Annotated in this window: 51 protein-coding genes; 7 read left to right on the forward strand and 44 right to left on the reverse strand. The window is 67.3% G+C overall.

Annotation, left to right across the window (positions count from 1 at the left end):
* Nucleotides 1–203 precede the first annotated feature (203 nt).
* The gene (locus tag AC2VON_RS08905; RefSeq protein ID WP_486952618.1) at nucleotides 204–983 is read right to left on the reverse strand and encodes a hypothetical protein; all 780 of its coding nucleotides are present in this window, start codon (nucleotides 981–983) and stop codon (nucleotides 204–206) included.
* A 196-nt stretch (nucleotides 984–1,179) separates the two neighbouring features.
* Between AC2VON_RS08905 and AC2VON_RS08910 the strand changes: the two genes are divergently transcribed.
* Nucleotides 1,180–1,737 carry a metallophosphoesterase family protein gene (locus AC2VON_RS08910; protein ID WP_486952619.1) on the forward strand — a complete coding sequence of 186 codons (558 nt, stop codon included), beginning with the start codon at nucleotides 1,180–1,182 and terminating at the stop codon, nucleotides 1,735–1,737.
* A gap of 166 nt (nucleotides 1,738–1,903) precedes the next feature.
* Complete coding sequence (locus AC2VON_RS08915; protein ID WP_486952620.1) at nucleotides 1,904–6,622, forward strand: methyltransferase domain-containing protein; 4,719 nt, start codon at nucleotides 1,904–1,906, stop codon at nucleotides 6,620–6,622.
* A 172-nt stretch (nucleotides 6,623–6,794) separates the two neighbouring features.
* Here AC2VON_RS08915 and AC2VON_RS08920 read toward each other — a convergent pair whose 3' ends face one another.
* The 23 genes from AC2VON_RS08920 to AC2VON_RS09030 form a co-directional block, all read right to left on the reverse strand.
* A complete protein-coding gene (locus AC2VON_RS08920; protein WP_486952621.1) occupies nucleotides 6,795–7,121 on the reverse strand; it encodes a hypothetical protein in 327 nt (108 codons plus the stop codon).
* Nucleotides 7,122–7,154: 33 nt separating this feature from the next.
* Complete coding sequence (locus tag AC2VON_RS08925) at nucleotides 7,155–7,403, reverse strand: hypothetical protein (protein WP_486952622.1); 249 nt, start codon at nucleotides 7,401–7,403, stop codon at nucleotides 7,155–7,157.
* Nucleotides 7,404–7,447: 44 nt separating this feature from the next.
* Nucleotides 7,448–7,597: a hypothetical protein gene (locus AC2VON_RS08930; protein ID WP_486952623.1), complete on the reverse strand. Its 150-nt coding sequence runs from the start codon at nucleotides 7,595–7,597 to the stop codon at nucleotides 7,448–7,450.
* A 146-nt stretch (nucleotides 7,598–7,743) separates the two neighbouring features.
* Nucleotides 7,744–8,628 (reverse strand): hypothetical protein, encoded by an 885-nt coding sequence (locus tag AC2VON_RS08935; RefSeq protein ID WP_486952624.1) that lies wholly within the window; start codon nucleotides 8,626–8,628, stop codon nucleotides 7,744–7,746.
* A gap of 142 nt (nucleotides 8,629–8,770) precedes the next feature.
* Nucleotides 8,771–9,229, reverse strand: a complete 459-nt coding sequence (locus AC2VON_RS08940; RefSeq protein ID WP_486952625.1) for a hypothetical protein — start codon at nucleotides 9,227–9,229, stop codon at nucleotides 8,771–8,773.
* Between the two features lie 58 nt (nucleotides 9,230–9,287).
* Nucleotides 9,288–9,536: a hypothetical protein gene (locus tag AC2VON_RS08945; RefSeq protein ID WP_486952626.1), complete on the reverse strand. Its 249-nt coding sequence runs from the start codon at nucleotides 9,534–9,536 to the stop codon at nucleotides 9,288–9,290.
* A 270-nt stretch (nucleotides 9,537–9,806) separates the two neighbouring features.
* Nucleotides 9,807–10,670: a deazapurine DNA modification protein DpdA family protein gene (locus AC2VON_RS08950; protein ID WP_486952627.1), complete on the reverse strand. Its 864-nt coding sequence runs from the start codon at nucleotides 10,668–10,670 to the stop codon at nucleotides 9,807–9,809.
* A gap of 213 nt (nucleotides 10,671–10,883) precedes the next feature.
* A complete protein-coding gene (locus tag AC2VON_RS08955; protein ID WP_486952628.1) occupies nucleotides 10,884–11,126 on the reverse strand; it encodes a hypothetical protein in 243 nt (80 codons plus the stop codon).
* 102 nt (nucleotides 11,127–11,228) lie between these two features.
* Nucleotides 11,229–12,044 carry a DUF4262 domain-containing protein gene (locus tag AC2VON_RS08960; protein ID WP_486952629.1) on the reverse strand — a complete coding sequence of 272 codons (816 nt, stop codon included), beginning with the start codon at nucleotides 12,042–12,044 and terminating at the stop codon, nucleotides 11,229–11,231.
* Between the two features lie 190 nt (nucleotides 12,045–12,234).
* Nucleotides 12,235–13,557: an AAA family ATPase gene (locus AC2VON_RS08965; RefSeq protein WP_486952630.1), complete on the reverse strand. Its 1,323-nt coding sequence runs from the start codon at nucleotides 13,555–13,557 to the stop codon at nucleotides 12,235–12,237.
* A 2-nt stretch (nucleotides 13,558–13,559) separates the two neighbouring features.
* Entirely contained in the window at nucleotides 13,560–14,759 is a 1,200-nt protein-coding gene (locus AC2VON_RS08970) for a serine/threonine-protein kinase (RefSeq protein WP_486952631.1), read from the reverse strand.
* Complete coding sequence (locus AC2VON_RS08975) at nucleotides 14,756–14,956, reverse strand: chemotaxis protein (protein WP_486952632.1); 201 nt, start codon at nucleotides 14,954–14,956, stop codon at nucleotides 14,756–14,758. The genes AC2VON_RS08970 and AC2VON_RS08975 overlap by 4 nt, the downstream gene beginning before the upstream one ends.
* Entirely contained in the window at nucleotides 14,953–16,212 is a 1,260-nt protein-coding gene (locus AC2VON_RS08980) for a vWA domain-containing protein (protein ID WP_486952633.1), read from the reverse strand. Before AC2VON_RS08980 ends, AC2VON_RS08975 begins: the two co-directional genes overlap by 4 nt.
* Nucleotides 16,209–17,315 (reverse strand): AAA family ATPase, encoded by a 1,107-nt coding sequence (locus tag AC2VON_RS08985; protein WP_486952634.1) that lies wholly within the window; start codon nucleotides 17,313–17,315, stop codon nucleotides 16,209–16,211. Before AC2VON_RS08985 ends, AC2VON_RS08980 begins: the two co-directional genes overlap by 4 nt.
* A gap of 230 nt (nucleotides 17,316–17,545) precedes the next feature.
* The gene (locus tag AC2VON_RS08990) at nucleotides 17,546–17,959 is read right to left on the reverse strand and encodes a DUF3846 domain-containing protein (protein ID WP_486952635.1); all 414 of its coding nucleotides are present in this window, start codon (nucleotides 17,957–17,959) and stop codon (nucleotides 17,546–17,548) included.
* 106 nt (nucleotides 17,960–18,065) lie between these two features.
* Complete coding sequence (locus AC2VON_RS08995; RefSeq protein ID WP_486952636.1) at nucleotides 18,066–18,488, reverse strand: hypothetical protein; 423 nt, start codon at nucleotides 18,486–18,488, stop codon at nucleotides 18,066–18,068.
* Between the two features lie 191 nt (nucleotides 18,489–18,679).
* Nucleotides 18,680–19,294 (reverse strand): hypothetical protein, encoded by a 615-nt coding sequence (locus AC2VON_RS09000; protein ID WP_486952637.1) that lies wholly within the window; start codon nucleotides 19,292–19,294, stop codon nucleotides 18,680–18,682.
* 113 nt (nucleotides 19,295–19,407) lie between these two features.
* A complete protein-coding gene (locus tag AC2VON_RS09005) occupies nucleotides 19,408–19,605 on the reverse strand; it encodes a hypothetical protein (protein WP_486952638.1) in 198 nt (65 codons plus the stop codon).
* Nucleotides 19,606–19,608: 3 nt separating this feature from the next.
* The gene (locus AC2VON_RS09010; RefSeq protein ID WP_486952639.1) at nucleotides 19,609–20,466 is read right to left on the reverse strand and encodes a hypothetical protein; all 858 of its coding nucleotides are present in this window, start codon (nucleotides 20,464–20,466) and stop codon (nucleotides 19,609–19,611) included.
* A complete protein-coding gene (locus AC2VON_RS09015) occupies nucleotides 20,463–21,161 on the reverse strand; it encodes a hypothetical protein (RefSeq protein WP_486952640.1) in 699 nt (232 codons plus the stop codon). The genes AC2VON_RS09010 and AC2VON_RS09015 overlap by 4 nt, the downstream gene beginning before the upstream one ends.
* A 142-nt stretch (nucleotides 21,162–21,303) precedes the next feature.
* The gene (locus tag AC2VON_RS09020; RefSeq protein ID WP_486952641.1) at nucleotides 21,304–22,143 is read right to left on the reverse strand and encodes a phosphoadenosine phosphosulfate reductase domain-containing protein; all 840 of its coding nucleotides are present in this window, start codon (nucleotides 22,141–22,143) and stop codon (nucleotides 21,304–21,306) included.
* Nucleotides 22,140–22,565 carry a hypothetical protein gene (locus AC2VON_RS09025; protein WP_486952642.1) on the reverse strand — a complete coding sequence of 142 codons (426 nt, stop codon included), beginning with the start codon at nucleotides 22,563–22,565 and terminating at the stop codon, nucleotides 22,140–22,142. Before AC2VON_RS09025 ends, AC2VON_RS09020 begins: the two co-directional genes overlap by 4 nt.
* Nucleotides 22,566–22,695: 130 nt before the next feature.
* Nucleotides 22,696–23,553 carry a hypothetical protein gene (locus AC2VON_RS09030; protein ID WP_486952643.1) on the reverse strand — a complete coding sequence of 286 codons (858 nt, stop codon included), beginning with the start codon at nucleotides 23,551–23,553 and terminating at the stop codon, nucleotides 22,696–22,698.
* 389 nt (nucleotides 23,554–23,942) lie between these two features.
* On the opposite strand from AC2VON_RS09030, the gene AC2VON_RS09035 reads away from it, so the two are divergent.
* The 5 genes from AC2VON_RS09035 (at nucleotide 23,943) to AC2VON_RS09055 (ending at nucleotide 27,392) form a co-directional block, all read left to right on the forward strand.
* Nucleotides 23,943–24,488, forward strand: coding sequence for a hypothetical protein (locus tag AC2VON_RS09035; protein ID WP_486952644.1), 546 nt, complete (start codon nucleotides 23,943–23,945; stop codon nucleotides 24,486–24,488).
* 40 nt (nucleotides 24,489–24,528) lie between these two features.
* Nucleotides 24,529–24,954: a hypothetical protein gene (locus AC2VON_RS09040; protein ID WP_486952645.1), complete on the forward strand. Its 426-nt coding sequence runs from the start codon at nucleotides 24,529–24,531 to the stop codon at nucleotides 24,952–24,954.
* Nucleotides 24,951–25,817, forward strand: a complete 867-nt coding sequence (locus AC2VON_RS09045) for an RAMP superfamily CRISPR-associated protein (RefSeq protein WP_486952646.1) — start codon at nucleotides 24,951–24,953, stop codon at nucleotides 25,815–25,817. The genes AC2VON_RS09040 and AC2VON_RS09045 overlap by 4 nt, the downstream gene beginning before the upstream one ends.
* A 263-nt stretch (nucleotides 25,818–26,080) precedes the next feature.
* Entirely contained in the window at nucleotides 26,081–26,332 is a 252-nt protein-coding gene (locus AC2VON_RS09050) for a hypothetical protein (RefSeq protein ID WP_486952647.1), read from the forward strand.
* Between the two features lie 319 nt (nucleotides 26,333–26,651).
* The gene (locus AC2VON_RS09055) at nucleotides 26,652–27,392 is read left to right on the forward strand and encodes a hypothetical protein (protein WP_486952648.1); all 741 of its coding nucleotides are present in this window, start codon (nucleotides 26,652–26,654) and stop codon (nucleotides 27,390–27,392) included.
* A gap of 16 nt (nucleotides 27,393–27,408) precedes the next feature.
* On the opposite strand, the gene AC2VON_RS09060 is transcribed toward AC2VON_RS09055, so the two are convergent.
* The 20 genes from AC2VON_RS09060 to AC2VON_RS09155 all read right to left on the reverse strand — a co-directional run bounded on the left by AC2VON_RS09060 (nucleotide 27,409) and on the right by AC2VON_RS09155 (nucleotide 46,303).
* Nucleotides 27,409–29,052: a serine/threonine-protein kinase gene (locus AC2VON_RS09060; RefSeq protein ID WP_486952649.1), complete on the reverse strand. Its 1,644-nt coding sequence runs from the start codon at nucleotides 29,050–29,052 to the stop codon at nucleotides 27,409–27,411.
* A gap of 170 nt (nucleotides 29,053–29,222) precedes the next feature.
* Complete coding sequence (locus AC2VON_RS09065; RefSeq protein WP_486952650.1) at nucleotides 29,223–29,546, reverse strand: hypothetical protein; 324 nt, start codon at nucleotides 29,544–29,546, stop codon at nucleotides 29,223–29,225.
* Nucleotides 29,543–29,992: a DUF4326 domain-containing protein gene (locus AC2VON_RS09070; protein WP_486952651.1), complete on the reverse strand. Its 450-nt coding sequence runs from the start codon at nucleotides 29,990–29,992 to the stop codon at nucleotides 29,543–29,545. The genes AC2VON_RS09065 and AC2VON_RS09070 overlap by 4 nt, the downstream gene beginning before the upstream one ends.
* Nucleotides 29,993–30,203: 211 nt before the next feature.
* A complete protein-coding gene (locus AC2VON_RS09075; RefSeq protein WP_486952652.1) occupies nucleotides 30,204–30,722 on the reverse strand; it encodes a DUF1643 domain-containing protein in 519 nt (172 codons plus the stop codon).
* Complete coding sequence (locus AC2VON_RS09080) at nucleotides 30,722–31,654, reverse strand: DUF5131 family protein (RefSeq protein WP_486952653.1); 933 nt, start codon at nucleotides 31,652–31,654, stop codon at nucleotides 30,722–30,724. Before AC2VON_RS09080 ends, AC2VON_RS09075 begins: the two co-directional genes overlap by 1 nt.
* On the reverse strand, nucleotides 31,651–32,118 hold the full coding sequence (locus AC2VON_RS09085; RefSeq protein ID WP_486952654.1) for a dATP/dGTP pyrophosphohydrolase domain-containing protein: 468 nt from the start codon (nucleotides 32,116–32,118) through the stop codon (nucleotides 31,651–31,653). The genes AC2VON_RS09080 and AC2VON_RS09085 overlap by 4 nt, the downstream gene beginning before the upstream one ends.
* Complete coding sequence (locus tag AC2VON_RS09090) at nucleotides 32,111–32,428, reverse strand: hypothetical protein (protein ID WP_486952655.1); 318 nt, start codon at nucleotides 32,426–32,428, stop codon at nucleotides 32,111–32,113. Before AC2VON_RS09090 ends, AC2VON_RS09085 begins: the two co-directional genes overlap by 8 nt.
* Nucleotides 32,428–34,476 carry a DNA cytosine methyltransferase gene (locus AC2VON_RS09095; RefSeq protein WP_486952656.1) on the reverse strand — a complete coding sequence of 683 codons (2,049 nt, stop codon included), beginning with the start codon at nucleotides 34,474–34,476 and terminating at the stop codon, nucleotides 32,428–32,430. Before AC2VON_RS09095 ends, AC2VON_RS09090 begins: the two co-directional genes overlap by 1 nt.
* 40 nt (nucleotides 34,477–34,516) lie before the next feature.
* Complete coding sequence (locus AC2VON_RS09100) at nucleotides 34,517–34,852, reverse strand: hypothetical protein (protein ID WP_486952657.1); 336 nt, start codon at nucleotides 34,850–34,852, stop codon at nucleotides 34,517–34,519.
* A gap of 331 nt (nucleotides 34,853–35,183) precedes the next feature.
* Entirely contained in the window at nucleotides 35,184–36,149 is a 966-nt protein-coding gene (locus AC2VON_RS09105; RefSeq protein WP_486952658.1) for a DUF2637 domain-containing protein, read from the reverse strand.
* 46 nt (nucleotides 36,150–36,195) lie between these two features.
* Nucleotides 36,196–36,537, reverse strand: coding sequence for a histone-like nucleoid-structuring protein Lsr2 (locus tag AC2VON_RS09110; protein ID WP_486952659.1), 342 nt, complete (start codon nucleotides 36,535–36,537; stop codon nucleotides 36,196–36,198).
* Nucleotides 36,537–39,212 (reverse strand): type VII secretion protein EccE, encoded by a 2,676-nt coding sequence (gene eccE / locus AC2VON_RS09115; protein ID WP_486952660.1) that lies wholly within the window; start codon nucleotides 39,210–39,212, stop codon nucleotides 36,537–36,539. The genes AC2VON_RS09110 and eccE overlap by 1 nt, the downstream gene beginning before the upstream one ends.
* On the reverse strand, nucleotides 39,209–40,576 hold the full coding sequence (mycP, locus tag AC2VON_RS09120; RefSeq protein WP_486952668.1) for a type VII secretion-associated serine protease mycosin: 1,368 nt from the start codon (nucleotides 40,574–40,576) through the stop codon (nucleotides 39,209–39,211). The genes eccE and mycP overlap by 4 nt, the downstream gene beginning before the upstream one ends.
* Nucleotides 40,577–40,590: 14 nt before the next feature.
* Nucleotides 40,591–42,018: a type VII secretion integral membrane protein EccD gene (gene eccD, locus AC2VON_RS09125; RefSeq protein ID WP_486952661.1), complete on the reverse strand. Its 1,428-nt coding sequence runs from the start codon at nucleotides 42,016–42,018 to the stop codon at nucleotides 40,591–40,593.
* Nucleotides 42,002–42,319: a hypothetical protein gene (locus AC2VON_RS09130; protein WP_486952662.1), complete on the reverse strand. Its 318-nt coding sequence runs from the start codon at nucleotides 42,317–42,319 to the stop codon at nucleotides 42,002–42,004. The genes eccD and AC2VON_RS09130 overlap by 17 nt, the downstream gene beginning before the upstream one ends.
* Before the next feature lie 59 nt (nucleotides 42,320–42,378).
* On the reverse strand, nucleotides 42,379–43,674 hold the full coding sequence (locus tag AC2VON_RS09135; protein WP_486952663.1) for a MinD/ParA family ATP-binding protein: 1,296 nt from the start codon (nucleotides 43,672–43,674) through the stop codon (nucleotides 42,379–42,381).
* Nucleotides 43,675–43,788: 114 nt separating this feature from the next.
* Nucleotides 43,789–44,076, reverse strand: coding sequence for a WXG100 family type VII secretion target (locus AC2VON_RS09140; RefSeq protein WP_486952664.1), 288 nt, complete (start codon nucleotides 44,074–44,076; stop codon nucleotides 43,789–43,791).
* 36 nt (nucleotides 44,077–44,112) lie between these two features.
* A complete protein-coding gene (locus AC2VON_RS09145; protein WP_486952665.1) occupies nucleotides 44,113–44,421 on the reverse strand; it encodes a WXG100 family type VII secretion target in 309 nt (102 codons plus the stop codon).
* Between the two features lie 249 nt (nucleotides 44,422–44,670).
* Nucleotides 44,671–45,981: a PPE family protein gene (locus AC2VON_RS09150; RefSeq protein ID WP_486952666.1), complete on the reverse strand. Its 1,311-nt coding sequence runs from the start codon at nucleotides 45,979–45,981 to the stop codon at nucleotides 44,671–44,673.
* Between the two features lie 40 nt (nucleotides 45,982–46,021).
* Entirely contained in the window at nucleotides 46,022–46,303 is a 282-nt protein-coding gene (locus AC2VON_RS09155) for a PE family protein (RefSeq protein ID WP_486952667.1), read from the reverse strand.
* Nucleotides 46,304–46,482: the final 179 nt, after the last annotated feature.

Consider the following 46,482-nt stretch of genomic DNA (forward strand, 5'->3'; position numbering starts at 1 on the left):
CAATGGTTCACGGTCAAGCCCGGCGTGTCGATGTCCTTGGCCAGCCGACTGACAGGTGATCCTGAGTCAAGGGGGTAGATTCCCGACTTGTAACAAACGTCTCTGTGGTGGCCCCAGCGGGGCCACCAGCCGCGCCCCTGCCACGGCGACTAGGAGTAGATGGGGGCGCCGCCCACCTGAGGCGAACGCCCCCACCCGCGGCGCTACGCGGCGGAGTCCCGTCGCGCGCTGACCCGCTGATCCGCCGGCGGCTGCTCTTCGGCGCCACTTTCGATCAGGTCGAAGATCACTTCGGCAAAGCCGTCTGGCACTCGGGCCGCAAGGGCAATGTGATCGCGTGCCCACGCCCCAACGAGCGCGTCATTTCCGGTCGCTGCCGAGCCGCCCAGACCGGTCGGCTCGAAGTCGCCAGCTCCCCGACCATTGCCCTCGACGGTCAACAGCGGTAGTGGATGAATCGCGAGTTCGTCGGCTCCGCTCCAGTAGTACCGGACCGCCGGCACTTTGCTCTTGTCGACATAGACCCGCTTGTCCCAGTTCACCAGGTACGGGAAGGCCTCGACGCCCGGCGCCATACGCGGAAAGGCGTTCGGGACCACCCGGGGATCACGCACGCCCTCGACAACGACGCCGCCGATCAACTGCGCGCGCTCCCCCAGGCCCTTCACGGCGGGCCGGTACGGTTCGACGTCCTGTGCCAGCGAGTGCAGGTTCGCCTCACGGGTAACCAGCTCGCCACCACGCTCGTAGGTGCGCATTACCGGTCTGCCCTCAGCGTCGATCTCGGGGTCGGCGTAATCGCCGGCCCAGACCACCCTCCGCGGCGCCTCGGCCAGCAGCAGCGTCTCGAACGCCGCAACGAAGTCGTTACCGATCCAACTGTGCTCCATCAACTTCGCCCCGTTGTCGAAGTCCCAGCTGCACATCCGATGCTCGATCTGACCTGCCTCGTTCAGGACGACCGGAACGTAGTACTGCCCCATGACAATCAACCCCTTTCCAGGGTTTCGGCGAGCCTGCCCGAATGGCTAGCTCCAACAACTGCGAACGCTACCTGCCCCCACCCACAGAACTAGCGCCGTGCACGCCCGCCCCTCGGTGATGGGTCTTGAAGACGGTCGTCGCCCTCCCCGACAATCGAGGCACCATATGCCCCACGCGAAAGGCTGAAACCCGCGCATGCGAGTACTTGTCCTTGCCGACACCGAGCCCCCCTGGACCTCAATCCCGGAGGCTGTTCGCGCGTACCGCGCTGATGCGGTCATCACCGCCGGCGACCTCAACGAGTCCTGGTTACGTCGCGCCGGTGCCGGCACGACCAACACACCCATGTACGGCGTCTACGGCAACCACTGCAACGGCACCTATTTGGAGACGTTCGGCATCACCAATCTTCACCTCAACCGCGTCGAGCTCGACGGCATATCGCTCGTGGGCCTGGAAGGCTGCGTCCGGTACAAACGCCGGGGCCGCGACATTCTCTACACCCAAGATGAATACGCCGACCTGGTCGCCACGCTGCCACCCGCCGACGTTCTGATCACCCATTGCCCACCGGCGGGAATCAACGACCATCGAGATCCCGCCCACGTCGGGATCTCCGCATTGCGCGACTGGGTCGACACCCACAGCCCGGCCGTGCTGATACACGGCCACACCTACCCAGAACCGCCTGTGCGCCAGTACCGACGCACTCGCGTGGAGTACGTCTACGGCGCCGCGCTCGTCTCCCTCTGAGCCTCCCAGCCCCGACCAACACCGCCGCCCCCTTGCTGACCCAGCACGCCATCGGCGGACCTCACACCCACGATGGCCACGACTTGTCGGTGGGGTGCTGTAGCTTCCTATGCGGTAGGGCTCGCCGTCCGGGCTGGCCCCCGAATTCCCTTGGAGGGGACCGAGAATGTCAACGCATTCAGAGCAGACGTCCACTATTACCGGCGGCAAACGGCAGGCTCGCCTAGCGCGCCAGGCAGTGGAAGCAGCCCGACTGGTCAGCGCCCTTGGCTCCAGTGCCCCCGACGCGAATCAGCGACAGGTCTTGCAGGCGTTTCCCGGATGGGGGCCGGCAGCTCCACTGTTTGACGCCCAGCCCGCCGGAATCTGGGCCACCTTGGCCGATGATCTCGATGACGCCACCGGCCCGGCGGCCCAGGCCGCGGCCAGGATCGTCGACACCTCGTTTTTCACCCCACCAGAGCTGATCGCCCACGTCTACCGATTGCTGCAGCGGGCGGGCTTCAATGGCGGCTCGGTCCTGGACTTGGGGTGCGGGTCGGGCCGGTTCTTCAGCCACGCACCGGCCGATCTCGACATCACCATGACCGGTGTCGAAGCTGACCCGACGTCGGCCAAGATCGCCGCCGCCTTGCATCCGAGCGCCACGATCATCACCGGGGAATTGCAGTCCGTGACACTGCCCCACCAGCGATTCGACGCGGCCCTTGGCAACGTGCCGTTCTCTGCGGCCAAGGTGCACGACGGCGCGATCGGGTTCTACGGTGCGCTGCACGAATACTTTCTGGTGCGCGCCGTGCGCGCGGTGAGACCAGGTGGCTACGTGATGATGGTGACCTCCCGGCACACCCTCGATTCCCGGGGCGGCCTCTCGACCGCCGTCGGTGATCACGCCGACTTGATCGCGGCTGTACGGCTGCCCTCCGGCTATTTCCGCGGTGAGGGCACCGACGTCGTCGCTGACGTCGTTGTCCTGCGGGTGCGCGACCACGACGACGAACCGACCCGCAGGGCCGATCAGACCACCCAGCTTGAGGCAACGGTATCGAGCCGCTACTGCCGCGAGGCGGTAAACCGGTTCTGGCACGACCACCCCGCCTGCGTGGCCGGCACGATGCGCCTGACCGGATTTGACCGCAACGCCCTTGCCGTCGACACCGACACGCCCGGGCCCGCCGTCGCTGCTGCATTCAGCGCTGCCGAGGCCCTGCTGATCCCCTACACGCCCGAAAACCAGATGCCGACAGCTCTGGCCGATGCGCCGCTCACCGACGCGCAGGGCCGCAAAGAGGGCTCATTCCATGACGTCGACGGCGCGGTGGTGCGGGTGATCGACGGCGCCCTGGTGGCGGTCTCTCGGCCCAGTGCTGAACTTCGCGCTCTGATCGAGTTGCGCGATGCCGCCTTGGCCCTGGTGACCGCTGAGGCGGATTGGGAGCAGCCCGATTCGGTCGTAGAACCGCTGCGCGTGGCCTGCCGGGTCCTCTATGAGGCCTACGTCACGCGCTACGGCCCGCTGAATCGGGGAACGGCAGCGGTGGGCAAGCCGGACCCCGAGACGGGGGAGCCGCGCCTGAGTTGGCGCACCGCCCCTCTGGGCGGATTCCGCCGTGACCCCGACGCCGCGATCGTGCTGGCTCTTGAGGTCTACGAGCAGGGCAGCGACACCAGCGAACCCGCGGCGATCCTGGACCACCGCGTCAACAAGCGCCCCGCGCCGGCGCAGCACGCCGACACCCCGGGCGAGGCACTGTCGATCTGCCTTGGCGAAGGCCGCGGCCTGGACCTGCCCCGCGTCGCCGCGCTGCTGAAGTTGGCCGGGCCGCAGGAAGCGTTCGCTGCCCTCGGAGATCTGGTCTACCGGGAACCTGGCAGCGGACAGCCGCTCATCGCACGCGACTACCTGGCCGGCGATGTGCGCGCCAAGCTGCGCGAGGCGTTGGCCGCCGCCAGCGTCGACCCGGCCTACGAGCGCAATGTCGCAGCGTTGGAACGGATTCAGCCGCAGTGGTTGGGGCGCGATGAGATCCGAATCGAGCTCGGCTCCCCGTGGGTGGGTGCTGGCGATGTGACCGATTTCTGCGCTGAGGTGTTCGGGCACCGCGCCCGGGTGAGCCACATTCCCGTGCTGGCCGCTTGGGAGGTCAACGGCCAGCGCCACCAGCTCTCCGCCGATGCCAGGATCACGTACTGCACCCCGCGCCTGGACGCGTTCGAGCTGCTGGCCGCAGGGCTCAACGGGTCGGCGCCGATCGTCTATGACGAGATTTACGACCCTCCCACCGGCAAGTCCCGCAGGGTCCGCAACGCCGAGCAGACCGAGGCCGCCGAACAGGCCCTCTCGGCGATCGCCGAACGGTTCTCCGTCTGGGTGTGGGAGAACCGCGAACGCGAGCTGCGCATCGTCGAGACCTACAACCAGACCATGAACGCCCACGTACTGCGACGCCACGACGGAGCGCACCTGACGTTCCCCGCATTGGCTGATGGTCTCGAACTGTGGTCGTGGCAGCGCGATTTCGTTGACCAGGCGGTCGCCACCCCGGCAGCGTTTGCCGCGCACGAGGTCGGTTTAGGCAAGACTTTGACAGCGATTGCGCTGGCAATGACATTGCGGCAGTTCGGCCTTGCCAACAAGATCGGCTACATCGTTCCCAACCATCTCATCGAGCAGGCAACGCGCCAGGCATACCAGGCCTGGCCTTCCGGCCGGTTTCTGATCGTCACCCGCGACGACCTGCACGAGACGAACCGCCGGCGCTTCGCCGCCCGTTGTGCTACCGGTGACTGGGATCTGGTCATTATGACCCACGAGACGTTTTCCTCCCTGCCGGTGCCAGCCTCAGTAGAACGCGCATGGCTGCACGATCAGCTCGCCGACTTCGAGGAGTACACCCGTTCCACGGGCCACACCGCCAAGCGGGTCGCTGCCGCGGTCCGGTCGCTTCAGGGCCGGATCGAACGCCTGCGTAGCGCGGTCAACGACCCCGACACCATCACCTTCCCGATGGTCGGGCTCGACTACCTGATCGTCGACGAGGCCGACCGATATCGCCGACTGCCCATCGCAACCCGCGCCGACGGGTTCAGCCTGGGAGCCTCGCGACGCGCTACTGACCTGATGCTCAAGGTTTCGATGTTGCGCCGCCGCAACCCTGACCGGCCGCACGCAACCTTCCTGACGGGGACCCCGTTCACCAACACGCTCGCCGAGGCCTACGTCTGGCAGCGCATGCTGGCGCCCGAACAGCTCAGCCGCACCGGCCTGGGCCATTTCGACGCGTGGGCGGCCCAGTTCATCCGCTACGAGGTTGTCGTGGAAGTTGCCCCCGACGGCGGCGGGTTCCGGTCCCGGCGCCGGCCGGCAGTCATTCAGAACGTGCCCGAGTTGCGAACAATGCTGGCCGAGTTCATGTCCATGCTGCGGGCCGAGGACACCGGCCTCCCGCGACCCAAACCGGTTCGGCACTCGGTGGTGGTTCAGCCGACTGAGGCGACACGTGAGTTCATGGCCACCCTCGTGGAGCGTGCCGACAATCTGCGGGCTCGCCGGATCGTCGCGGACACCGACAACATGTTGGTCATCTGCGGCGACGGCCGCAAAGTGGCGTTGGACCCCAACCTGGTCGGCATCAGCGGCGAGGCCCCGAAGCTGGCCGCCGTTGCCGCAACCGTGGCCGCGATCTACCACCAGACCAGGGGGCACACCTACCCAGGCCGCACCACTGCTGGCGCATTTCAGCTAGTGCTCTGTGACCTCGGGACACCTCGGCCCGGCGACAGCCAGAGCTACGGCCGCATCCGCGAAGGCCTCATCGCCCAGGGCGTACCCGCCGCCCATATCCGATTCATCCACGAGGCGACCACGCCCAAGGCCCGCGAGGCACTGTTCGCCGGCTGCCGCGACGGCAGCGTCCCGATCCTGGTGGGCAGCACTCCCAAGGTGGGGGTCGGCACAAACATTCAGGATCGGATGATTGCACTGCATCATGTCGACCCCACCTGGACGGCATCCGCGTGGGAGCAGCGCAACGGCCGCGGAATCCGAAATGGAAACCACTACAGCGAGGTTCAGGTCTACTCGTACATCTCGGAAAACACATTCGATGCGTTCATGTTCGGAGTGATCGAACGCAAGGCCCGCGGTTTCGAGCAGCTTTACCGCACCGACAGCCAGGCCCGCGAGATCGAAGACCTCAACGACGCAACCCTGAGTTTCGGGGAGCTCAAGGCGGCAGCATCCGGTAACACCCTGTTGCTGCGCCAGCACGAGCTGGTGACCGCCATTCGTCGGCTTCGGCTCGCCCACCTCACGGCACAGCAGAACGTGCGAGCATTGCGCGACAGTGCCGCCCACGCCGTCTCCACTGCCGGCAACCTTCTACGCCGCGCCGAGCACCTGGAAGAACTCAGCCCACATCGCGGCGCTCTTACCCGCGCCGCGATAGCCGGGGTCGCCGCCCAGGTGCTCGACGACAACTCCGCGGCGGCAGGTGGCTACCTGCGTGACCGGGAACTGGCAGGTGGCGTGCGGATCGGGTTCACTCGCACCGATCTGGGCTACAGCCTGCGGCTGACCCATCGCTACACGCCGATCTGGTCAGAACTTCTGCCGCCGAAGGTGCGCCGCCGCGGCGTCGCCGCCGTACAGGCATGGGCCACAACGACCGCCACCGCCTGGCTGGCAACACTCGATGACGAGATCCACCGGACGAAGGCGCACGCCGCTGAGTTGCAGCAGCGAGCCGCTGCCGCCGAAACGGCCGCCGCCACGGTCGACACCGCCGAGTCCGTCGAACTCACCGCAGCCCGAGCCGAACTTGAAGCCGTCAACCAGCAGATTGCCGACGAGCTCGCCACCGATCCGAGATCGAAAGCGGCGTAACTCCCACCCGTGTGGCCTCGCCCGACGCACCACCGTCACCGAGGCCACACGGTGACGCGCCAAGACAGCGGTTTGTGCCTACCTCGTCGAGGCTGCGGAATAAAGCCACCCCTTCCCCACCCCGTGCCGGGTGGGGAAGGGGTGGCGCGCCCCTTCCCCCTGCGGAACTCTCCTAACCTCCAAGCCACTGGTCGTTGGTGATCAGGTCCATCACAGCCTCACCACCACCGCGCTTCACGTCATACCGGCGGCCGGCAACGCTCAAAGTGCCGCGCACGCTGTCATCCAACGGGCAGACATCAATCGTGAGACGCGCGTCCGCCTTGCGGTAGATCACGAACCGACCGAGCTGGACGCTGTCGCACAGCTGGCACAGGGTCCACCCATTGCGGTCAGCAACCGCCTGGAGCTCGGCGATAGCCGGGATTGTCTTCATCATTTCGCCCCTCATTTTCTGGGCTTGGTGGGCCTGCCCGAATGGCTTGCCCGGTCTGCTCACACGGTAACGCGGACCCCCGACACGGTTCGCGAATCAGTCAGCCCCGGAGCAACCGACTATCGCTCCGCAGCGCTTGGCGTAGTCGGCGGCAACGGCGTCTTTGGCAGCGTCGAGAGTCCGGCGCTCGTCGACCCAGGACACCTTCCCGCGGCCCCCCACGGGCGTGCCATCCGGCAAGTAGGAGATCACCCAACTACGGGTCCCTCCGGGCTCGCCAGCCCAGCGGTCGATGGTGTACCGCGCGCCGGCCGCGTCGAGGGGATAGGTCGAATAGTTCTGCACGCCACGCTGGGTCCAATGGATCTGACCGTTCGTGTGCCTCACCATCATCGCCACTGCTGCCGCAGCTGCTGCTTGGCCCACGTCCGCGGCCGCTTGTACCGGGCCGCGGGGATTGCGACAGCGGCATTGGAGCGCCGCAGTTCCTGGCGCCGGCGCGCTTTGGCCCGCGCGACGGTCTCTTCCGAAGTGGTCATGATGGTCTCCCTCCCAGGGATTCACGGGCCTGCCCACATGGCGTGCCCTGCACCGTCAGATATTACCGGCTGACACCGACAGGTTCCGGGCCGCGCCGGAGACGGCGCAACACTCGCCCGACTACCTGCGTGTCCGGCGATGCTGTTCAGCACGCCAGAACATCACGGGCACTGAAGGTGAAGCGATCGTTGACAGCTATATCCCTGTTGATCAGGTCCAGGGCGATGTCGAGGATCTCGGCCAGCGCCGACCGCGGATTCTCTACCGACTCCGGCACCAGCACCCGCCGAGCACGGTCGGTGTAGACCGAGACCTTCAATGGTATGAAGGGCGGCCCGGTGTGCAGGCTCAGGACGACGTCCACCCCGTCGAGGACTCCGTCGCAGTCGTATACGGGGTCGGCATCCAGACACAGGTAACCCACGGCGGTACCGCGGCCCAGCCCGGCGACGTGCAGCCACTGGGCCGCGTTGACGGAGTCCTGGAAAACCGCGAGCATCAGCAGGTGCAGGTCGTACGCAGCGCTGGCACCATCAGGGCGGGCGAGTGATCGCAGGATCTCGATGATCTCCTCGCGGTTGGGCGCCTGCTCCCACCATCGCGCGAAACCGCTGGCGTCGCGGGTGATCGTCAGCGGGGCTAGAACACCGCCCGTTCGGGGTGATCGGTCGCCGACGTTGCGCCACAGAACCTCCGGCACCTGTTCGTTGATCTGGCCACCGCTGATCACGTATCGCCAACGAGCGCCGTTGTCGTCCTCCCAGAGCAGCGTTGTGCCGTCGTCGACAAACGACGCCAGGGCCGCAACGGCCGCGTCCGCCGGCCCGTCAAGCTGCCCCCTGAAGCCGTTGACGACCAGCGGCCCCGTCTCCCCGCCGGGGCGGGCCACCGTGAACCCAAGTCCACTGAGAGCCGCTGCGCCCTGGGCGTCACCGGCGCCGCCGGCGCCGAGCACGGCCAGCGCGGCCGGGACACGCTCCGGGGCAATCACCAGCGCCCCCTCGATCAGGTCAGTGGCAACCGGGCTCATCGTGCACCCCCGCGGCGCTGGGCCGCCCACGCCATCGTCTCGGCACGCTGCGCGCGCCGTACTCCTCGTCGATTCATCGTCATCCCGATCCCTTCCCGGATCACCTGAGCCTGCCCGAATGGCTTGCCCAACAACCTGGACGCTACCGATCAGCACCGACAACCGGATGCGGTTCGCCCTCGGGGTCACCGTCCCACACGGGGGCATCGTTGAGGTTGATCCGAACTCTGCCGGTGCGGTCGGTGTCGATCTGCACGACCGGGACGCCGTCACAGCCCCGCCATGCCGACACCATGATCTCGGCGTCGTTTCCCAGCATCACCCGGATCGCGTCGTCCGTCTTAGTATTCGGATCGCCCGCCAGTAGCTCAGTGGCCAGCCGACTTTCGCCTTCCCACTCACCGCTACCGTCCCAGTCCTCAGCGGTGTCATCATCTCCGGCGAACTGGAAGCCGCACTCGTAGCAACGGGCGGTGTACAACTCCCGGTTGATCCAGTACCCGAAGTGCCGGTGTTCGGGATTCTCGCCGGCCAGCGCACGGCGCCCAGGGGCCTCACCGAGGCTCTGGCTCGCCGACTCAGCGGTGGTGCATTCGCTCATAACTACTGCCCTCCCAGGCGTTCCGAGGCTCGCCCTGATGGCGTGCCCAACAGGTGAATCAGACCACGTTCTGGCGACACGTCTTGCACTCCCACCCGTTGGCCTCCTGGATGCAGGTTCGCCGCTCTTCGCACAGCCAGCACCGCTGATTTGCCTTGCCTACCGGCTCTGCGCTCCTGGGGGCTGTCGCGGGTTCTGCGTAGTGGGTGTGCACAGCGGCGATCTTTTCCGGGTCGTTGCCGGCGAGCTGCATCGCGTACGCCTTCTGGGTTGCACGGTCCCGGGCCTGCTGATCTTCGGCGGTCATGGCCGGGCCGTCGCTGGCTCGCAGATGCGGACCCCAGTCGTCGATGCAGGACTGGCACGCAGCGCCCTGGTCGGCTACCGGTTCAGCGCAGCCAGGCAGGATGCACGTAGGCCCTCCCGTGGCGGTTGTTCGCCTACCCTGCGCCATGTCTCGTGCACCCCTTCTCTCGGGATTCGAGGGCCTGCCCCTGATGGCGTGCCCAACACTGTCCGACCCTACGACGCCCCACCGACAAACCCCCAGAGGAAGTCGCTCGCCCCCACGGGCGCGTCACGCTGCCGTGGCCGCCCGCTCAGCCATTGCCCATAGATCCCGCGGACGACAGGTCCCGATAGTGCCGTCACACGGCTCCCCATGCTCGGCACAGCCGCCGGCCACGATGCGCCGCCGCCAGCGCAGCGCCCACTTCAGGCAGCTCGAACAACGCGCGTGGCCGCACCCGTCCATCGGTGGATTGCGCCGAGCGTTATAGGACCACGACAGACTGTCGAAACTGCACAGAAAATGTGCATATTTGCGCAGGCCCAACGCTTTTACACCGTAGCCGTGAAGAGGGACCTCCGGATCACGGTCCCGCAGCGCCTCGAAGACATCGCCGATCTCGTCGGTGTGCTGACGCCGGCAAACCGACCCCACCCCCACCAGCGGGTAGTCGGCCAGGTTAATTCCGGCCTCGCCGTACATGTCCCAGCACCGCAGGTAATCCCTCGGATTCTGCCCCTGGAGCACCGGCATAAAAGGCGACTCGGCATTCACCAGATCGTCGCTGGAATGCCAAAGATGCTCCAACTCAATGAGGTTCGCCACGGTGCGCCACTGGTGCTCTACAACGCTCAGACCCGTGCGGGCGATCATCTCCGGCTCAACCATCAGATCCTGCGGCGCGGCCCAATCCATCATGCCGATCTCCCGGTCGTAGCGTTTCACCGCCGCCACGTACTCCTCCGGCGTGGTGCGCCAGCCACCGTAGAGCGACAGCTCAGAGAACCCACCCGAATCCAACGCCCAGCCAACACGCGCCTTCGGCAACGCCTTCCGGCGCGCCAGCCGGCGGTGCGACACAAACAGCGGAACCCCTGCATGCGCCAGCCAACCATCCATATGCGTGCCCAAGTAGCAAACCGGTGCTCCCACAACAACCCCTAATCGGGTCCAGCGAGCCCGCCCCTACGGCGTGCTCATCAGCTCAGATCCTACCGCGGGACACCGACACCTCCCCAGCCAGCAGCAGCGGTGCCCCACAGCGCAATATCAGGACACCCCCTCCCCACCCGGTGCAGGGTGGGGAGGGGGTGTCCGGGGCCGGACACGAAAATCAGCCGGCCTCCCGACCGGCTGGTGCACGGGCTAGTAGTCGGGGTCCCACGCCTCACCGGCAAAATAGGGGTCGAAGTCCGCGGGCGCACGCTCGGGGTAGCGCCGGTTAATCGCATCGATCTGCGGCTGCAACCTCTCCACGTGAAGATCCTGGTGCCGAGCACAGCGCGGGTACCGCTCACCCGAGCCACTCAGCGCGAGGTACCCGGCGACATCACCCTCGCACCCTTCCGGCCCATCCAGGCACTCACCGTCATCGAATCGTCTCGACATGACACTCCCCTTCCCGAGAAACCCGAGCCTGCCCTACTTGGCTTGCTCAACTGTCATCACAGTACCGCGCTCCACCGACAGTTCCTGTTCTGCTGCGCAAGGCTAGATTTCGCCGATGATTTCCGCCCGATAGTTCGCATCGGCCTTCGCCGAGAGCGCCTCCCAATCGAGGTCCAGCGCATCGAACAAGTGCCGCAGATCTGCCAACATGTCCGACGCCGCGGTCTCCAACTCCTCCTGCAAACTGGCCTTACCCTGATTCGTCGCGTAGGCGATCAACGCCTGGGCGCCCCACCGGGCGCGGCAGTCGTTGTCGGCCTGCGGATCGACAAACGTCAACGCGCCCCGCGGCGCACCAGCAGCCAGGTCCGCCAACTCCTGCACATTCTCAACACGGAGCCGACCCGCGCGATACACCGCGCGGCCCGAGGGGCTATCCCCACACACCGGCTGCACGTCGTCGTCGACCCCGCTACCGGGCTCCCAGGGAAACAGCCCATCCGCGTCAGGCCAACACAGCTGCACCGCGGCATCCACCGAGCCGTACACCTGCCCCACCATCGCCAGGTCATGGATACGGCTGGTCATCTCGACCGCCGCAAGATCCACACCACCGGCCAGCACGCCCGCGATGCGCTCCCCCCGTATCAGCGGCCTACCACCATCCACCATCCGCCGCGCGACCGCATTGAGGATCTCCTGCGCCACCCGCCCGCCCAGCCCATAGATCGCCAACTCCGGCAACTGTTTTCCCGTCAGGCCAACCGTGTACGCGAACGGCACACCGTCGCTCTCCGACGCCGGAAACACTCCGACCACCGACCACCCGTACCGGTCGATGAGTGCGCGCGTCTCATCGATCACCGCCGCACGCCGATCAGCAACCGGCTGCTCCCCTGACTGCTGCACATCTCCCACGAGATACGGCCCCTTCCTGGGTTCCACAGGCCCGCCCGAATGGCTTGCCCAACACCGAGAATTCTACGACCGGCCACCGACAACCCAGGCCACGAGGAAACCCCACCCCCTCCCCACCCTGTGCCGGGCAGGGTGGGGAGGGGGTGCCGGCGCCCGCCGGCACCGGCACCCGTTCCCACCGCAGCTGTGTCTAGAGCGCAGCAAGTACCGCCTGCGCTCGCTTGGCCTCGGGGTCGTCAGCCTCCGCAAGTAGCGGGGCGGTGGCGGGATCGGTGAGGATCGTCAGGTGCGCCCGGTGCCGGGTCAGAGTCACGCACATGCGACCGGCGTCCAGGGCGAACGGCTCGGCGGTCCGGTAGCCCGCCATCGGGTGCAGAGCTACCACGGCGGGCCGCTCCAAGCCCTGCAGCCCGTTCACCGTTCCGACCAGAACGTCAGGCAGCGCCGCCAGTAACGCCCTGACCGCCCCGGCCTGGGCGACGTGGGGTACCACCACGGCGATGTCCCGAGGGGCCAGAGGGCCACAGTCCGCGCCACGCCGGTACTGATGCCAGGTCAGCTCACGAACCCGATCCGCTAAGGCTCTCAGCAGTGCCGGATCGGTGGGGCCGTTCTTGGCTTCGACCGAGCGACTGCTGATTTCGGGCAACACGGTGCCGTCCGGGGCGATCACCGCCTCGTCAGGCCGACGCGACGTGAACGGCATGTGAGGGTAGAAGTGCTGCGACACCAGCTCGCAGGTCTGCGGCCCGAGCCGCCAGGAATTGGTCAGCTCATGAACAGTCACAGCCTCACCGTGAGCGGCCAGCAACGCCGCCGGGGCGGGCTGGTGCGGCCCGGTGTCCTGCCCCTCCCAACGGTCCGTCGATCCGGTCACCACAGGGGCAACCTGGCCGGGATCACCCACACAAACGACCTGGCGGGCCAGCGCCCCCAGCGCCCCCAGGTCCGCGTATGTGCACTGCCACGCCTCGTCCACCACAAGAACGTCCGCTGCTGCCACATTGGGATCGACGTAGAGCCAGCGGGCGGTGGTGCCGATCAAGATTTCACCGCCGGTCGAGCGCGACCACCGCACGTTGCGCCCCGAGACCGTGCGCACACCGTTGATCCCGGCAGGCTTTTTCCCTGGCGAGCTTCGTACGATCAGCGCGGCCCGGTCGCTGACGGCGGTGATGCGCCGCGCCAGCTCAGCAGCCTGCTCGCGGGTCTGCGCCGCCACCGCCACACGCAACCCGACCCTGTGGGCCAGCGCAGGGGTCAGCTTTGCCACCAGGTGGCTCTTGCCTGAGCCTGGGGCCGCAGGGACGCAGGTCAGGGCATCCCCACTCCATGCCGCCAACAGCACTCGCGCCAACATGGGCGAGTCGAGCAACTCACGACCGGGCCACGCCTCCCCCGCTGGTGTCGCCATCGGCAGGGCCGGATTCCCTCGGGCCGCCGCTGGCATCGTTGCGGTGTCATCACTAGCGGGCGATACCGTCTCGGTGAATCGTTTTGGCAAGGTGCGCATGGTCATTCCTCTGTTTCGGCGGCGGCGATCAGCACCGCAAGCGGGACGCCGCGACGGGCGGCGGTGGGTGTCGCGCCCTGCGACAGCCAGGAGAATCGGCGCTTGTAGAGGCGCGCTACCGCCGCGCGTCGGGACCGGATCGTGGACACAGAGGGCGGGGCGGGGATGACGGTCAGCGTCTCCCCGGCGGCAGGTCGGTAGCCGGTGCGGCGAAGCCCACCGATGGTGACGGTCAGCGCGCCGTCGTTGACGGCGGTGGCGAACACTTCCCCGCTGAACTGGTTTGTGCCAGGGATCGCGGCCATCGGTTCACCGGGCCATCCGATGATCGCCGTTCCCGGCTTCAACCGGGTGTCGAGCCGATCAGCACGTACCATGACGCGCCCCGCGTGGTCCCCAGCACCGACTACTGCCTCACCGCAGCAGACGAATCCGGTGTGGACCGCCCGCGCCCGCCAGAGCGGATCGGCAAGCAGCGCCGCATCGTAGACATCGGCGGCATCGCAGCGACTCGCCAGCCGTGCAGCGGCCAGTTGAAGTGACTCGGGCCGATCCCAGCTACGCCGGTCATTGAGCGCGCCCTGGTAGACCTCAAGCAGCCAGTCGTCGTCGTCGCGGATCGGCTCTAGCCCAGGAAGTACCGGACCACCGGTCACCGCCCGATGCCAGGTGTGCAGTCCTGCCAGCCCCGCTGGCACCGACCAGGCCCCTCGCCATAGCTGGGCGGGGTCGGCACCGGGTGGCACGCCGAGCATGAACCGCAGCCGTGACACGGTCAGCACATCGGCCACCGCTGTGGTGCCGGGGTGCGCCGCACGTTCTACCCACCATCCGGCCAGCGCAGAACCGGCAGCAACGGCCCCGTTGGCGTCGTTGGCCGGATCGGCGTGCTCGGTTGCCAATCCGGCCAGCAGCCGCAGTGTTGCCGGACTATCGATCAGGGCGGTGGGTGCACCGGAGAGGTCGCCGCTGGCGCACCCTGCGGCGCGGGCCAGCGCAGCCAGGCCCGCTGCACCAGTGCCGGATTCGGTGCGCCCGCCTGGGCCGACCGCCCGCACCTGCACGCCCGCCGTTGTGCGGCGGGCCGCGACGGCGACAGCCGTGGTGCGCGGTGGTGCGGGGTTGTGCAGTAACCGGGGTACCGGCGCGCCGAGGTCGCGGGCCGCGATGCGCAGTGCAAGGTCGAACAGCGCCGCACTCATCGGTGACCCCCCGCCCGCTCGTCGGCGGATGCCGCCAACCCGTGCGCTGCGGCGGCGAAGCCGTCCGCGAGGGCCGCGCTCGCCAGATCATCACGGCCTCGGTGTGCAGCCTCGCGCACGGTGGCCGCAGTCCATCCGGTGTCGGCCAGCATCGCCTCCACCCACGCCGTGAACTTCGGTGTTGCCCGCGTGCTCATGCCGCCGCCGCTCGCGCCGGATCGACGCGCACCGTCTTGGCCCAGGACGGCGCGGTGTCGATGGCGTGCTGCCCGATCAGCGCCACGATCAGCGGCACGGGCAGGCGATGCTCGGGCCATGGTGTGCCGCCATCGGTGAACACGCAAATCACGTTGGCAGCGGGCCGAGCCGCCAGGGCGGCGTCGATGCCGACGCGCATATCGGTGCCGCCGCCTCCGGTCAGGGTCACGTCGCTGATCGACCGGACTGCCCGTGGTTCGCTGGCTTCGGCATCGCAGCACAGCACCCGGACGGCAGCCGTCGTGCGCCGCAGGACTGCCCGCGTTTCCGATAGGGCAGCCGCGAGGTCGTCCTCACCCATGGACCCTGACGTGTCGATGATCAAATCGACAGCGATCTTGGGTGCGCGCAGCGTGGGCAACAACAGGCCTTCCGGTGCGCGACGGTTGGGCCGCTTCCAGGAGTGATGCACCTGCCCGTACTGGTCCTCCACAGCGCGGCGTACCGCAGCGCGCAACACCTTGGGCCACGGGACCACTGCTGGTGCGAGCTGGTCTGTGGCCCAGCGCGCCAGGCCCGCTGGCACGGTTCCCCGGCCCGCCCCGCCGCTGCTTAATTCGTCCTGAATCGCCCTTGCCACAGCGATTCTGACGAGATTTCCAGCAGCAGGTGACAGGCCCGGTCCACTGCCGAGGTCGGCAGCTTCGGGAAGTTCCCCCGGCACCGGTCTATCCCCGGCCCCGGACCCGCAGCCGCCACCCTGGTCGGCAGCGGGGTCGTTTGGGTCGGGGCGCGGGGTACCCGGCGGCACCAGGTGCCGGTAGTAGACCTCGGCGGCATGGCCGTCCTCGCAACCGATCCCGGCGGGGGTGACCGCGCCATCGGGCAGCCGCAGTCCCGCTGCGATCAGGTCATCGTTGATTTCGGCATCGGCGGCGATGTTCCACATGGTGCGGTCTACCGGTGCGGGCAGAGCATCGCTGCGGCTGGCGTGGTCGCGCAGCACATGCCCGACTTCGTGGACCAAAACGCCGCCCGCAGCCGCGATGGACCAGCCCTGCTCAGTCCCCAACATCGCTGGGTCGATGTACAACCTCATGTGCTTGTCAACCGCGAACGTCCCGAGGCCTGGTGCCGCAACGGGATTCAGCGCGAACAGTGCCCGCGCGAAGTAGGGCATCGCCTCCACTGCCGCCATGCGCGCCAGCCGCAAGCGCCGCCACTCGTCGGCGTTCAGCGCCCGGATCGCGCTCATGCGGCGCTCCCGGTGTCCAGCAGTCCAGCGGCAATCATCACGTCGGTGAATCGCCGTGCCGCCGCTGGCGGCTTGGCACCGGGCGGCATGGCGGCAGCCAGCGCCCGCGCCGCTGCACCGGCTACATCGGGGGCACCATGGGTCGCCGCCTCCACCAGCGGCCCCCACGCCGTTGTCCACGCATCCTTGGTGCGCTTTCCCGCAGCCCACGCGACCACCCCGGAAAGCACCGCCCAAACCTGATCCGGGCGGGCACTAGCCCACGACACAATGCTCGGGTCCGCGATCACATCCGCGACAGCGGGCAGGTCCATCCGCGACCGCCATTCCAGGAACTCGCATCCCGCGCCATCGCCCACCAGCCCGAGAACTGTCACCGTGATGGCCGCAGTGTCATCGGCGCGCAGGTACGGCAGCACCCGCGCCAGCGAGTGCCAAGACCGATGCGAGGGCCAGGGACGCCCCGCCGCCTCGTCGGTGCTCGGGAACTGATGCCGCAGTTCGGGCCGAGCCTCAATGAAGGCACTCAGCGCCCCGATTTCCTCAGCAGCGCGCAGATCATCGGCAGCGACCGCCCGCGATGCTGGGGTCGTCGCGAAGTTGGTCCGCAACCCGGTCAGCCATTCCTCGGCGGTTGGCGCGAACTCGATGTGCAGGAACCGATTTGCGGTGGGCGCGTCAAGGTCGTTCCCACCTGCGCTCCGGTCCGGTGGATTAGCGGCAGCGACGATCCGCACTGCATCCGGCAGCCGTGTCCTGCCGACCATCCGCTCCTGAATGACTGTCAGCATCGCCGCCCGCACACTTGATGAGCACGTGGTCAGCTCATCCAACAGCAAGTAGCCTCCACCGGAATCCAAGAGGGTTTTCGCCCAATCCGGCAACGCAAGCCGCACCACACCGTCCTCAACCATCGGCCACCCGGCGATATCCACCGGCTCACGCTGCGATCCGATCAGCGTCTCCACCGGCACCTGATCGGCCGCAGCCAGTGCCCGCACGATCGAGGACTTTCCCGTACCGGGATCAGACCACATCACCACCGGCACATGCGCCCTCGCGCCCGCCTCGATAACCGTCACCGTCGTTGCTAGATCAGCCATGTTCACATCCCCTTGCTGGGTAACTCGGGCCAGCCCGAATGGCTTGCCCAACACCACAAATACTAGCGGCAGCCACCGACAACCCCACCCGACCTTGGCCCTCACCCGGCAGCCGAAGCACCATCCCCTCCCCACCCTGTGCCGGGTGGGGAGGGGATGGTGCGGTGAGCCCCGCGTCTTGTCTACCCCTAAGTGAGTAGGCGAGACGCGGGCTCAACGCCCGGAGAGCTTCACCCTCCCGGCTTGGCCTCCTCCGCGGCGGTGATGGTCCCGCCGGCCACACCCGCGAGGTACTCCAGGCCGCACAGCTTCGCCTCCGTCAGGCCGACCGTGTCACCGGCCCGATTCGTGGCCGCAAAGACCACCGTCCCGAACAAGGGCTGCGCCAAGTCGCCGAACTGTGAAAGCATCCGGGTCGCAACAGGATTTACGTTGCTGAGCGGATCAGCCACCAGCATTCCCTCTTCGTCGACCCACGCATCAACCTGACCCGGCAGCGCCACGACCTCGAACACCCGACAACCGATGTGCTCACGCAACGACCGACCAACACCGCCCGTCCCTCGATCACGCTCCAGGACGACCCGCTGCACACGACCGTCGTTGCCGACCCGCAGTGCTGTCGCCGAATCCTTGTTAGCCATCGTGATTCCCCTCTCCGGGAGTCCCAGGGCCGGCCCGACTGGCCTGCCCAACAACACCGACACTACAACCCACCACCGACAACCCGGCCCGCACACCGCGACGCCTTCAGTAGACGGCCTCGCTGATCTGCGAAGGCTCCACATCAAAGGACCGCGCAGCCAGGGCATAGATGTCGTCAAGCTCGACGCGGACCTGCTGGCCGCTGGAGTGCACCGCGATGCTGTAGCCCGTGATGTAGCGCAGCTTCTCCGCGCCAGCATGCACGAAGACGGCAACCTCGCCATCCTCCAGGTGCTCGGCGATCATGTCCGGCACGAACAGCTCGTCAACAAACTCACCGTCGTCATCAAAGAGCGCGGTACCCCAATACCCGCCCCCGTCAGGATCATTGACCAGCAACACGACCGCCGTGCCAGGCCCCTCCTCCACCACCTCGACGTCGGCATCCTCAAGAGCGCCCTTCAACGCTGCAACATTCTTGACCCTGAACGCATTTGTTCGACCCGCACCGTAGTAATTCGCCATCATGCACCCCTCACCGTGCCTGGGGCCCGCTCGACCAGCGAGCCCTCACTAACACCCGAATTCTACCGGCATCCACCGACATTCACGCTCTGTCAATCCTGAGCGACCGCCGCCACAACGAGCAACAGATGCAGCATCCCCTCCCCACCCGGTGCCGGGTGGGGAGGGGGTGCTGCTTTAGGGGAGCCGGGTTTCTAGGCCGCTGGCATGATGCGGTCATGCAGTCGACGCACCCATCGGGCATCACCGAGGGCCGTGTGCCGCTCGGCTGCTCCTGGGACCTCGACGCCGCAGGCGCGCGATGTCGCCTCAGCTGATCGCTGGATGGGCAGTTGCCGGCCACGCAGGTACCCGGTTGCCAGCACCGCGACGTCCCACGGCTGGAAGTGCCACTGCGGGTTCAGGCCGTGCCGTTCGAGCAGTGCTTCCAGGCAGTCCATGTCGAACGAGGGCACCACGCCGAATATCTGCGCCTTCGCGGTCCATTGCAGCACGGTCGCGGCCGCCGCGGCGCCGGATAGCAGCTGTGCGTCCTCGCCAAGGGTTCCGTCTCGCTGCGGGTGGCGCTCATCGAACCGTCCAATCTCCAGAGACACTGGATCGGCCGCGCTCATCGTGAGGTCGGCCAGGTCGACGAAGATCGTGATCTCGCGTTCGCCGTGATGATCGCGCCGGATCATCGCGATCTCCCACGCCTCGCGCCGACGATCCTTTCTGGTCGTCTCGGTATCGAGAAACACCGCCGGCTGAAAGCGGCTCTCCACCACCGGCGCATCGAACGCCGCGTTGCCACAATCGTCTGTTTGCATATCGCCAGTATTGCGCGCACCACCGACAAGGTCCACAGGCCCGAACCGCACTGCCGACTCGGGTGTATTGGCCTACATCCCAACAGCTTTAATACACTTCAGCCCGCGTGAGGTCAGGCCGCGCGGGCTGCCAGATCGTCACGGATTCGCCAGTCTTGTCGGTCAAGTGCCCAGAGGTCATGCTGTGTGCGGCGCTTATTCTTGCTCTGGTGCCGCACAGTGCAATCTCCGCAGAGGCACCACGCCTGCAGTCCGTCGTGGCTGCGGTAGACGATTTCGCCGGCGGCTCGGGCCGCCAATTCTCCGGTCATCGCTCAATCCCTTTCGTCCGAAACCGTCCCGATGCGGGCTTCCTCGCCGGCGGCTTCGAAGATGCTGGCGCGCCGCGCTGCCGCGACGCGGTGTACGCGCAGCGGATACGGTGTGCCGTCGCGGATGGTGCGCGCGTTGGGATACGCGTGTTCGAAAGTCGTTTGGTCGTCGAGCATGTGAATCACGTTGACACCTGCCGGGGTGCGGGTGACGTCGATCCGGACTGTGGTGGCGGTGATCAGGTCGTCGACCGCCTGCAGCTCGGCGAGCAGCCCTCCGGCGGGCGCGGTCTTGCCGCTCTCCCACACGTTGTACTTCTTCTCGGTGATGCCGAGTAGGTCTGCGGTCTCCTTCTTCAGCAGTCCGCATGCTCGCCGGCGCACGGTGAGATCTGCGCGGCGATCGCCGCGGCAGACTTCGACGGTGTAGCCGCGGCGCGTCAGCTCAGCAGCTGCTCTGCCCAGCGCGACGTCGTGGAGCTGCATCGGATAGGGCCGGCCATCGCGCAGCGTCCGCTCCTCGAGGTAGCGCCGCTCGAAGTCTTCCTGGTCGATGACGGCTTGCAGCGTCACCGCTCCGGCGGCGGCCGGCGCAGTCGCCAGCAGTTCGTCGGTTTCGGCCCGCACGAACTCCTCCATCGCGAGCAGCTCCTCGATGAGCGACTCGCTGACGGGCCGACTCCCGTCCTCGCGGTCCCGGTACTTGGCCCAGTCCACTTCCAGCAGTTCGACGAGGTCTTCGCGGTGCATAGCCAGGGCGTTTCGCCGGGCGAGCAGGTCCGACCAGAGATACGAGGCCACGCCAGGATCTTGGCGCATGTCCACAGCAGCAGGCAACACCGCTGCTATTGCGGTGCTCATGAGTCGGTCACTCCCTTCTTGGAGGTTGCGGGCCCGTCCGAAGAATCGACTTGCCCTCGCACCAGCATTCTACAGGCCCCGCCGGTCATCAAGAGCCGCTCAACCAGGTCGGCCCTCACGTGCGCCAGGTCGTCTCGCTGACCCAGCGTTTGCGCAGGATGTCGGCCCCCCACGCACGGCGACTCCGGCCTCTCTCCAATACCTTGCCGCCACCACCGACTGCGCAGGCGTCCATCCCAGCCCAGCGCCTCGTTGTGGGCCGCTTGCTCCAGGCCGCCGAACCCCTCAAACAGCTCGGGGCTCGCGGCAACAATTCGCCGGGTACGGAGTGCGACCTGCCGAATGCGCTCACGCGAAACTCCCTCGCGGCGGGCGATCTGATCCAGCGTTCGCCCTTCCAAGCGGGCGAGCAGAATGCGATAGGCACGGGCAGCGGCCTGCGGATTCTTCAGGGCCTTCGCCAGCGCATCGGCGATGCTGAAGAGGAGCTTCCCCGCCCCGATGGAGTCAACCGCGCGCTCCAGATCATGGTCAACACACGCAGCGGCCCGGCTGGGACCATCCGACCCACCGACAAGCCCTCCAGATCGGCGGCGATCGTGTTCCGGGTGGTGACCAACAATCGCCGGCAACTCGTCGGTGCACAACTCGTTGACGTCGCCGGCGGCGGTTCGTTCTTCGTTCGCCTGCGTCATGTCGCCCCCTTTCATTTGACTTGTTGGCAATTGTCCCTCTTGGGGCCGACACCCGCCTGTTCTAGGCCCGATGCGAACTCGTCCCCGGCAACTCTGAAATTGGTTGCCAGACACCACCGATTGCAACATTCACGCGGTGGCATCAGGTCCACTCCCCTAATCTGGGAAGGACGCTTGCCAACCTGTCGAAGAGGTCAGGCCACCCCTTTTGCAGCCACCCGATGTGCCCGTTGGACAGTTTGGAGGCGTCGATGATGGAGTCGACGCGGATCTGCTGTTCGGGTACTCCAAGGCGTGCCAGCTTGGCGTAGAGCGGGTTCGGTGCGATGTCACGGCCAGCGAGGTATTCGAACACGTGGTGGCGTTGCCAATCCCAAATCGGCCCGTAGGTGATCGTCCCGTCAGCCCGTCGCACGACTCCGCCGCCGGCCGCCCGGGCCTCGGGACGGCTTGGGTCGCCGAGCTCGCGGGCGGCGTCCCCGAGACTGCGACGGTAGAGCTGGCGGCGGCCGTGGGACTCCTCTGCGCGAACACCCCACAGCGAACCGCGGCCGTGGCGCGCGTGGGCCTGCGCGGCCGGTCCGGTGATCATGATCTCGGCCAGCGTGCCCCGAAGTCGCCGATCCACAGCGTCGTGGTCGAATCCCCCACCCGCGACCAAGAGAGTCAGCAGGTCCGGCTCGGCGGTGATGACTTCGAAGTTGAGCCTCCAGGCCCCGGCCAAGTCCTCGAGGTAGTGCAGGGTTTCCGGAAATTGCAGACCGCTGTCGTAGAACACCACCGGGACGTTGGGGTCGACCTGCCGGGCGAGGTCGACGACGACAGTGGAATCCTTGCCTCCGCTCCAGGCGACGAACCCGTCGTGGCTATCGAGATGGACGCCGATGCGCTCCAGCAGCGGTTGGTAAGCCGCGGGCCCGCGCCGGCGCGCCCTGATTTTCCGCAGCGCGTGGATGTCCAATCCCGGCGACGGGCTGTTCATCGCAGGTCGGAAAGCTCGATCACTGCTCCGGGGAACTGCTTGGCGATGTAGCGCCGGACGTGCTTTTGCGCATCGGGGCCCTCGCTGATGCAGTGCTTTGTGGTGCTCCCGTCCCACCATTGCCACACGCCTTTGATGCGGAATCCGAACGGCGGCAAGACCTTCCCTTGAACGTGCCGCTCCGCGAAGCTGTATACGGCGCCAACGACGAATGCCCAGTCAGGGCCGGCGAACGTGACCGAACCATCCGGGTTGTCGGCGGCGTGCGCCAGTTTCGCCGGCAGCACCACCCGGGCCAGGCAGGTCTCTTCAGGAAGGCGCTCGGCCTCGCGCAGCACCCGGAAGTGGCCGTTACGGCCGGGTCTATCGGGGCCGATTTCCGTCCGGTTTGGGTGCACGGTCCACCCGCTGGTTGTTGTCATCGGTTCTCCTTTGGCGGCGTTAGGTGAGGTGGTACCGGTCGGGGTTCAGCGCCACGGCGAGCGTGAGACCGTTCATCGAGTGATCGGTCGAACCGGTAGAGCTCGCCGAGGGCCGTCATGCGCCGCGGGCTCATCCGATCTCCCTCAATTGGACAACGATGCGCGCCCGGTGGCCGCCCGGCCCGGTCGCGTAGGTGGCATACCCGACCGAGACCACCTCGAAAGCCATGCTGCGCGGCAGCAGGTGCTGGGTATCTTCCACCGAGTCCGACTTGCCCAGGTACATGCCGCGGTTGGTCGCGATCTCGAAAACGACATGCCGGTCGCTGTCGTGGCCAGGGGTTTCATGCAGGTTGTGACGGCTGACGGTGAACTGGTCGAACGCCACTCTGGCGCCGGGACGCAAGCTGGCGGGGTAGTGCGCAAGTCGATTCAAGTCGGGGTGATTGTCGGGCAGCTCAACCGAGACGTACACGGTGTGCGTCCGGTCGTTGAGCTGTTCGTAGGACTGCACCGCCCGGTCCAGCCGCTGCACCAGCGCACGATCGGTATCAGCGAGATGCTGAACGTCACCGGCGGCCTTGTGCAGGTCGTAGTTGATGCGCTGCCACTGCTGCTGGTCTTCTTGGCCCAGCAGCGTTTCGACCGCCCGATGCTGCGAAGCCGGCGCGTTGGCCATGACACGGTTCTTCAGCGCTGACCGGGTCTTGCGTTGGCGGCTACTGAGCGGGGAGCGGAACTCGCCGAAGTCGGCCAGTTCGTGTTGAAGCCGTGGCGAGTCGACGTGGCTGACATCGCGCGGCGTTGCCCTATCGCGGTCTCGGGTGGCTCGTGTCAGGCCGGTGTTGCTGTCGCGGGCCGCGTCGGTGATCCTGTTGCTCAGCCGCTGGAAGTCTCGTTCGGTCATCACATCTTCGATGACCTCGCGGGCCGCCTTCACATCACGGGCGGAGATCACCCCTCCTTCGGGGTCAAGGACGACCGCCACTTCACGATTTGGCCGATTGCTGGATGCGCCCACAGTCAGTCACGAATCCCTGGCAGTACTCGCCGCCGGCCAGAGGCACCGCATGTCCATACGGATAAATCTAGGCCGGAGGTTGCCGGCAAACCTGGCGCGCCGCGCTTGCCGTTCGCGGTAGGGCGAGGCAGGTGGATTCGGGCGTGAACACGTGGCCCACTCCCGAATCCACCTGCGGCGACAACCTCTCCCATACCCTGTGTGCGTTTCGTGCGATCAGCCTAACCCGTATATTGACTGCACCGATGTTTTCCGATCCCGCTGCCACCGCCTGGATTGCCGCCGGGCGTCCCAATGTTGCTGCACCAGCGTCAGTTTCCGGCCGGTGCGGCCGTTGCGGCTCCGACGAGGCCACCGTGGCCAGTTCCCACGTCATCTCCGAGAAGTTCACCGGCTTCGATGCCTGGCCCTACGGATCTCGGCGCCTGTGCACCTGCTGCGCCTGGGCCTATAGCCGACCCCCCACCGCCCAGTGCGCGACGCTGATCACCCATACCGACGTCATCGAATACAGCGACGGTTCGGATCTGGCCGCCACACTCATCGCCGGCCCGCTCACCGACACTCAGGCGGCGATGGTGCCGACGACGCGGCGGCGCCACATCCTGCCGGCCAGCCAATGGGGGCACCTGGCCGCCGACGACCTGCCGCTGCGGTGGGATGCCGACGCGGCCGCCCGCCTGGCCGACCTGGCGTGGCTGCGCGGCACCATCGGCGCATCGTGGCCACAATTGTCCAAGGCTGCACCACACGCCCGGCTCGTCACCACACAGCCGAGCAGTCACTGGCCCAGGATCATGAACACCTGGGCGCAGTTGCAGCCGTGGCGATCAATACCTCCCATGTGGGCCGCCGCGCGCATCCTCACCAACGGATACTCCGTTCAGCGAACCCGCACGTAGAACCCTGGATTGCGAACCGCGCGTTGTTAGGCTGACCGACATGCCTGCACCCGCCGCGACACCGAGCCGGACGTGGCAGCAGCAGGTACCCGAGCTGCAGGCACGTTCCGGACCCGCGGACACCGCCGAACGCTTACTGCTGCTGTTGCACTACGCCATCGACTGGGACAACAGCTGGGTAGCCGAGGCTCGCTACCGCAAGACCTACTGGGACGAGCTGCTGCCCGGCCGCGTCCGGCGCGCCGCCTACCGAGCGACCACCCTGGACCAATGGTGGTCGCAGGTATCCGTCCAACTCGGCGCACCGGCGCCCAGACAGTCCGATCGCCGCCGCGAACTTGCCACCTTGCTGCGCGAGCCGCCGATTCCGGTGATCGATCTCCTGCGCACCGAGTTGCCCGCCCTGATACTTCGGGTCCGCATCATCGCCGAAGCGGTTGCCGAACAACGAAAGAGCAAGCAGTGACCTCCCTATCGAGCATCGCCTGGGACATCGACGTCTTGGCGGAATCCTCAATCGTGCACCGCGAGGACTACACCTCGGAGGGAACCGATAACTTCACCTTGTTCCGCCGCGAGAAGGTCCTGACCCCCGACGGCGAGATGGTCCAGGTGCCGATCATTTCCGGCAGCAGCTTCCGTGGGGTGCTGCGCCGCATAGGCGAAGAGCTCACCTCTGCGGTACTGAACTACGAACGCGCCCTACCGATCCCCGCCGCGCACCTGCTCACCAACGGCGGCCGTCTCGCCAAGTCGGCCCGGCCCCTCACCGATGAACAGGAACGTCACCTCAAAGCCCTGCTCCCTCAGATCGCCGTCTTCGGCGGCGCCGCCGGCGGCCGGATCCTGTCGGGACTCCTCGCTGTCGGCAAGGTGTTGCCCGAGGTCGCCGAGCTCGTACATCTCCTGCCCCGGCCACCACACGGCGTTCCGCAGCCAGCGACCTTCAGCCTGTCCCAGGAGTCCTTCAGCCACCTGGCCGATCATCGCCCCAACGCCGGTAGCGCACCCGTGACCGACGTGGACGAAACCAGCAGTCCACTCGGCCAATTCGGCGTCGAGACCCTCCCCGCAGGCACTCGCCTACAGACCTACGTCCGCCTCACCAACGCCACCGACACCCAGGTCGCATTCCTTGCTGACGTGCTCTCGACGTTCGCGCAACGCGGACATCTCGGCGGCCGGATCGCAGCCGGCCACGGCCAGATCCGCGCCGAGGTCCACCCCACCGTCAACCGCGGTCAACTGCCCGGCCCCAGCGTCGACTGGGCCGCAGAACTCACCGCACAGCGCGAAGAGGCCTTGACCGCCCTGACTGATCTCACCTGACCCCTCCCGCCGCGCAGGGCGCCGGGGCGGCCCGTTAACTACGAGCTCGTTCCTAGCCGGTGTTGCCGGGCGCTGAGACCGCTATAGCTACAGCGACCGCCGCACGCAACCACCCGACCAGCATGCTCGCTTCAGTCGTCGTAACCGTGATGCTCAGGCGCGGGACCCACCACGTCGGTGGCCCGGTGTTCACGTGGCCCCATAGGTCACGGCGCCGGAACTGCCGTCGACGTTATGTCGTTGATCGGTGCTTTACTGCCCTTATGGCTTCAGATGGAACAGTCCCGCTCAGATGGCTCCGCGAGGTGCTGCACCGCGCGTTGATCATTGAGACGCTGCCCGCTGGATGCCGCGCCGGAATCGACCAGTTGATCGCCGAGATCAACGAAAGCCTTCCCCGCTACGCGGTGGTGGACACTCCCATCCAGTGGCGTGCGTACGCCGCCCACCTGGACTCACTGTCACGGCGCGCCAAGCACCTCATTGCCCAATACCGCATCCCCGACGCGGGTTGATCCCAGATAGGCCGTCTGGGTGAAACACCGCGAGCTAGCACGAATCCCGCACCCCGAACCGGTACCGGTGCGGTATGCCTGACGTCGGTGATCTGGTTCCCTCCACCAATGGAGGCTGGGTGTTGTGGCCACCGACGCATTGCCACGCCGGGCACTCCCTCAAGCCGGGCCGGATGATCGTGGGCCATCGCCCCTGTTCGTGTGGCGGCCACACCGTGTGGGCGTGCTCGGCAGCGTGCGGCGCCGATGTCTTCCATCCGCCTCTTGAACCTGACTGCACGGTCCCAGCCGGCCCCCGATCCCAACCCGCCGCCGAACAATGACGCCGCAACTGCGCCCCCTGCAGATCACCGCACACACACCGCACGGTGTCGTTCTCTCCCGCCCCTGGGGGATCGCGCTGGACGGACTGCTCGCCTCGGTCTTGTGGCAGCGCCACAAGTGGGCCACCCGCGCCGCCGGCACCTGGATCACCTACCAGCCCGACCAAACACCGCCGCTCATTGACCTGCCCTTGGCTGTGTGCGGCAACCCCGCCTGCGACGACGATTGGCACTGGCTGGCCACCTTCGCCGACCTGCACCCCCACAGCACCAGCCCAGCGCACGGCGATCCGGACGTCCGCTGGCGCACCTCACGAACCGACCGCAGCAGGCTGCAGGCCCTGACTCCCAAGATCGGCAGTCAGGTGGTCTCCGACCGTGCCGGCCGCTACCAGCGCCGCGTCATCCCCGTGATGGCCCACCCGGCCACCGCGCTCACCTGGCGTGCCGTCGGCGACGCCGACGCCATCGAGGACCTGCTCACCGACCTGCCCTCGATCGGAAAGCACCGCGGGTCCGGAGAGGGCCTCGTCCACCGCTGGGAAGTCACCGAAGCCCCAGCCTGTAGCTCCTGGTCTGCCGGTCACGAGCACGAACCCGGAATCCTGGGCCGTCCCGCCCCCGCCCGCTGCATTCCCGACGGCACAACCACGACAGGCCCTCTGGGGCACACCGCGCTCAGGCCGCCGTATCTGCACCCCTCGACGCGTGCTACTGCCTTCCACCCGGCCCGGTGAACCCCGCGACTATCTGTCAGGAATGCACGCGCCACCACGAGAAGAGTTGATCCAGGACCACCGCTCGCTCGTCGGCCTGCACGTCGTTGAGCACCAGGTCGACGTCGGTCGTCCATACGATCCGCGGGATTCCCTGACGGAAACCACACAGCAGCATGCCGTCGGTATCATCTGGCGGCGTCGTAGCGCGATGCCATGGGCCCGGCGACTGTATGCGCCCGGGGCATAGTTCAACCGCCGACCTGTTGACCCGCTCCTGGAACCCGGCACGCAACGCTTCCCGATCCGCATAGAGCGAGTAGGTAGCAGACACCGGGCCGCCGGAGTCACTGTTTCTGCCGCACACCAGTTGCGCGACCACGCCGGCTGGCCGCTCGGCGATCGTGCAGGTCCCTTCGGGGTACCCGGCCGGAATCGCCTTTCTCAACTGCTCTACGCCAGCCGTTTGCCCACCACCGGTTGCCACGCCCCCCGAATCGGTGGACTGGTCGCCATCGTTGCCGCCTGAGGTCATCCAGGCGATCAGGGCGATGACCAAAACCAGCGCCGCGGCCGCGGCGCCGAGCCGAGGGCCGTGCAGCCGCCAATCCCAGTAGAAGCCCGTGCGCACCACTTCCTGTGTGCCCGCCCAGCCGCCTGGGTGCGCACCGACTCTCGATTCGTGCGGGCCACTTCGCGGCAGCGCCGGCGCGGCCGGACTCACCCGACCGGGCGGCAGGCCCGCCGGCGGCACCGGCACCGCCAGCGGCCCCAACTGGTGCCCGACGGCCGCCGATGGCGCACCCGGGGCACTACCGCCAGCCGCCGCTGGACGGCCTGGCACCGGAGCGTTGAGGGCCTTCTGAGCTGCCTTGGCCAGCTCGCCCGCGGTGGCGTACCGATCCTCGGCGCTCTTGGCCAGCCCCCGCGCGATGACCGCGTCGAACGCGAGTGCAACACCGGGGGCCTGACTGGCCTGCGGGACGGGATCGTTCAAGTGCGCTTCAATCAGGCCCTGGACGTCGTCGGCCTGATAGGGCGGTTTCCCGGTCAGGCACTCGTAGAGAACCGCGGTCAACGCGTAGATGTCGACGCTGCCCCCGACCCCGCTACCGCTGAACAGCTCCGGTGCCGAGTACTTCCACGTCCCCTCAATGGTCTTCGGAACCTCCAGCGGTTCGTCACCCACGGCGCTGGCAATACCGAAGTCAGCCAGATACAGAAAGTCCTCCTCGGTCAGCAGCAAGTTAGCGGGCTTGATATCGCGATGGATGACCCCCTCCGCATGGGCTGCATCCAACGCCGAGGCCGCTTGCTGCACCAGACCGACTGCCCGGGACGCGGTCAAGGGACCGGATCGCTTCAGGACCGCCGCCAGATCTGAGCCCCGGATCAGGCGCATGTCCAAGAACAGATGGCCATCGATGTCGCCATAGTCATGAATCGGCACCACGTGGGGCTCCTGGAGCCGCCCGGCGGTACGGGCCTCACGCTGCATACGGTCACGAAACCCCGAATCGCGGCTCAAATCCGCCCACAGCAGCTTGAGCGCGATCGTGCGCTCACGGATCGTGTCCTCGGCCTCGTAGACCTCGCCCATCGAGCCGCGACCGATCAGCCGGCCGAGGCGATAGCGCCCGAGCTGCTGACCGGCCCACAACCCTGGCTCGCGATCGGTCATGCGGTCCCTCCCGGCGTAGGCTTCGCGCCGACCACAGATTCTACGACCGTCATCGGCAAAATCGACCTGACAGCCCGCTTCGGACCCGGTCACTGCGACCCTCCCTGGGGTCGCGCCATCGCCGCCTATGTCGTTGGTCAGCTCGCTCATGCCCACTTCCTGCATCCCGGTCACTCGCCCGTTGGCCCGGCTGCGGGCGATCCGGCGCGCGCAGCGACCGTGATCGTGGCCTTGTAGCCGTCAGGAATCACCATGACGACCTGCCCGGGGTGCAGTGCCACCTGGAAGGTGCCGAGCTGCAGGACGAGCAGTGGCGTGGTCATCGACTCGGTAGGTCGATCCATCAGCGGGCCGGTGAGGATATTCCTGCCACGGCGCACTGCAACGGTGAGCCCGATGTGCGATGCCGTGAGCGCACCGACGTTGATCTCATACGGTTCCGGATCGACGACTGCCTGGAGCCGGCGCTGGACCGGGACCGGCTTCAGAATCACCTCAGCGCTCCGTTCGCGAGTTCGAGCAGCACGGCCGCGTGGCAGTGATCCGGTTGCCCCGGCTCGGGTAATGGGCACCAGCAGGCGAGATCCCGCCGGACGAGTTCGGCGCGGATGATCTCTGTGGGATGCCCGGATGGCAGCGTGTTTCCACCTATTCGGCGTAGCCAGGCCGCGCGGTCGCCCATCAGGTTGCGGTACTGCTTGTCATCGAGTGCCGCAGCGAGCTCGGGGTTCCACAGGCCTCTGGCCATCGCAGAGAACAGGTTCACCGAGGCGCGAACCGCCGCTTCGTGAGTCAGGTAGTCGAGACCCCAGCCGGTGCCGTACAGGCGGCCGTCGGCCACTCGGAACGGGTTGCCCCACCGGCTCGGCCGGCCCACGTAGGTAGCGCCCGCCGGCAAGCGCCAGCCGGCGACCCGACGACGTCGGATGCGTGACGGCATCAGCCATCTCCACATCGGCATGTCGCGCAATGCTTCTCGGAACGCATCGGGGCGCGGCAGGTGCAGGCGCATTGGGGGCCGCCCCTCGTCACTACGAAGGGGCATTCGGCCATCGCGCCGAGGGGCACACGCCCTGCCTTGACCTCGGAGGCTTCGGCGCCGTACCGGGTGTGGTTGTGGACGCCACCCGCACACAGCGAGCACAGGGCCATCAGGCCGCCTCCCATCGGACCGGCGTTCGATCAGCCGACACGTAGAGCGGGTGCTTGGGTGAGCCGTTGGAATTGGCGCCGAGGCAGAACAGTGCGGGGCGTTGGATCACGGTGCGCTGCCAAGCGAACGGGTAGCCGTTCCACCAGCCGACGGCGGCCGGGTCGGCTCCCCACGCGACGATCGTGCAGTCGGCTTCGGTGCGGCTCAGGTAGTCGCGGTTCTCCGGCCCGATCGGATCATCGACATTGACCAGCTCCTCGGGATGGGTCGCCCGGTAGGCGTAGAGGTTTCGGACGACGATGCCGCCGTAGCCCCAGCGTTTCGCGAACGCGATGCAGCGCCGGATCGTCGGGTCATCCACACTCGCGTCCGCGGTCGACGGGTTGAGCATGATGAACTCGAGCAACGGGCCCGGACCCCACCGTCTGGTCAGCTCGTAGCGGTACCGGCCGCACTCGCTGATCACCGCGGAGCTGACCGGCTCCGGGCCGAACAGACCGAGTTGAGGTGACGACATCAGCTCACCGCCTCAGGATATTGATCCCATGTGCGCCCGTCGAGCTGACGGCCGGCGGCCTTCTTTCCGACGCGCTGCAGGATCTCGTGGATGGTGATGTCGTCCCGCACGGTTTCGGTGGCGGACCCGTAGCAGCGGCGTGGTTCGAGGATGCCGAGGCCGTACCGCCCGCTGCTGGCCCACTCCCCGTTCTGCTTGTGTACGAACGGCACACCAGCGGCGACGCACTGGTCTCGGATGTCACGTGCCCACTGCGGGTCCATCGGTCGAGCACCGGGGCCAGATTCGCCGCCGGTGATCACCCAGCCGATACCGCTCAGATCAAGATCGTCGATCGGCCCGAGTAGCGGCTCGCAGGAGAAGAATCTGACGGCGGCCGGGATGTCCCGTAGTGCGTCTCCACGGATCTTGGCCCATTGCTCGTTTTCAGCGCTGACGCCCAGCCAGACGTTCGGCAGGAAGCCGTTTCGTTGCCCGGTGTCAGCCCAGAACTGCTCCCGGGATGGCTTTTGAGACATGACGTGAACACCGAAATCCGTAACGGCTTGCCAGAAGTCGCCATTGTTGAGCAGTGACCGCATCCGGCTATGACGCTTGGTGAGCACTTGGAAGGTGTGCGCGGCGGCGCTCTGCATGATGGCGAACACATGGGCGATGTAGTCGTCGGGCACCTGGTCGTGGAACAGGTCGCTCATCGAGTTGACGAAGATCCGGCGGGGCCGTCGCCACCGCAGCGGCAGGTCTAGCTTGTCGGGCCGCAGTTGCACGTCGAATCCGTGCTCGAAGTAGTGCCCAGGCGTGCCGCGGAAGCGTTCGGCGAACGTCGAGGCGTAGCAGTTCTGGCACCCTGGGCTCGCCGGGCTCAGCTTTGTGCAGCCGGTGACGGGGTTCCACGTGGCGTCGGTCCATTCGATTCCACTGTTGTCGCTCACCGACCAGCTCCCGGCTCATGCTCGACGACGGCGGTGCGCGTCTCGCGGATGTGTTCTATGGCCCCATCGGGGTCAGCGGTTCGCCAGTCGGGCCAGTCACGTTGTTCGTTGACTTCCTGCTTGGCCTTGATGGCGGCGATGATCGCCTGTGAGTCGGCTCCCGTGCGCCATGCGCCGTCGAAGCCGAGGAGGATGACGTCGACCCATTCCTCAAGACCTTCCGGAGCCGCGAGCACTTCCGCCAGTTCTTTGCGGAGGTGATCGACCACCGTGTCGGTGCGCCGGCCGGGCCCGAACGTGGCCTCGCTGAATGCGCGTTGCCGGTCAATGTGATTGGCGTCGATCACCGGCCGGGCGCTCGCAGCCCTCAAGGACTCGACCTCCGCCAGCAGCTCAGCCTTCAGCTTGTCCCAGTCGCCCCACTCCCGGCAGTACTTGGCCCAGGCCACGACGTCGTCAAACACGATCTGCCTCTTCAGCGGCCCGCGTATTGATCCCTTGCATGTCCTCCAAGGTGATGCCGATATCAGCGGCGACGGCAGCGCACTGCGCCCACCCTAGCCAGCGCCCGAGTTTCGCGCTGTCGAAGGATTGCGCTCGTATCCGCATCTCCATCAGGTGAGCCAAACCCAGGGTGCTGCCAGGGTTGAGCGGCATCCCGTGCTGCGCCGCAAGGAACACCGTGTCGGCGAACGCTTGGTGTTGCCAATCAGTGGCGCTATTGGCGGTACCAGGCTCGCTTGTTTCGCTGTGGGCGAGATTTGCCGTTGGCATCACGCCACCGCCTCGTCGTGCAGGACTGCACGGAACCGGGTTCCGAACCACTGCCCTACCGGCGGTGACACTGCGTTGCCGAACCCGTCGGTCTGGTCACTGTTGCTACCCCAGACGACGAAAGTGCCCTGATGGCCGGGGAAGTCAACGTCGAAGCCGCAGCCGCGGCCGATCTCAGGGGTTCCCATCATCCGGAAGTAGCAGTCCTCCAGGGTCAGATCGGCGAGGGCCGCATACCACTCGGCGTTGAGCAGAGCTGTCGTGTCGTGGGCGGTGATGGTTCCGAGTGCATCGGTGACGGGGTGGGGCGCGGGGAATTGCGCCGGCACGCTGCCGTTCTGCTTGAACCATCCGGAGAACAGCACGCCTTGGGTCACCGCTGACCCAACGACCGTCCCCAATGGCCGATCCACCGGGTAGGCACGGTACTTCGCTTCCTCGATCGAGCCGTTGCACTGAACCCGCCCGGCCGCGGTAAGCACTCCCGGGATCTGCTCGGCCGTCATGGTCGGCATCGCCTCGGCGTGGGTGGCCGGGATGGTGTGCTTGCGGTAGGGGATCACCCCGGAGGCCAACACGGCCAGGCCGCCATCGCCGGCGCCTGCAACGAAGGTTTCCGGCGCCTCGCCATGTGCCCGACTGGCGGCGCTGGTTCGGCTGGCCATCACCGGGGCCGACACAATGCCGAGCGTTTCAGATCCGCCCTGAGTGGGCAGCGGTTCGTCGGTGCCGCGCGCTGCGCCCTGGTAGTTGTCAATGGCCATCGCGACCGGCGGTGTTAGAACACCGGTGGTGTTGGTGGCCGTCTGAGCCCACAGCGGCTCCGACAAATCTCTACTGCGGCAGTCCGATCCGGGCCGCTCGAAGGTGTGCCCGGCCGCGGCCATGATCGCGCCAGTGGACAGGACCGCGGTCTCCTGCTGGCTGGTCTGGGTGGACATCGGCTGCCACGGGTGCCGCTCAACGCCGCGAGTGGCCTTGGCCGGCATGAGGACCGCGGGAAACTCGGCGAAGCGCTCCCGACACCGATCCGCGCGAGCCAGCGTCGACCGCGCCAGCGGTGCCTCGTAGACCTCGCCAGTCTTCTTGTCCGTGATCTTCTTCAGCGGCATGTCCCCGATCCGCTGGCCGAGGTTGGTGAGGTCCAGCGCATCGAGCGAACGCGCGAACGGAGGGATCACGACGCGCCGGCACCGCTCGCACCGGTAGTCGTACTGCTTACCCCAGGCCACTCGCCCCGACGGCGGCACGCCGGTGCGCCATGTCCAGACCGCCTCCACCATGTCGGAGCACACGCCGCACCACGACAGCGGCCGGTGATCCAGATTCGGGGTGGGCAGCTTGCGATCCCAGAACGCGATGTACAGGCGGTCACGCGACTGCGGCACCCCGAAGAACATCGAATTCAGATACAGGACCCGGTACCGGTAGCCGATCTTCTCAAACTCTCTCAGCCACCACCGGTAGGTTGATCCGTCGCCGACATTCTTTTTCCCCGGGATCTGCGGTCCCCATGACGTGAGCTCGGTGGTGCACTCAACCAGAATGAGACGCGGATGATGCTGTGCTGCATAGTGAAGCACGCAGTTCGCTGTCGCTCGGTCGCGCTCTGAGCGCGTCACCGCGGCCTCGAAATCGGGGTCCTCGAGATCGAACAGCGACAGCCCTTGCGCGTAGGCTTTCTTGCTGTTGGCCTGCGTATGGTTGACGCACGAAACCCCGGCGACCAACAAGTCGGCGGCCGGCAAATCCCGCGCTGAGTGGTAGTCCGCCGCCTCGGGGTCAACGAGGTCCGCGATCCAGTGCTCCGCCGACGGATGGTTGGCCTCGTGGACCTCCACCTTGTACGGATTGTGGTTGGCGGCCATGATCACGTCGAACCCGGCGCGCTCGATGCCTTGGGTCAGCCCACCAAAGCCGCTGAAGAGGTCGACCGCGACCAGGGTGTCGTGGGCGAACCTGCGGTTGCGTGTCGCCGGCCGGTGAACGGCGGTGCGGCGCTTGTCGGCCCTCTTGGCGGTCCGCCGGGTCCGAGTCGGTGCGCTCACCGTGGCCTCCCAGTCGAGCAACTGGCCGTCAGGGAGGCGGTCATGCGGTGACGTCCCATAGGGACCGTGGGTGCATGGCGTTGTCGATGCGCGGGTGCGCCACCGAATCACGCTCCACCGTCTCAGTGAGCCACGCCCGCAGGAGCTCGCGCAGGCTCGCTCGCACTCCAGCGTTCACCGGAGATGCCAGGAACGCCGGGTCGAGGACCTCTGCGAACCACACGAGCTGCCGCGCGAGCTCGGCCAGCGCACCCGGCGTCCCGCAGACGGGAATCCGTCGGCCGCTGGGGGTGTGTACGAGCCAGAATTCACCCTCTCCATGCGAGGTATCAGCCCGGGAGCACGGAACGATCATCAGGGTGGGGCAGGCGGTCATTCGGGACCGGCACTGCGGCCGTCCGCCAGGTGATCGGCCGATCACCCCGTGACTGTTGTTGCAGCGATTGCGCATAAACCCTCCTTGGTGTGATCCCATCCGGTGCTGTCGGTGAGTGCATTGCGCACGCCGCCTTGGCTGTCGCCCCGTAGTGCGGGTTGCACCACACGAGTGGCGCACCCGCAGCGTTCGCAGATTTCATAATTGGGGCGAAATACCGACGTGACGAAGCGATGCCCCGATCGGTCAGTGCATGCCGGCGGAAGCTGGCCGGTGCCACTGCGATCGGTGCAGACGGCGGCACGGCTCATGTCGCGTCGCGAGCTGGGGTTCATGCGCGGAGCCGACGGGCGTCCGACAGAAGTTCGTCTGCGGCCTTGATGATGTTGCTGACGGTGTCTCGGTGCACACCGGTCCGCGTGGCGATGGTGGTGGTCGGCACCTTTTCGTCCCACAGGCGAAGGACCTCGACGACTTCAGGCCCCGATTTGACGGTGACCCTCTCGCGGATCAACGTCTCGGCGACGTCATCCCAGCCGGCACTGGCCACCTCCCCTATCGCTGCCGCCGGTGCCGGCGGGGACGGGTCGACGTGGATATCGACGTGGCTGTCGTGGCGATGAAAGCTGCTGATGTCTTGAACATTTGACCGCGCGGCCCGATAAGGATCAGCTGCTACCGGCGCGGGGGTTCGCGCCGGGCTGGCGGCGCGCGCCACCGTGTTCTTCGGTGCTGCTGCAGGTGCTGCCTTGGTCTCCGCAGCGGTCGTGACAGCTCCGGTGTCGGGGGCGCTGTATCGCTCCGGAAGCCGCCCGCCGGTAGGCCGACTCAGCGACAGCAGAGCAACGGTGGCCTGGGCGATGGTCAGATCGACCGATAGTGGCCACAGCCAGGCAATTCCGTCCCGCACGCCGGTGCTGATCGCGAGTTCTTTGAGCGCGTCGAAGCTGAGCCGAAACGCGAACGCGGCCAGTACGACGGTGATCGCCACGGCCGACCAGTAGACCGCGCCTGAACTTCGCGTTCGGACCAGCAGACTCACCGAGTGGGTGGCCAGCAGCAAGACTGAGGGTGGGATCAGCGCGACCGTGGCGGCAACACCGAGCATGAGCTGCGAGCCGCCTTGGGCGTGAAGTAGTGCGTGGGCCACGTTGCCGCTAATCGACATTGTGGTGGCGAATGCCAGTACGCCCCAGAAGAATCGGGCCGCGCTCTTGTGAGTCCGTAACACCTGCGGCTCGTGCGCCGAGATGCTGTCGCGCAGTGCGGCGGTGCCGCTTTCCTGGTTGCTGGCCATGGCTTCTACGGTTATCGCCAGCGGCTAGGTTTTCAAGACCACCCCGCTACCGCGGCGGCACCGTGAGCCGCGCCGCGTCGTATGCCTCAATGGTCGCCCTGGGCATCTTGCCGCGCGATGGAACGGTGAATCCGTTGGCGCGGGCCCATTGACGTACTCGGTGCATGTCGTGTCGGTGCTGCCCATTGCCGTTGTTACGTAGCGCGGCACCGCCAGAACCATTGACTCTGCGGCCTTTTTCGATCCACGGCGCAAGCATGTCCCGCAGTTCGGTGTCGTCTGCGAGGTCGATTTCGTAGTCGACACCGTCGAGCCTGAATTGCGTCGTGATTGCCCCTGGGGCACCGGTCAGGTCGTCGACCAGCTCGACGATGGTTCGCCGCGCCATCACTTCGCCTCATCATCGTCGAGGCTGCGCGTAAACACGACGCGCCGCGGCCCCGAGTCCGGCTCCTTGTTCGGAGGCAGGATCACCTCCGGTTCCTCGGTGGCCTTGAGTTGGCGGCCCCGCCACCGTTTCAGCAAGCCGGACCGTTGCGACTCGGCGCTGTTCGAGCCGGAGTGCTTGCCGTCGTCCTGGCCGCCTCGGCGTCCGCGGCCGGCGACCGCGGCCCAGTCGTGCCGCTCTCGTTCTGCAGCTGGCGGCGGTGCTACGGGTGTGGGCGGACGGGATTCCTGGCGCGGGGGTGCGTTGTTGGCCGGCGCCACGGGCCGCGGTGTGGGCGTGGATGGTGCTGGCTGAGCCGGTGGCGCAGCGGGCCGCGGTGGCGGTGCGGGTTGGGCCTTCGGCGCGCTTTGAGCCGGGCCGGGCGCCGGGGTGGGGTGGGCTGGCCGTTGGGGCGGTGTGGGCGCAGCGGGAGCCTCATTCTGGCCACCCTGGGCTGCCTGTTGTGAGGGAGGCACCTGCCGCGGCGGCGGGGTCGGCGCCTGGGGTGTGGGTGTCCCCGGTCGCGCCGGCGGCGCAGCCTGCCCTCGCGGCGGAGGGGGCGGTGCCGGGCGGGTGGCCGGGGCACTCGTGGGTGCTGGCCCGCTCGGTCGCGGTGGCGCGGCCGGCGGGGTGGCGCGCGGCGGCGCGGGATTGGCAGGCGTTGGCCGGGTGGGCCGCGGCGCGATGCCGCCGGTGGCGGGTGTGCCGTTGTGCGGCCGGGCGAGCCTTTGATCGTCGGCTGCGTGCCGGGCGGGCCCCGGCGTCTGGGGGCCGCGCACGGGTGGCTTCACCGGCTGCGGCGGTTGCACCGGGCGCTGAGGTGCCGGCGCGACTCTGCCTGCCTGCGGCACGCTGCGCGGGGTGTTCGGGGCGCGGGTGGGTGCCGTGCCGTTGCTCGCGGTGCGGGGCAGGGGGCGATCGCCGGCGGGGCGCTGCGGCGCTGTGGTGCCGCGGCGGGCGGCTGGTGGTGCGCCGAGGCCGAGGATTCTGCGTTCTTCGTGGGCGGGCATGGCTCGCACCTGGGCACGCAGGCCTGTCCGGAATTTGAGGGTGAAGCCGAATTCTTCGTCGTTTGCCGCGAGCTCGATGTCGGCATCCCATGCTCCGTCCGCGGTGAGGATGGTCAGCGGCGGGAGGTTTTCGGGTGATTCCTTGTCGGTGTCGAGGACCAGGATCGTGTCTGGATCCAGCAGCGACCGTTCGCCCGCGCTCTCATCGGACTCAGCGTCGGTGTCGGTGTCGGTGTCGAGGTTGTCCCAGTCGTCGGGGTACTCGGTCAGGATTGCCCCTGCCACCGCCATGGGCACGATGTCTTCCCACTTTTCCGGTTCGTCGGTGACCACGACGACGGGCCGGCCGGTGACGCAGGAACGCAGAGCGACTTGCCGAAGTAGCAGGGAGTTCTGGCACAGCACGGTGATGGGACTGACCAGGGGCAGGTGCACTGCGGTGTGGTCGCGGGGGTCGCCGATTGCCCCGATCAGGGGTCCGGCCGGACCGAAGGGCACCACGGGGCCCTCAGCCGGCAGTGCGGTCGTCGGCGGCGGGGTGTCGCAGGGCAAGTACCCGACGCGGAACTGCTGCCACATCAGAGCTTGGACCCCGTAGAGCGGTCCCAGCCGTGACACCGGCGGGGCGGGCGTGCGGGCATCGGTGCGGTAGCGGACCAGCGCGCCGATGCGCGGCCGGTTCCCATTGGTGCCCGGGGTGATGCGGATCAGGGTGGTGACCTCACGCGAGAGCGGCCAGGTCCACCACTGCGGGCTGTCGACACCGATGTGGCCGGGATCGGCGTAGTAGACCCCGGTGTAGCTGTTGGTGCTTTCCAGGTACGACCAGTGGTCGGTGGTGGGCTCTTCGGCGTGCAGTCGGGCGTTGACCGCGTCGATGGTGGCCGCGGTGGCCGGCCTGGCGTCGATTCCGGAGCTGGCCAACGCGTCGGCCACGCGCAGGCAGGTCGCTGCCGCGACGCGTTGAGGCGACTGCGCGTCGCTGCCTCGCCGGTCGATGGCGCCCATGTTGTCGTCGAGCCGGATCCGCGCGACGATCCAGCTGCGGCGCTCGGCCGGGGCGATGGTCGGGCCGGTCAGTTGCTGATACAGCTCTGCGAATCCGCCGGCGGCGCGGTGGCCATCGCTGATCAAATCCACCGACGCGACGTCGACGTCGAGAACTTGCAGTGCGGTGTAGGCCAATTCGGCGACGTCGAGCACGTTGGCGGTGCGCTCTTCGGTGTCGGTGGCCACGGTGGGCGCCATCGGGTCGCTGTGCAGCTCGATCATCACCGAGAGCACTTCGTGTTCGCTGACGACACCGATCGCCACGCCGCTGACGAACACCTCCTCAGCAGCGGTCACTGGAGCCGGGGTCGTGACCCGCCGGCGGCGTAGCCAGGCCCATCCGGTCATGACCCAGTGGGTGGTGGGCACGTGGTAGATCGTGGTGAACGCGACGCTCACCATCACGCCGGGCAGCGCGGCCACCGCCACCGGGTGCAGCCGCCCCAGCGTGGCACTGATCCACGCGAGACCGACCAGTGCACTCAGCACGCTGCGTGGCACCGTGACCCGCACACCCAGGATGGGGGGCTTGGTGAAGCCCGGCGCCGTGTTGGCGGCCCTGGAGTGGCGGCTCATGATTGTGCCTTTCGACGCAGAACGGCCCGGGCGACGATCCCCAGCGCGGCGGCGGCCAGGAATCCCACGAGCGTGTAGGTGGCCACGGTCCGCGGCGTGTAGTCCGGCGGCGGCGGCGGCGGTGCCGGATGGATGATCTTGTTGACCGGGAAGCTCGGTGGCGGGTCGGGAACATTCCAGGTCAGGGCCGCCAGGGGATCGACGACGCCCCACCCGATCGACGGGTCCGGGGTGGTGGGCCCGGCGTGCGCGGTGGCTTTGAGCCGGTTCATCACCTGGTAGGGGTTCAGGTCGGGGTACTTCTGGCGGATCAGCGCCACAACGCCGCTGACATAAGCCGCCGAAAAGGAATTCCCGTAGATCGGCACCAGAATCTGGTCTTGCCCGGGCAGACCGTTGACGAGATGCCCGTCGGGGTAGTTGCCCACGCTGGCGATGTTCTCCCCCGGCGCCGCCACGTCGACCCAGGGCCCTTGCATGGTGAAGCTCGACGGCACTCCGGTGTCGTTGACCGACCCCACCACCAGGACGTCGTCGGCCCACCAGGCCGGGGTGGCGATGGTGACCACGTTGTCCCAGCTGCCCGGGGCCCCGCCCGGCGGCGGCGGATTCTGCCGGCAGTCGCCGCCGGTGTTGCCGGCCGCAGCGACCACCACCGCGTTGCGCTCAGCCACCGCCCAGTGCAGGGCGGCACCCAGTTCGCGATCGTCGAGGTGGCGGACGGCTTTCATGCACGACACCATCGAGATGTTGATGACTGACGCCCCGAGGTTGACCGCATGGACAACGGCGCGGGCCATGGCCCGCAGGTCCATCGCGGTCTGACTGGCATTCGGGTCGTCGCGCCGGCCGGGGTCGGGGTGCTCGAGGGTGTAGTGCTGCGAGGACTGCCGGATGCTGATCACCGTCGCATCGGGGGCGACTCCGACGAAGGCGTCCCCGGGGTGGGGCGCAGCACCGATAATGCCGGCGACCAGAGTTCCGTGACCGTCACAGTCATCGAGCCCGTCGCCATTTTCGGTAACGAAGTCACCACCGGGACGCAGGTTGGGAAGCCGCGGGTTGGGGGCAGCACCGGTGTCGATGATCGCCACCGTCACCCCGGCGCCGTTCGCAAACGGCCGCACTGCGTCGAGATTCATCAGCCGCCACGGCGCCGGCGGATCACCGAACCCCGAATCGGGCAGCACGCCGGGGGTCTGGCAGATGACATTGAGCCGCATTGCCTCCTCGGGCCCGACAACGTCCGCCGGCACAGCGCCGGTATCGACCGCCGGCGGAGTGAGCGCCTGGGCCACCCCGGCCCCCGACGACACCACGGCGATCGCGGTGACAGCACACAGCGCACCGGCCCGTTGAGCCAGTTTCGCCACCGCGCTCACCCGATCCTCAGATCGCGCAGGATGCCGAAAATGCCTGTCAGCCACGCCGACAGCGGATAGATGGCGACCAGCGCCAGGGTCCCCACGATCTCCGAGACGCGCTTGATCTTGGGATTGACCCCCCGCGGGGTCACCACGATCGCGATAAAGACCAGCACACCGACAGCGATCAGCACCGTGGTGATCACGACCACGGGCGTCGAACCCGTGGGCCGGGCCAGCAGGTAGCGTCCCGCGGCACCCAAGATGACCACGGCAGCTCCACCGAACAGGCAGAACGCCTGCAGGCCGTTGGACAGCGTGCGCCCCCACGTGCACAGTGCCACGGTCAGGCACACAGCGACGATCACCTCCACCTTGCGGTGGTAGGAGTTCGGGTCCACCATCCACACCGCGGCCACCGCGGTGACAAGTGCCGCCGCGCCGAGCAGCCCCGTCGTCAATTGCACGGCCCGACTGGCCCGTTGCCGCACGATCGCCAACTCGGCCGCACTGATCTCGCCGCCGGCATCGTCGATCGATTCCCCGTCGGCAGGCACTCTCGGCAGTGCGATCTGGGCGAGGGCCGCAGCGACGTTGGGCGCAACCTGAAGCCCCGTAAGCCCTCCGAGCAGCACCCCAGCGGCGATAGCCGCAGGGGGCAGCGGCGTGTATTCGGTTGCCGCGCAAACCGTTACCACCGTCACCGACACCCCGACCAACGCACTAGTCGCGGCCAGATGCCGGTGCGTGATGAGCAGCGCACAGAGCGCGGCCACGCCGACCGCGGCGGCGGCCACCATGATGTGGGCAGCGCCAGGCATGCCGGTGCGCTGCGACACCGGGATCGCCTGCCCGAGCACGGCCGACGCCGTCAGGCACACCACCGTCCAGGCCGTCGCGGCATCGGGCGCCTCGTAGCGATACGTGGCAGACCAGACCCCCATCATCGCAACCAAGGCACCGAGGAGCCCGGCACCGAACCATCCCCACGAGAACCCGCTGTTGACCCAGGCAATCCACTGCACGACACATCCCGCGATCCCACCGACCGTCAGGCCGATCAGGCCGGCGATGCGGGCCGTGGATTCGTCGAATGGCCGCCCGGCGCCTGCGGCGGCTTCGGCGACGACTTCGATGACGTCTTCGTTGACCTCGCGGTAGCGCTCGGTGGATTGGACGGCCCGCAGCTCCAGCACGGCGCCGTCGCTGATCCCGGCCTCCTGCAGCGACCTCTCGGGCTTGAGCGGCCCGGCGGGCCGCGCCAGCGTCCACTGGCTTCCGCTGGGTGCGGTGATCTCGATGTCTTCAGCAGCCAGCGCATCGACGACGTCGGCGATGTACTCCCCGATCGGCTGGCGCGTAGGCAGCACGAGGTCTTTCTGAATCTCGCCGTACCACACCGCCATTCGCGACAGCGCGGTGATGCTACCGACCGGTGCCATGGGCTTCCCCCCCATCGCGCCGCGTGATCTCATCGCGAATGATGGCTTCCAAGCCGGCAAACGCGTCCGGCTCCTCCTGCAGGCCACCGACGTCGGTGGCGCCCAGGTAGTCCTCGATCGGCCGAATCACCTTGCGGGGCGGCGTCTTGCCTGCCCGTCGCTCGACCTCGCGGACAACGGCTTCTTCAACCCGGGGCAGCAGGTCCTTGGTGTCCAGTTCGGCCACCAGATCCTCCATGGACTTCCGCTGCTCCATCGGGGCGAAATCTGGCGCGCCCACCTGGTCGTCGAAGACAACCATGTCGGGCCTCCGGGGTGCTCGCTCGGTCGTGGTCATGAACTCAAGCCCGTCCTCTCCGGTCAGTCGACGTTCTTGGGGAACATGTCCGACACCGCCGCGGCGATCTCCAGCGCGCGCCGGCGGGTCTTCTTCGACACCAGCTTGAGGTTGATCTCGCGGCCCTCGTGGATGTGGCGGTCGAACGGGGTGATGAAGATCCGTTCGCGGGGGATCTTGCGGGAGAACTGCTCGACGACCTTGTCCACCACGACGTTGGGCCGGCTCGGGTCGGTGTGGTTGACGACCAGGATCAGGCTTTCTAGCAGGTTCTGATATCCGTTGTAGCGCAACCATTCCAGCGTCTGGTCGGTGTCCTGCAGGGCGTCGATCGAGGCGTTAGTGACCACCACGATGGCGCGAGCATCCTGCAGTGCGGCTTGCACCAGCGGCGAGTTCAGTGCGGTCCCGCAGTCGAGGACCACCATCGAGTAGTACTCCCGCAGCAGGCTCATGGTCCTTTCGAAATCCGCGGGCTCGACACCACGTGGACTGCTGGCGAAGTCGGGCTGGCCGAGGACTTCCAGCCGCGACACGGTGTCACTGGAGGTGTGGGCCCGCACGTCGAGGTAGCGGCCCACCGAGGTGTCAGCGACGAGGTCGAGCAGGCTCAGGTTCGTCTCGCGGCCGTGGCGCTCGGTGAGGTTGCCTGAGTCGTTGTCCAGGTCGACGGCGATGACCTTGTCGCCGCGGATCGATGACAGCGTGGAGCCGAGCAGCTTCGCGTTGACCGTTTTCCCGACGCCACCCTTCAAATTGATGACCGCGACGGTAAAGGTTTGCCGAACCGCCTTCGCAGTCCGGTCTTTGAGGCTGATTTCGTACCGTTCGTCTTTGCCAGGGCCGATGTTAATACGGGTGACCTTATGCAACGCGGCACGCCAGCCGTGCTCGGCCGGGACCGACATCCTGCGCACGTCGGTCTTGTCCAGCAGCACCTGGTCGCCGTGCGAGGGCTGCGCGGTGCGCCGCGCGGCGACCAGCGCTCCCCCGGTGTACGTCGGGGATCGGTGCGCTCCACCGGCGGACTCCCGCGACTCCAGCGCGGCCGGCTGACGATGCTGCTGCTGCTGGTAATCGTGCTGGTAGGCGTCGACGGGCGCGCCGTTGCCCGGCGGAAGCCACTGGGCGATGTCTTCCCGCGCGATGACCGAGGTCTGGTCGTTCGTCTCGCTCGGGGCCATCGCCGCCGGCGGGGGCAGGGGAGGCGAGGGGGGCAGCGGAGGCTGGGGGGGCTGCTGAGGGGACTGCGGGGGGGTGGCGTGCGTCGTGGGGGTCTGCGAAAACGCGCCGAGATAAGGGTCGTTGTCGTTGCTCATGCCGAAAACCGTAACACCCTATTCGGCCAAATAACACAGGCACGGTATCGACCCAAAAAATATAGCGACACGGGCAGTTATACCCGTGCCGCTATATTTCTTGCTGGGTGGTGGTCAGCCGAACGACGAGGCGTTGACCGCCTCCTGGTGCTCCTGGTTCTGCGTCGACTGCTCCACCGCGTTGATGTAGTCGGTGAAGGCCATCTGGAAGTTGGCGTGCGCGTGGTTGAGGTTGCGCTGCTCGTTGGCGTACATCTCCGAGGCTTCGCCCTGCCAGGCCGCGACGGCCTTGCCCAGAACCGCCTCGGTCTGCTCGTTGAGCCCCTGCAACGTGCCGCCGTGACCACGCAGCGTCTCGCACGCAGCGTAGATGACCGGGAAATGCCAAACCTGTTCGCTCATGCTGTTACTCCTTGTCTGTGTCGAGTCGAGTGGTGGTCAGAACGCGGCGGCGCCGCTGGCGGACACGATGCTGTGGCCGTCGGAGTCGGTGGCGATGTAGCCCCCGGCCGACTGTCCGACGCGCTCACTGATGCTCTCCAGCTGCTGGGACAGCAGCATCCCGGCCTCGTGCAGGTGCTGGGCCTTGGCCTGAGTGGCCGTGCCGGTCTCGCCGACCAGGCTGGCCTGCAGGCCCTGGACCTCGGCGAGAATCCCGTTGAGCGTGGCCGTCTCGGAGGCGGAGGTCGTGCCGAGCTCGTCGGCGACGGCCTGCTGGACTGCGGTGTCGGTACCCAGAATTGCCATGAAGATTCACCTCTTCCTAGTTGAAGCTTGTGCTTGTTGTGAAGTTGTCCTGCCGACCGGGGTGATCTGCAGGTCTGCGGTCGTCTCACGGGTCATACCTTCTGACGAGGAAGGCCCCGCGCCTAAGGCGACCAAGCGACGCGGACTTACAGCGATTCGTCTACCACCAGCCAAAACGATCCTCCGGCCATTCGCAAGAGGACCCCCGGCGCACCCCCCTTCCCCCGCTGACCTGCCAAAAGTGCCCCATCATTCTTCGAACACCTCAAACCCCAGGGTGGCCACGACCGGCTCTTCGTGCACGATCATCTCGTCGAGGGTGATCACCGATCCCTGATCGCGGTGGGCGCCCGCCAGCGGCCCCATCATCCCGGTCCCGCTACCCACGGCACTGCTGCCACCGCCGGCGCTGGCACTGGTGCTGACCATCTGTTCGACCGACGCCGTTGCGGGCGCCGGTGCGGGCTGGCTCCAGCCTGCGGGTGCCCGCAGTGCGGTCGATCCAGCGGAGTGCGACGACGCGAGCATCCCGGCCCCGCTGTAGCCACCTCCGCCGGAGCCCACCGCGCTGGTCCCATAGCCCCCGAGTTGATCGGCGGACCCGAAGTGCGACATCAGATCGCCGGGCGAGATGCCTTGCTTGGCGAGGTCGCCTCCGCCCATCTGAGAGAACAGTTGGCTGATCTGTTGCATCGGCTGGGATGCCATCTGCGTCAACTGCTGCGGCCCCTGGGTCAGCATCTGGCCCATCTGCTGGGGAACCTGCGCGGCCATCTGCGGGGCCTGGCTTGCCATCTGCATCATCTGTGAGGCATCCGCCGAACCGGCTTGTGCCCCTTCCCGTCCGGCGCTGCCCGCCAGGTTGGCGGCCGTGCCGGCGAGCTGGGTGGCCTGCTGGACCCTGCCCTTGACTGCGCCGGCGGCGCCCATTGCCGTCACCTCGGCCAGCAGCGCTTCGCGGGCCGCGGTCATCGGCAGCTGCGCGGCGGTGGCGGCCAGGATCGCCGACAGCCCCGCCTCAGGGGCCCCCGGGGCGGCCATGATGCTCGGCGCCGGCATGAACGGAACGAACGTCGTGTTGGCCGTACTGCCAGCCAAGTAGCCGTCCATGGCGCTCGCAGCCCGATTCCACAGCACCACAAAGTAATCGAACTCGTTGACGGCGATCGGCGCAGTGTTGCACCCCATGAAGTTGGTCGCCTCCAGCACCGCATGGGTGATGTGATTGTCGGCGATCTCCGCCAGTGTGGGGGTTTCAGCGACTGCGGTGGCGTAGGTGGCGGCTTGCGCGCCGGCAGCAAGGGCACGTTCCTCGGCCTGAAAGATCAGGGCCATCATCCAGGCCAGATACGGCTCGAACGCTGCCTGAGCCTGAGACGATGCCATTCCCTGCCATGCGGCTGACACTGCGGCGATCTCAGTGCGCAGCAGCATCATTGCGGCCGTGAAGTCCAATGCCAGTGCCTGCCAGCCCAGTTCGGCTTGCAGATACGGCTCAGCTCCAGCACCAGCGATCATCCGCCCGGTGTTGGCTTCGGGCGGCATTCCATGCCATTCCATGTGCTGGCTCTACGTTCCCGATCGGGACAAGCGTCGCCGGTCAGATAACGCGGGCGGCGCCGGCAGCGTCAACAGCGTTGTAGGCCATCCCGACGGCAGTCATGCCCTCGGCGGCCATCCCGAGCATGGCAGCCCCTGCGGCCGAGGCGACCCCGAAATTCATGCCCTCCATGCTGAACAGGGGCGCCGCCATCACCGAAACGGTGTCCACACCGGACGGCAGCAGCGCCGACACCACCGGTGTAGCGGCGCAGGTCGCCGCGGCCTGCTGGGCGGTGATACCGGTCAGCGCCGCTCCGCCAGCCAAGAGCGCCTCAGGCATAACTTGCAACATGTTCGTGTCCTCCCATGATCCCGAACGTTTGATGAAGCCTGACACTTCCACCACAGCTCTTCAAGAGCACCCTAGGTGGCTGGTGTCGAACGGCCATTGTGGGGGCGCTGGTTGACCGGTCGGGCTATTGGGCGATGCTCGTGTGGTCGTGAGCGGTTCCTAGCTCA

It is taken from the genome of Mycobacterium sp. TH-M82, from assembly GCF_057473605.1.

What these genes read in the sequence shown, in the direction of transcription:
- AC2VON_RS09150 (WP_486952666.1), bottom strand. Translation starts at nt 45,981, where the DNA reads ATGGAATGGCATGGAATGCCGCCCGAAGCCAACACCGGGCGGATGATC.
- AC2VON_RS09130 (WP_486952662.1), bottom strand. Translation starts at nt 42,319, where the DNA reads ATGGTTGTCTTCGACGACCAGGTGGGCGCGCCAGATTTCGCCCCGATG.
- AC2VON_RS08955 (WP_486952628.1), bottom strand. Translation starts at nt 11,126, where the DNA reads ATGTCGAGACGATTCGATGACGGTGAGTGCCTGGATGGGCCGGAAGGG.
- AC2VON_RS09145 (WP_486952665.1), bottom strand. Translation starts at nt 44,421, where the DNA reads ATGGCAATTCTGGGTACCGACACCGCAGTCCAGCAGGCCGTCGCCGAC.
- AC2VON_RS08905 (WP_486952618.1), bottom strand. Translation starts at nt 983, where the DNA reads ATGGGGCAGTACTACGTTCCGGTCGTCCTGAACGAGGCAGGTCAGATC.
- AC2VON_RS08970 (WP_486952631.1), bottom strand. Translation starts at nt 14,759, where the DNA reads ATGAGTGCGGCGCTGTTCGACCTTGCACTGCGCATCGCGGCCCGCGAC.
- AC2VON_RS09040 (WP_486952645.1), top strand. Translation starts at nt 24,529, where the DNA reads ATGCCTGCACCCGCCGCGACACCGAGCCGGACGTGGCAGCAGCAGGTA.
- AC2VON_RS09010 (WP_486952639.1), bottom strand. Translation starts at nt 20,466, where the DNA reads ATGAGCACCGCAATAGCAGCGGTGTTGCCTGCTGCTGTGGACATGCGC.
- AC2VON_RS08965 (WP_486952630.1), bottom strand. Translation starts at nt 13,557, where the DNA reads ATGCGCACCTTGCCAAAACGATTCACCGAGACGGTATCGCCCGCTAGT.
- AC2VON_RS08975 (WP_486952632.1), bottom strand. Translation starts at nt 14,956, where the DNA reads ATGAGCACGCGGGCAACACCGAAGTTCACGGCGTGGGTGGAGGCGATG.
- AC2VON_RS09050 (WP_486952647.1), top strand. Translation starts at nt 26,081, where the DNA reads ATGGCTTCAGATGGAACAGTCCCGCTCAGATGGCTCCGCGAGGTGCTG.
- AC2VON_RS08935 (WP_486952624.1), bottom strand. Translation starts at nt 8,628, where the DNA reads ATGAGCCCGGTTGCCACTGACCTGATCGAGGGGGCGCTGGTGATTGCC.
- AC2VON_RS09020 (WP_486952641.1), bottom strand. Translation starts at nt 22,143, where the DNA reads ATGAACAGCCCGTCGCCGGGATTGGACATCCACGCGCTGCGGAAAATC.
- AC2VON_RS09070 (WP_486952651.1), bottom strand. Translation starts at nt 29,992, where the DNA reads ATGCCGTCACGCATCCGACGTCGTCGGGTCGCCGGCTGGCGCTTGCCG.
- AC2VON_RS09000 (WP_486952637.1), bottom strand. Translation starts at nt 19,294, where the DNA reads ATGCAAACAGACGATTGTGGCAACGCGGCGTTCGATGCGCCGGTGGTG.
- AC2VON_RS08940 (WP_486952625.1), bottom strand. Translation starts at nt 9,229, where the DNA reads ATGAGCGAATGCACCACCGCTGAGTCGGCGAGCCAGAGCCTCGGTGAG.
- AC2VON_RS09055 (WP_486952648.1), top strand. Translation starts at nt 26,652, where the DNA reads ATGACGCCGCAACTGCGCCCCCTGCAGATCACCGCACACACACCGCAC.
- AC2VON_RS08930 (WP_486952623.1), bottom strand. Translation starts at nt 7,597, where the DNA reads ATGACCACTTCGGAAGAGACCGTCGCGCGGGCCAAAGCGCGCCGGCGC.
- AC2VON_RS09105 (WP_486952658.1), bottom strand. Translation starts at nt 36,149, where the DNA reads ATGGCCAGCAACCAGGAAAGCGGCACCGCCGCACTGCGCGACAGCATC.
- AC2VON_RS09025 (WP_486952642.1), bottom strand. Translation starts at nt 22,565, where the DNA reads ATGACAACAACCAGCGGGTGGACCGTGCACCCAAACCGGACGGAAATC.
- AC2VON_RS09140 (WP_486952664.1), bottom strand. Translation starts at nt 44,076, where the DNA reads ATGAGCGAACAGGTTTGGCATTTCCCGGTCATCTACGCTGCGTGCGAG.
- AC2VON_RS09060 (WP_486952649.1), bottom strand. Translation starts at nt 29,052, where the DNA reads ATGACCGATCGCGAGCCAGGGTTGTGGGCCGGTCAGCAGCTCGGGCGC.
- AC2VON_RS08985 (WP_486952634.1), bottom strand. Translation starts at nt 17,315, where the DNA reads ATGGCTGATCTAGCAACGACGGTGACGGTTATCGAGGCGGGCGCGAGG.
- AC2VON_RS09075 (WP_486952652.1), bottom strand. Translation starts at nt 30,722, where the DNA reads ATGTCGTCACCTCAACTCGGTCTGTTCGGCCCGGAGCCGGTCAGCTCC.
- AC2VON_RS08980 (WP_486952633.1), bottom strand. Translation starts at nt 16,212, where the DNA reads ATGAGCGCGATCCGGGCGCTGAACGCCGACGAGTGGCGGCGCTTGCGG.
- AC2VON_RS08990 (WP_486952635.1), bottom strand. Translation starts at nt 17,959, where the DNA reads ATGGCTAACAAGGATTCGGCGACAGCACTGCGGGTCGGCAACGACGGT.
- AC2VON_RS08915 (WP_486952620.1), top strand. Translation starts at nt 1,904, where the DNA reads ATGTCAACGCATTCAGAGCAGACGTCCACTATTACCGGCGGCAAACGG.
- eccE (WP_486952660.1), bottom strand. Translation starts at nt 39,212, where the DNA reads ATGAGCCGCCACTCCAGGGCCGCCAACACGGCGCCGGGCTTCACCAAG.
- eccD (WP_486952661.1), bottom strand. Translation starts at nt 42,018, where the DNA reads ATGGCACCGGTCGGTAGCATCACCGCGCTGTCGCGAATGGCGGTGTGG.
- AC2VON_RS09005 (WP_486952638.1), bottom strand. Translation starts at nt 19,605, where the DNA reads ATGACCGGAGAATTGGCGGCCCGAGCCGCCGGCGAAATCGTCTACCGC.
- AC2VON_RS09155 (WP_486952667.1), bottom strand. Translation starts at nt 46,303, where the DNA reads ATGCCTGAGGCGCTCTTGGCTGGCGGAGCGGCGCTGACCGGTATCACC.
- AC2VON_RS09135 (WP_486952663.1), bottom strand. Translation starts at nt 43,674, where the DNA reads ATGAGCAACGACAACGACCCTTATCTCGGCGCGTTTTCGCAGACCCCC.
- AC2VON_RS09015 (WP_486952640.1), bottom strand. Translation starts at nt 21,161, where the DNA reads ATGACGCAGGCGAACGAAGAACGAACCGCCGCCGGCGACGTCAACGAG.
- AC2VON_RS09110 (WP_486952659.1), bottom strand. Translation starts at nt 36,537, where the DNA reads ATGGCGCGGCGAACCATCGTCGAGCTGGTCGACGACCTGACCGGTGCC.
- AC2VON_RS08995 (WP_486952636.1), bottom strand. Translation starts at nt 18,488, where the DNA reads ATGATGGCGAATTACTACGGTGCGGGTCGAACAAATGCGTTCAGGGTC.
- AC2VON_RS08910 (WP_486952619.1), top strand. Translation starts at nt 1,180, where the DNA reads ATGCGAGTACTTGTCCTTGCCGACACCGAGCCCCCCTGGACCTCAATC.
- AC2VON_RS09090 (WP_486952655.1), bottom strand. Translation starts at nt 32,428, where the DNA reads ATGCCAACGGCAAATCTCGCCCACAGCGAAACAAGCGAGCCTGGTACC.
- AC2VON_RS09100 (WP_486952657.1), bottom strand. Translation starts at nt 34,852, where the DNA reads ATGACCGCCTGCCCCACCCTGATGATCGTTCCGTGCTCCCGGGCTGAT.
- AC2VON_RS08945 (WP_486952626.1), bottom strand. Translation starts at nt 9,536, where the DNA reads ATGACCGCCGAAGATCAGCAGGCCCGGGACCGTGCAACCCAGAAGGCG.